The following is a 54,747-nucleotide window of genomic DNA, read 5'->3' as shown; positions in this document are numbered from 1 at the left end:
CGGCACAGGCGAGGAGCCCGACGCCGATCAGCAGTTCGGGCACTGCAAGGCGCGGCGGCGCATGCTGGTCGCTGGTGCTCATCATCGTCCTCCCAATGCCAGCCCCGAGGGCCGGTTCTCCCTGGACCGGTCTTACTCGGCCGATCTCGGCCTAGTTTCACCTCCGGCGCCGCGTATGTCCATGCGGCTGGCGAAAGTCGGCAAGGGTTGGCGCAGGCCGCCCCTTGCCGAGAGCATCACGCCAGGCCGAGGTCCTTGAGTATCGTCCCGATGCGGGCCGTGTCTTCGGCGACGAATTTCGTATAATCGTCACCGGTGAGCAGGATCTGCGTCCAGTTGCGGTTCTTGCATTCGGTGGCCCAGGCGTCGCTCTTGGCCATGGTCTCGATCAGCTTGATCATTGCTGCCTTGTCGGCGTCCGAGACGCCGGGCGGTGCGAAGACGCCGCGCCAGTTGAACAGCTCGACATCGATGCCGGCTTCCTTCATCGTCGGCGCATCGATTCCCTCCTGGCGTTTATCTGCGGAGATGGCCAGCAGCCGCAGCGCACCCGCCTTGACCTGTTCGGCGAACTCGCCATAGCCGGAGATGCCGGCCGCGACCTGGTTGCCGAGCAGCGCCGAGAGCGCCTCGCCACCGCCGGCAAACGGCACATAGGAGAGATTGGTGGCCGGAACACCGACGGTCTTGGCGATGAGGCCGAACAAGATGTGGTCCGAGCCGCCAGCCGAACCGCCGGCGACCGGAACCTGCGTCGGGTCGGCTTTGAGGGCGGCAACAAAGTCGGCCGCAGTCTTGAATGGCGAGGCGGCCGGCACCACAAGCGCCTCAAACTCGCCAGTAAGGCGGGCGATTGGCGTGACCTCGGTAAGGTTGTTAGCCGCCTTGTTGGCGATGATCGCGCCGACCATGACCATGCCAGCCACCATCAGCGCATTGCCCTTGCCCTTCCACTGGTTGACGAATTGCGGCAGGCCGACAGTACCGCCGGCGCCGCCGACATTGGTGATCTGCGAGCCGGAGATCAGTTTTTCGCTGCGCAGCACCTGGTCCATGGCGCGCGCCGTCTGGTCCCAGCCGCCGCCTGGCGCCGCTGGCACGAAAATCTGCAGCTGCGGCGCGTCCTGCGCGAAGGCGGGGATAAAATGCGATTGCGCGAGTCCGGCAGCACCTGCTGCCGCGGTGCTCATCAAGAATCGGCGTCTGTTCAGCATGGGATTCCTCCAAATCGCGACACCTCCTCCGGTGCCTGCCAGAAACGTGGCCTGACTTCAGACCCGCTCGACAAAATTCATGCAGAGTTTGCGTCCTCCTGTCAAAGACAGAACACTCCGCATGCGGCAATCGGCCTGCGCGATTTTCAGGCTGGCGAACCGGACGCCCGAAGACGACGTGGCAGGCAGTGCCAAACAGCATCCGTCAGGGTTGCCGCTCCAGCAGGATGGTCGGCTTGCCTTGGTAGACGGTTCGCAGCACTTCGCCATAACCACATTTTGCCGCGACGTTCAGCGATCCGGTGTTTTCCGGATCGATGATGCAGACGGTCTTCGCGGCGCCGAACGTCTCGTCGCCCCAGGCAAGCACCCGTGCGACGACTTCGCTGGCCAACCCGTGGCCATGCGCGCCCGAAACCAGAGCCCAGCCGGTTTCCGGAATGCCCTCGATCGATGGCGTCATGTCGCGTTTCAGATCGTGAAAGCCGGCCTCGCCGATGAAGCGGCCGGTCGCCTTTTCCTCGATCGCCCAGAAGCCGTAGCCCAGAAGCGACCACAGGCCGGCGTGGCGTAGGAAGCGCATCCAGCTTTCCTCCCGCGTGCGCGGCTTGCCGCCGATAAAGCGGGTGACGACGGGATCGGCCCACATAGCGACATAGGCGTCGAAATCGTCAAGCCGGTGCGGCCGCAGGACCGTGCGCGAGGTCTCAATCACTGGGGCGACAATTGTATGCGGACTGGCCATGGTCATGTCTCGGTTGTGTTGCCGGTGCCTAATGCAGGTCTTCCAAACGTGGGGACAGCGACACGCCCGAGACGGGAAATCCAAATCCGTTGCGAAAAACAAGAGCCAAGGCTGTGTAGATCATCTTCCAGGCTGATGTGAATCCTGCCAGGCGGTGTTAGTTTTCTCCAGTATTGGTTCAGACGCGTTGGGTTTCGGCGCTGCCGTCCGACAGAGGGAATACAGCATGGACACCACCGACCTTGTGCTTGCCATCTTCCATCATCTGCTGGTGTTTTCGCTGGCAGGCATCATCGGCGCCGAATTCGTCCTGATCCGCAGCGACTTGTCGGCCGCGACGCTGAAGCGGCTCGTCGGCATCGACCGCCACTACGGCATCATTGCCATGCTGATCATCGTCGTCGGCATCGGCCGCGTCGTCTATGGTCTGAAAGGCTGGGAATTCTACGTCTACAATTGGATGTTCTGGGCAAAGATGGCCGCTTTCGCCATTGTCGGCCTGTTGTCGATTATCCCGACCATCCGTTTCCTGTCCTGGAACAGGCAGGCGAGCGTCAGTCCCGGCTTCCAGGTTCCTGCGGCGGAGCTAGCGTCCGTTCGCACCTATGTCCGCACCGCGGCCTTCATCTTCCTCTTGATCCCGGTGTTCGCGGCGGCGATAGCGCGCGGCTACGGTTATTAAGATAGGTCGGAGGAAGGGCATCGCGCGGCCCAACCTTTCCACTCATCTGCGCGGACAAACGTGCAGTTTGCCATTCGAGGCCGATTGTCATTTGTCGGGTTGCGCTAGTTATTGCTCCATCTACATTCGGTTTTGAGAGGAACTCTGCGCAGCGGTTGGTAATTCGTATCCTGGGAGGAATCACGATGAGAAAATTCGTCGCCGCGCTGGCTGTCGCTGCGGCCGCCATGCTTTACCCACCGGACGCTGGCGCGCAGACCTACCCCGAACGCACCATCACCATTGTCGTGCCGTTTTCGGCCGGCGGCCCTACTGACACCGTCACGCGTCTTGTCGCGGAAGCCATGTCGAAGGACCTCGGCCAGCAGGTCATCGTCGAGAATGTCGGCGGCGCCGGCGGCACACTGGGCGCGGGCCGCGTCGCAAATGCCGAGCCTGACGGCTACACGCTGCTCCTCCATCACATCGGCATGGCGACAAGTGCTACGCTCTACAGAAAGCTCGCCTACGACACGCTGAACGCATTCGAATATGTCGGCCTCGTCACCGAGGTGCCGATGACCATCGTCGGCCGCAAGGACCTCGAGCCGACCGATCTGAAGGGGCTGGTCGACTACGCCAAGGCCAACAAGGACAGCATCACCGTTGCCAATGCCGGGATCGGTGCCGCCTCGCATCTGTGCGGCATGCTGTTTATGAGCGCCATCGGCACGCCGCTGGTCACCGTACCCTATAAGGGCACCGGCCCGGCCATGACCGATCTTCTCGGCGGCCAGGTCGACATCATGTGCGACCAGACGACGAATACCACCAAGCAGATCCAGGGCGGCACGATCAAGGCTTATGCCGTAACCTCGCCGCAACGGCTAGACGTGCTGCCGGACGTGCCGACGACGATAGAGGCCGGTCTTCCCCAGGTGCAGGTCGGCATCTGGCACGGCATCTATGCACCCAAGGGCACGCCGGCCGAGATCACCGAACGCCTGTCGAAATCTCTGCAGGTGGCGCTGAAGGACCAGAACGTCGTCGCCAGATTTGCCGAACTCGGCACCAAGCCGTCGCCCGAGGCCGATGCCACGCCGGCCGCGCTCAAGGCCAAGCTGGAAAGTGAGATTGCGCGCTGGAAGCCGATCATCGAAGCGGCCGGCCAGTACGCCGACTAAAGGTTTTTAACGGGGCGCCGCCAGCGCCCCGTTTTTACACCGGCATCGGCACGCCCGTGAGGCGGGCCGGGAGGACGCCATGAAACCTTTCGCAATCGACAGAACCAACGGCATATGCGCCGCGCTGTTGATCTTTATTGGCGCCTTTTTCGCGCTGCAGTCGCTGGGCCTCGAAATCGGCACCGCCTTTCGCATGGGGCCGGGCTATTTCCCGCTGGTGCTGGCAATTGTGCTGATCTTGCTTGGCGCCGCCATCCTCGTCCAAGCGGTGCGTTTCGAGAGCGAGCCGATCGGTTACATTGCGTGGCGCGGCATGCTGTTCATCCTGCCTGCTCCGATCTTCTTCGGCCTGACGGTGCGCGGCCTCGGCTTCATCCCGTCGATCTTCCTGACGGCGCTGATCGCATCGTTTGCCAGCGGCCGCATGAAGCCGCTGACTGCACTCGTGCTGTCAGCCGGCCTGACGCTGTTCGCATTCGTCGTCTTCAGCTACGCACTCGGCCTGCCGTTTCGGCGTTTCGGCCCGTGGTTGCCAACGTCGTTGTGAGGAGATGAAATGGAACTCCTCAACAACCTCGCACTCGGCTTTTCGACAGCCACATCTTTGGCAAACCTCGGTTTCTGCCTGATCGGCGTCCTTCTCGGCACGCTGATTGGCGTCCTGCCCGGCATCGGTGCCACCGCAACCATCGCCATGCTGTTGCCGATCACCTTCCAGATCGGCGACCCGGTTTCCTCTCTCATCATGCTCGCCGGTATCTATTACGGCGCGCAGTATGGCGGCTCGACCACCGCCATTCTCATCAACATGCCCGGCGAATCCTCGTCGGCCGTCACCGCAATCGATGGCTATCAGATGGCCAGGAACGGCCGCGCCGGAGCAGCCCTGGCGACCGCGGCGATAGGCTCGTTCTTTGCCGGCACAGTGTCGACCTTCCTCGTCGCCATCTTCGCCCCACCGCTGACGGCGATAGCGCTGAGATTCGGCGCGCCCGAGTATTTTTCGCTGATGATCGTCGGCCTGGTCTCGTCCGTCGCGCTCGCCCACGGCTCGATCGTCAAGGCACTGGCCATGGTCGTGCTCGGCCTGCTGCTCGGCCTTGTCGGCACCGATATCTACACCGGCACGCCCCGCTTCACGCTCGGCATCCGCGAATATGCCGACGGGTTGAATTTCGTCGCAGTGGCGGTCGGCGTCTTCGGCGTCGCCGAGATACTGCGCAACCTCGAAAACGAGCATGAGCGTTCCGTGCTGATCCGAAAGATCTCCGGCCTTATGCCGACCCGCGAAGATTTTCGGCGCATGGCGGCTCCCATCGTGCGCGGGACAATCATCGGTTCGGCGCTCGGCATCCTGCCGGGAGGCGGCGCGATCCTTGCCGCCTTTGCCTCCTACACCGTCGAAAAACGTGTCTCGAAAAATCCCGGGGAATTCGGCAAGGGCGCCATCGAAGGCGTCGCCGGACCGGAATCGGCCAACAATGCCGGCGCCCAAACCTCCTTCATCCCGATGCTGACGCTCGGCATTCCGGCCAACCCGGTAATGGCGCTGATGATCGGCGCGATGATCATCCAGGGCATCGTGCCCGGCCCCAATGTTGCCATCGAACAGCCTGCGCTGTTTTGGGGTATCATCACCTCGATGTGGATCGGCAATCTGATGCTGATCATCTTGAACCTGCCGCTGATCGGGCTTTGGGTGAAACTTCTTACCATCCCCTACTATGTGCTCTTCCCGATCATCATGGCGTTCTGCTCGATCGGCGTTTACAGCGTCAACACCAACGTCTACGACCTCTATGCCGTCGCCTTCTTCGGCTTGCTTGGCTACCTCCTGACCAAGCTGCGCTGCGAACCTGCGCCGCTGCTGCTCGGCTTCGTGCTCGGCCCGCTGCTCGAGGAAAACCTGCGCCGCGCCATGATCCTCTCGCGCGGCGATCCGAGCACCTTCGTGACGCGGCCGATCAGCGCCAGCCTGCTCCTCATCGCGCTTGCCGTGCTCGTCATCGTGTTTCTCCCCGCGGTCAGGAAGAAGCGCGAGGAGGTGTTCGAGGAGAGTTCCTGAATGTGGACGGCGCCACATAGGAGGAACTTCACAGTCACTTGCCGGGCACTGACTCAGTAGCCGCTTCTACTGGCCCGAGCGGCGCGATCTCGACCAGCGGTGCAGGCACGCTGGTCGTCTTTTCCTTGGCCTTGCAGATATCGGCGATGACGCAGGCCGGGCAATCCGGCTTGCGCGCCTTGCAGACATAGCGGCCGTGCAGGATCAGCCAATGATGCGCGTGCCGCATATATTCATCCGGAATGATCTTCAGGAAACCTTGCTCGACCTGTTCCGGCGTCTTGCCCGGCGCCAGGCCGAGCCTGTTACCGATGCGGAAGATGTGCGTGTCGACCGCCATCGTATGCTGGCCGAATGCCACGTTGAGCACGACGTTGGCGGTCTTGCGGCCGACACCCGGCAGCTCGACCAGTTGATCGCGATCCTCAGGCACCTCGCCGCCATGGTCGCGGATCAGCGCCTCGGACAGCGCGATGACGTTCTTGGCCTTGTTGCGCCATAGCCCGATGGTGCGGATATGGTCGCCGAGCTTGGCCTCGCCCAGCGCCAGCATCTTTTGCGGCGTGTCGGCAATTTTGAACAGCGCCCGCGTCGCCTTGTTGACGCCGGCGTCCGTCGCCTGAGCCGAAAGCACCACCGCCACCAACAGCGTGAAGGCGTTGATATGTTCGAGCTCGCCCCTCGGTTCCGGCCGCTGAACGGAAAAGCGCCGGAAAATCTCATGCACCTCGGCCGCGCTGTAAAGCGCCCGCGATCTCGCCGGCCGCGGACGCGGCTTGACGTTCGAGCCGTCGCGGCGGCCGGGCAACAGGTCTTTTTTTAGCGCAGAAGAGTTTTTGGGCTTGGGGCTTGTCATTGCCTTCCTATAATATTCCCCAATGAGCGACACAAACGCCTCATTTCAGGCCGACGAGCCATTTTTCCAGGCGCTGCTGACACCGCACCGGTCGCTGGGCAAGACCGGCTTTGCCATCCTGATGGGCGCCCTGCTGTTCGGCTGGCTGGTGACCGGAGCTTTTTTTCTGTCGCGCGCCTGGCCGGTGTTCGGCTTCTTCGGCCTCGACGTGATCGCCGTCTACATCGCCTTCCGCGCCAATTATCGTGCCGCCCGGGCTCGCGAGGAGGTATCGGTGTCGCGCACCAGCCTCGACATCCGCAAGACTGCCCCGTCAGGCAAATCGGAAGCACACCGCTTCAATCCGTTCTGGGCGCGCTTTTCGATCGCCCGCCACGCCGAGATCGGCATCACCAGAATGGCGGTCGAGGCGCAAGGAAAAACCGTCTCGATCGGCGGCTTCCTCAACCCTGCCGACCGCGAAAGTTTTGCCACCGCATTTTCGCGCGCTCTGGCGACCGCCAAGGCGCGCTGAGCCAGCGTTTCAGAACCGATAGCGCAACAGCCTGCCGATCTTGCGCAATGCTGGAATGTATTTCCAAAGGCGAACGAACAGTTTCGCGAACCAGCGCATGCGAGCGGCATGTTCCGGCTTATAGGCAGGGATGTCCTCGACGAACCGCAGCTTCGGAACGGCTCGCTCCAATTCATGCGGGTTCTCGATGCTCCAGTGGACCTCGGCGCCGGTGGCGCGGAAGGAGGAATTGAGGCGAATGATCTTCAGTCCCAGGCGACTATAGGCATCGAAAACCAGTTCGCCGCTCGAAAGATGTCCCACCAAACGAGAAAACAGTTGCTGCCCCTCCTCGGCGCCCAGGTATGGAGTCAGGCCTTCCGCCACGACTATGGCCGGGCGATCCCGAGGTACTTCGTTCAGCCATCCCGGTTCGGTGACCGACGAAGCGATCAGGTGGTAGTGATCCCGCACTGGATAGAGCTTGCGCCTGAGGTCGATGACTTCGGGATAGTCGACGTCGAACCAGTCCACGCCGGCTGGCGGGTCGATACGGAATATGCGGGTATCGAGCCCACACCCGAGATGCAGTACGATGGCGTCAGGATTTCGGGCGAGAAAGTCCTGAACGCAGACGTCCAGCGTCTTTGCCCTGATTGCTAGACCGATGCCGAGATTGTTGTCGACCTTGAGCCGTGAGAAATCATAGTCGATGTTGCGCACCACTTCGTCGGCAAAGTAGTCCCTGAGCAGCGAATTGGGCAGCCGGCTCTCCAGCGCCTTGCCGTAAAGTGTCAAAAGCAAAGTCTCCTTTGCCCCGGTCAGGTTTACTTTTTCACCAGCCACGACCGTCCTCCCCATTTAAAGCCCAGCTCTATCTGGGTACATGCCGCGGGAAAGCAAGTTTCGGGTGGTGATCGGCGCCGCGAAGGACGATATTCGCACTCAAGGAGATACTGCCATGAACGCCCAAATGCCTCTCAAAACGACAGCAATCCTTCAGAAAGACATCACGCCTGAAGGTGGAGACTACGAAATCGTCCGTCGTGCCATCGAAAAGATCAGCCTCGACTATCGCGACCAGCCTTCGTTGGAAGTGCTGGCCGAGGAGGTCGGCGAGACGCCGACCGGGCTGCAGAAGCTGTTCACCCGCTGGGCCGGCCTGTCGCCCAAGGCTTTTCTGCAGGCCGTCACCCTCGATCATGCGCGCAAGCTGCTCGATGCCGGCATGCCGCTGCTTGAAACCTCGTTCGAACTCGGCATGTCCGGCCCAGGCCGGCTGCACGATCTGTTCGTCACCCACGAAGCGATGTCGCCGGGCGATTACAAGACCCGCGGCGCAGGGCTCACCATCCGCTACGGCTATCATATCTCGCCTTTCGGCATCGCGCTGATCATGGTGACTGACCGCGGCCTCGCCGGCCTCGCCTTCAACGACCCCGGCGGCGAGCGTGCGGCCTTTGCCGACATGTCCAGCCGCTGGCCGAATGCGACCTATGTCGAGGACATGGCGGCGACGGCGCCCTATGCCGCGCGCATCTTCGATCCGTCGCTGTGGCGCGCCGACCAGCCGCTGCGCGTCGTCATGATCGGCACAGACTTCCAGGTCCGTGTCTGGGAGGCCTTGCTGCGTATTCCGATGGGCCAGGCCTGCACCTATTCCTCGATCGCCGCGCGCATCGGCGCACCGAGTGCCAGCCGGGCTGTCGGTGCCGCGGTCGGTGCCAATCCGATGTCCTTCGTTGTGCCATGCCACCGGGCTCTCGGCAAGTCCGGCGCACTCACCGGCTATCATTGGGGCCTGACCCGCAAACGCGCCATCCTCGGCTGGGAGGCGGGACAGGTCTCTTCTTGAATAGCCAACGAATGGAACGATAGGAGCGATGCAAGGACCGCTAGAGTGACAAGCAGCGATCTTACGGAGTAGCTTCCCGCGCAATTAGAGTGGTATGCGCTAGCGGGAGGCACTTCTTGATCGTCGTCATCGGCTCCATCAATCTCGATCTCATCGCAAGTGTCGACCGCTTGCCCGGTCCCGGCGAGACCGTGCGCGGCTCCGGTTTCGCTACTGCCCCCGGCGGCAAGGGCGCCAACCAGGCGCTGGCCGCCGCCCGCGCCGGCGCCAAGGTGCGCATGGTCGGCGCGGTCGGCAAGGACAGCTTCGCCAGCGACGCTCTGGCGCTGCTGCGCGACGGCAAGATCGACCTGTCCGGCGTCGGCGAGACCTTTGCCTCGACCGGTACCGCGTTGATCATGGTCGGCGCCGACGGCGAGAACGTGATCGCCGTCGTGCCAGGCGCCAATGATTCGGTCGTGCCGGGTGACCTTTCCAAGGCTTTCGTAAAAAACGGCGACGTCGTGCTGCTGCAACTGGAGATCCCGCTGCAGACCGTCGAGGCAGCACTCGACGCGGCAAGCACGGCCGGCGCGATCACAGTGCTCAACACCGCACCTTTCCATGGCGACGCGGCCGGCTTCCTCGGCAAGGCCGACTATCTCGTCGCCAACGAAACCGAGTTCGACCTCTATGGCGAGGCGCTGTCGTTGAATGGCCGCGACCGCCCGGCACGGATGCGCGACTATGCCGCGAGAACCGGCCGCACCATCGTCGTCACGCTTGGCGCGGACGGCGTTCTGGCGGCAACGCCGGACGATCTCCTGATGGTTCCGGCGCTGAAGATCAGTCCGCTCGATACGGTCGGCGCCGGCGACACGTTCTGCGGCTATTTTGCAGCCGGGCTGGCAGCCGGCCTGCCGCTCGACCAGGCGCTTGCCCGCGCTGCCGCAGCCGGTTCGCTGGCCTGCCTGAAGGCCGGTGCACAGCCGGCCATCCCGCTGGCCAGGGACGTCGATGCCGCCCTGCAGAAATCTACAGGCTGAAGCCGGATGACAGCCATGCGCCCGAAGACCAAGCATGCGGTGCCGCCCGCCGGCGACATCTGCCGCCTGTCTGCCGTGGCGCTTGCCGGGAAGATCAGGCGCCGGCAGCTTTCGGTGCGCGAAGTGGTCGCGGCATTCCTCGACAGGATCGAGGCGGTGAACCCGCTGGTCAACGCTATCGTTTCATTGCGTGAGCGTGCCGACATCCTGCGCGAGGCCGACAGCGCTGACGCCCATCTGGCGCGAGGAGGAGATACCGGATCGCTGTTCGGCCTGCCGATCGCGATTAAGGATCTTGCGCTGACAATCGGCCTGAGAACCACCTTCGGCTCGCCGATCTTCGCCGATTTCGTGCCTGAGGAAGACGACTTCTTCGTCGAGCGCGTCCGCAAGGCCGGCGCGATCATCATCGGCAAGACCAACGTTCCCGAATTCGGGCTCGGCTCCAACACCTACAACACCGTGTTCGGACAGACGCTCAACGCATTTGACCCGGCGCTGACCGCCGGCGGCTCGAGCGGCGGTGCGGCGGTCGCGCTGGCGCTCGACATGGTTCCCGTTGCCGATGGCAGCGATTTTGGCGGTTCCCTGCGCAATCCCGCTGCCTACAACAATGTCTATGGCTTCCGTCCATCGCAGGGATTGGTGCCGGCCGGCCCTGACCTTGATGTGTTTCTTGCGCAAATGGGCGTCGAAGGGCCGATGGGGCGTAACGTGCGTGACATGGCGTTGCTGCTCGACGTTCAGGCCGGCTATCATCCTCGCGCGCCGCTGTCGCATGATAAGCCAGGCTCGTTCCTCGAAGGGCTGGAAGCACCGGCGGCCGGCGGGCGCATCGCCTGGCTCGGCGATCTTAACGGCCATCTGCCGGTTGAAGCAGGCGTTCTACAGCTTTGCGAGGCAGCACTCGGCCGGTTCGCGGATGTATCCTTCGAGGCCGAGCCGCTGATGCCGGAATTCGACTTCGAAGCGCTGTGGCAAGCCTTTGTAACGCTTCGCCAGGCGAGCAGCGGTTGTGCACTCAAGGCGCATTACGACGATCTCCTGAAACGAAGTCTGCTGAAGCCGGAGGCCGTTTGGGAGGTGGAACATGCACTGCGCCTCACCGCGCCGCAGATCCACGCCGCCACGGTGAGGCGCTCGTCCTGGCATCGAATGCTGCTGTCGCTCTTCGAGCGTTTCGACCTGATTGCGCTGCCAGCCGCACAGGTCTTTCCCTTCGATGTCGTCACCCACTGGCCAAGGGAAGTGGCCGGGCGTGCCATGGACAGCTATCACCGCTGGATGCAGGTCTCAGCGCTCGCCACGCTGGGCGGCTGCCCGGCGGTCAACGTACCGGCGGGCTTCGACGCCAGGGGCAGGCCAATGGGCATGCAATTGATCGGGCGGCCGCGCGGTGACCTATCCGTGCTGAGGGCGGCTGCCGCGTATGAGGCCACGCTGCCATGGCAGGCCGGCGCCTGCTGAAATCAGCTCCGTATTGTCGGCGCCTCGCCGACTTGCACGCAACTCATCGTCATGCATTGATCGCGACAGCGCGCCGCACGAGCGGCATTCTGTGGAGGGAAAAATGTCGCTGGAACTCTACGCCACCTACGTCGTCGCCTGCATCGTCATCATCCTGGTGCCGGGGCCGACGGTGACGCTGATCATCGCCAACAGCATCCGCCACGGCTCGCGCGCCGGTCTCGCCAATGTCGCCGGCACCCAGGCCGGGCTAGCCATCATGATCGCCATTGTCGGCATCGGGCTGACCTCGCTGATCGCCGGCATGGGCCACTGGTTCGAATGGGTCCGGCTGATCGGCGCCGCTTACCTGATCTGGATGGGCGTGCAGATGTTCCGCTCGAAAGGCAAGGTTAACGCCGACGGATCGGCAAAAAAGCCGCGTGGCGGCTTCTTTTTGCAGGGGCTTCTGGTGGCGATCAGCAATCCAAAGACGCTGGTGTTCTTCGGCGCCTTCTTTCCGCAGTTCATCGCGCCTGAAGGCAATTACGCGTTACAGATCGGCGTCATGGGTCTCACCGCGATGATCTTCGCCGCAGTCTCGGATTCGACCTACGCGCTGGCCGCCGGCCGCGCCGGACGCCTGCTGTCGGCCGGCCGCGTCAAGCTCTTGTCGAGGATCAGCGGCAGCTTCCTGGTCGGCGGCGGCCTGTGGCTGGCCTTTTCCAAGGCGAAGTAACGGCCGCGAGCCCGGCGACGCCAACAGCAACATCCTGGAATAGGAAGGCCGATTGAAAGTCGGCCTTCAGGCCACCACATGGATCAAGAGTTTGGGATTCATGTCTATGCCGTGGACTTACGCGGATTTGAAAAGGAACGCGTTCGGCGTGATCCTGCTCATTGGTTTGTTCGCGGTGATGGTTCCGTCGGCTCTGAACAAATGGGCGAATGACGCAAGTCCGATCCGGTCGGTCGACCCGGTCGATGCAACGATCAAAAGTGGACAGGGTAAAGGGCGCAATATCCAATATCTGCTGGTCCTTGAGAACGGTTCGACGGTCCTCGTTTACGACGACCTCCCGCATCTGATCGGCTCGCGCGTCGGCATCGAGCGCGTCACGCGCGACAATGGCTTCGTCTTTTACCGGTTTGCAAATTGAACGACGATCGATCGATAAGCTGTTTTCAAAGGTGAAGCGAGTGACATGGCTTTTTCGGGGAATCGCTCTTGAACAAAGCCCCTATGCTACTCAACTCTAAGGTATGGGGCCGACAAATATTTCTCTTAGAACCCGCATTCTTTTGCTTCGGGAAGAGTTTCGCGACAGAGTTGTTGGCATCACAATCTTGTGCGCGCTCGCTCTCGCGATCGCTGTGCCGATTGTAACTAGGCAGAACAGTCCGATCACTGGCACACAACTCGTAGGAGGCACCGTCGAAGATGTTGCGACGATGCCTCTAAATCCGAAAGGTTCCGTCGGACATGGACTTTATTATAGATATGAAGTCCGCCTCCATGACGGCAACGCTCGGATATTTGTCGATGGTGAGGTGGAAACACCCCACATGATCGGATCGGAAGTCTCGATCGAAGAACAGCAACGCCAGGACGGTACCACCACCTACCGCCTGCTCAACTACTGAGCAGCCCTAAAGCCGCCCCAGCCTTTCCAGCAACAGCGCGAAAAACGCATCATGGTCGATGTCGCGCATCACCATGGCGTTCTTCGGCCGTTTGGTCACCCCCCACCAGTCGATCACCGTCATGCCCATGGTGAGCTCCGAGGCGGTTTCCACGCTGACATTGCAGTTGCGACCCTTGAACAGCTTCGGCTTCAGCAGATACGCGATCACGCAAGGATCGTGCAGCGGGCCACCGTCGGTACCGTATTTCTCCTCGTCGAAACGTTCGAAGAATTCCAGCATGTCCGCGGTGGCCGTGCCGACCCTGGTGCCGAGCTTGCGGAAGGCCTTCGTGCGCTTGGCGGTGGTCAGCGCCTTGTGGGTGACGTCGAGCGGCATCATCACGATCGGAATGCCGGATTTGAACACGACATCGGCGGCATGCGGATCGACATAGATGTTGAACTCGGCGGTCGGCGTGACGTTGCCGCCCTCGAAGAAGCCGCCGCCCATCAGCACGATTTCCTTGATGCGCGGCGCGATTTTCGGCTCGCGAATCAGCGCCAGCGCAACGTTGGTGAGCGGCCCGAGCGCGCAAAGCGTGATCGTGCCGCTCTCCTCCCTCATCAGCGTCTCGACGATGAAATCGACCGCATACTCTTCCTGCAGTTTCATCTTTGGTTCGGGCAGTTGCGGCCCGTTGAGGCCGGTCTTGCCATGCACTTCCTCGGCGGTGACCAGTTCGCGCGCCAGCGGCCGGATGGCGCCTGCATAGACCTTGACGTCCGGCCGGCCGGCCAGCTCGCAGATCTTGCGGGCGTTTTTTTCGGTAAGTTTCAGCGGCACGTTGCCGGCCACCGCGGTGATGCCGACGATCTCCAGCTCGGCGCTGCCGAGCGCCAGCAATATGGCGACGGCATCGTCCTGGCCGGGGTCAGTGTCGATGATGATCCTGCGGGATTGGGGCATTTCAATTCCTTGTTTTGGCAAGTCTTTTTGGGCGGGACGTGTGACGGCTTGAAGTCTGCCGGGCGGCGGACCATATCAAGACCATCGGGAAAAATGCCATCCGGGTTTTTCCACTTTATGTCGCTCTTGAGAGGACACTGTAACATGAGCCGAATGACGCCTTTTTCCAGCCCGCTTCTCCTCGGTTTCGATTCCATGGAAAAGACGCTGGAGCGCTTGGCAAAGTCCGGTGACAGCTATCCTCCCTACAACATCGAGCGCCTCAGCGGTGCCGACGGCAAAACCGAAAGGCTGCGTATCACGCTCGCCGTCGCCGGTTTCGCGGAAAGCGATCTCGATGTCACAACGGAGGAGAACCAGTTGGTCGTGCGCGGCCGTCAGAACGACGACACCGAGCGCGAATTTCTCCACCGCGGCATCGCCGCGCGCCAGTTCCAGCGCTGTTTCGTGCTGGCCGACGGCATGCGGGTGATTGCGGCGGAATTGAAGAACGGCCTTCTGTCGATCGATCTCGATCGGCCGGAATCCGAACGGCTGGTACGAAAAATAAACATATCGGTGAAAGACTGATTTTTGCCGATAGCTCTCATGCGGGATGGCCTTGAGCGGCGTCTCGCGGCAAGGAGGCTTGAAATGACCAGAACTAACGAGAATATCATCATGACCAGCGGCGAATTCGCCCATCTCGGCGAAGGTTCGGTCGCCTATCTCAGGAAAGTGTCGAGCGACGATCTGCGCGGCCGTTTCCCGGGCCTCGGCGAAATCGCGCCGGGTCTGGAACTGTGGGCCCTGTTTGCCGCTAATGGCCAGCCGATCCTGCTTTCGGACGCTCGCGACCGGGCACTGGCTGGCGCGCTGGAAAACGATCTGACCCCGGTCGCTATCCACTAACGTCGCTATCCACCAACATTGGCGCCATCCACTGACAAATATGGCGCAGCGATCTGGCTGGAAACGGACAGGGCCGCTCACGGCGGCCCTTCAACGGATTTAATCAAAACCTCAAGCGGCGTGTGAGGCCTGCGTGTCCGACAGCAGCGCATGGATGGCCACGGCGTCGCGCGTGCCCCTGATCTTGGCAACCGTGTCGGCGTCGCGCAGCACCCGCGCGATGCGCGACAGCGCCTTGAGGTGGTCGGCGCCGGCACCTTCGGGAGCCAAAAGCAGAAACACCAGGTCGACCGGCTGATCATCGAGGGCCTCGAAGTCCACCGGTGTCTCCAGCCGGGCAAAAACGCCGGCGATCCGCTTCACCCCAGCCAGCTTGCCGTGCGGAATGGCGATGCCGTTGCCGACGCCGGTGGAGCCGAGCCGCTCGCGTTGCAGGATGGTGTCGAACACCTCTCGCTCCGGAATGCCGGAAATCGCCGCCGCCCTTTCGGACAGCAATTGCAGCAGCTGCTTTTTGGAGTTCGCCTTCAACGCCGGCATGATTGCCGGAACGCTGACGAGATCGCTCAGATCCATGCTTGAAATCCCTTGTTCGCCTGCCGTCGCCAGTCCCCACGCTCGCGTGCGGCTGGTCTTTACCCCTGCGCGACCTTGGCCGTGGACGGATCGATCCAGCCGATATTCCCGTCCGGCCGGCGATAGACGATGTTGAGATGGTCATTTCCGGCATTGCGGAAGACCAGGACCGGGCTGTCTTTGGTGTCGAGTTCGATCACCGCTGACGCCACCGACATGGTCCGCAGCGTCATAGTCGATTCGGCGACGATGGCCGGCGCGAAATTCTCCGGTATGTCCTCCTCGTCGTCGGCAAGCGGCGCCATCACCGTATAGGCGACGTCGGTGAGCTCGCCGTTGCTATTGCCTGAATTGTGCGACTTCAGCCGGCGCTTGTAGCGCCTGAGGCGCGTTTCCAGACGGTCTGCCGCGGTATCGAAGGCAAGCGTTGGATCCTGGGCATCGCCGGTCGCCTGCAGCGAAGCACCGGAGTCCAGCCGGATCATGCAATCGGCCGTGTAGCGCGACCCCGATTTGACGACTACGATTTGCCCTGAAAAGCCCCGATCGAAATATTTCCCGATCACTTCCCCGACACGGTCGTTGATGCGCGTACGGAACGCATCGCCGATATCCATGTGTTTTCCCGATATGCGCAGTGTCATCTGAAAACTGACCTTCCTTGCTCAGGCTTCAAACTGTCCTGAGTTTATACTCGTGGTCCGCGCGCACAAGCTTTTGCGGCGTCACTTGCGCCGATTTTAGATCCGAACTTTCCGGTTGATCACAAGCCGCCTTCTTGGCCGTCCCGTGGCCTACGTCGTGACGGACCATCTCTCGTGCGGGCATCGGCGAACTCAAATCCACTCGCCAGCCCGTCTCATGCGGGCGGGCTTCTAGCCACTTCGTCGCCGCTTGTCAATGAAGGGCGAAAGCTGTGGAAATTCCGCCGGAGATCAACGGCCGGCGCTGGCCAAAGCGCGTTTTTCGCGCCGCCGCTGCACCGAAGAGGGTATGTTCATGCCTTCCCGGTATTTGGCCACCGTGCGCCTGGCGATGTCGACGCCGCTTTCCCGCAGCATGTCCACGATGGCATCGTCGGAAAGCACATCGATGGCTTTCTCCTCGTCGATCAGCTGCTTTATGCGGTCGCGCACCGCTTCCGACGAATGCGCATCGCCGCCACCTGACGAAGCGATCGAGGCGGTGAAGAAATAGCGCAGCTCGAACACACCGCGCGGCGTCAGCATGTATTTGTTTGCCGTGACCCGGCTGACCGTTGATTCGTGCATGCCGATGGCGTCCGCCACCGTGCGCAGGTTGAGCGGCTTCAGGTGCCGCACGCCGTGAACGAGAAAAGCGTCCTGCTGGCGCACGATCTCAGAGGCCACCTTGAGAATGGTCTTCGCCCGCTGGTCGAGGCTGCGCGTGAGCCAGTTGGCGTTCTGCAGGCATTCGGCAAGGAAATCCTTTTCCGCCTGGTTTTTCGCATGTGGCGTGACCTGGGCGAAATAGATGTGATCGACCAGCACGCGCGGCAGCGTCTCGGCATTGAGCTCGACCGTCCAGCTGCCGTCATTGGCTGCACGCACCTCGATGTCGGCCACGATCGCATCGCTGGCACCGCGCGAAAACGCCATTCCCGGCCGCGGGTCGAGCGCCCGGATCTCGGCCAGCATGTCGAGCAGATCCTCCTCGTCGACGCCGCAAATCCGCTTCAGCGTCTGGAAATCGCGCCGTGCCAGAAGTTCGAGATTGGCGATCAGCGCCTTCATCGCCGGATCGAGCCGGTCGCGCACGGCCAGCTGCAGCAACAGGCATTCGGCGAGGTCGCGGGCGAATATGCCGGCGGGCTCAAATGTCTGGCAGACCGCCAGGACCGTTGCCACCGCCGTGGCGTCCGTGCCGAGGCGGGCGGCGATCTCGGCCATGTCGGCACGCAGGTAGCCGGCCTCGTCGAGGCCGTCGGCAAGCTCGCCGGCGATCAGGCGCGCCGCCGGATCGGCAAAGGCGAGCGCCACCTGCTCGCCGACATGGTCGCGCAACGTGATGGCCGCCGCCGCCATATCCGCGACGTCGAAGCCGTCGGAGGAAGAGGTGGAACCGTTGCCGGACGCCGATTTCCATTGTGCCGTCAGGTCGGGCCCGAGCCGCTCGCTCGTACCAGGATCGTCAGGAAACAGGTTTTCCAGCGACGTATCGAGCTTTTCCGAGATCGCCTCGGCGCTCCACACCGTTTCCGCCTCGAACCAGTCGCCGTCGGCAGCCGGTTCCGATGCGGCGTCGCCCTTCTGCGCCTGGTCGCTGGCGGCGTCCTCCTGCGGTTCGGCGCGTTCCAGCAGGGGATTGCGTTCGATCTCGTCGTCGATGAAGCGTTCCAGCTCGAGATGGGTGAACTGCAGCAGGCGGATCGACTGCATCAGCTGCGGCGTCATCACCAGCGACTGCGACTGTCGTAGCTGTAGTTTTGCCGCCAACGCCATGGTTCGGTTTCAAACGCTCCGTCTACGCACCCGCACTGCTGGAAGGAATTTTCCAGGCCAGCATAGAAACTGGCCCGGCTTTTGCTTGTCAAGGCGAGGAGCGGTAAAACTCGCCTGCCGGCGCGTTTTCAGGCAGAAAATTGAAGAAAAAGCTGCTGGACTACGCCGGAAATCCCGCTCGAGCCGGAATTTCGCACTTAGAGCGTAAATCCCTCGCCGAGATAAAGCCGCCGCACATCGGCATTTGCGACCACTTCGTCGGCTCGACCATGAGTCAGCACCTGGCCGGCATGGATGATGTAGGCGCGGTCGATCAGGCCAAGTGTCTCGCGGACATTGTGGTCGGTGATCAGAACGCCGATGCCACGTGCCGTCAAGTGGCGCACGAGCTGCTGGATGTCGGCGACGGCGATCGGATCGATGCCGGCGAAAGGTTCGTCGAGCAACATGTAGGCGGGGCGGGTTGCCAAGGCGCGGGCAATTTCGAGGCGTCGCCGCTCACCGCCGGAGAGCGACAGCGACGGAGCCTTGCGCAGATGGCTGATGTGGAATTCCTCGAGCAATTCGTCGAGCAGGCGCTCACGCTCCTTGCGGCTCTTTTCGACCACTTCGAGCACGGCCCGGATGTTTTGCTCGACATTCAGGCCGCGAAAAATCGAGGCTTCCTGCGGCAGATAGCCGATGCCGAGACGGGCGCGGCGATACATCGGCATCGACGTGACGTCGAAACCGTCGATTTCGATCGTGCCTTCATCGACCGGCACCAGGCCGGTTACCATGTAGAAACAGGTCGTCTTGCCGGCGCCGTTGGGGCCGAGCAGCCCAACCGCCTCGCCGGCGCGCACGCCCAGCGTCACGCCGCTGACGACTTTGCGGCCCTTGTAGCTTTTGGTCAGCCCCTTGGCGATCAAGGTTCCCTTGAACTTTGCCGCTTCGACGGTGACCCTGGCCGGTGCCGCAAGTTTGCTGGCGGCGCGCCCTGGAAGACGCGCCAGCAGCGACGATATACCGGTCATCAGGGTTTCGCTGCTCCAGACTTCGCCGGCGGCGTGATCGACATCATGACGCGGCCGCCGCAAGCGTCGACCTGGGCAAGGCCGCTCTTCATCTGCACGGTAAGCTTGCAGCCGACAAGCACGTTGTCGCCTTGCGAGAGCACGACCTTGCTGCCCGAAAGCACCAGCACTTCGGTCTTCATGTCGAAGGTGCCGCGGTCGCCGGTAGCAACCTGATTGTCCGATTTGATGTAGACCTTATCGTCGACCTCGAGATGGTCGATGTTGGCGGATCCGGTCATTGCCGCGGCACCCGCGGGCTGGGCGCCTTTAGCGGCGCCTGCATCCCTGACGTAATAGACCGTCATTTTGCCGGCCTTGAGCACGGTTGGACCCTGGACGACGTTGACGTTGCCGGTGAAGACCGCGACGCTTTCCGCCTGGCGCACCTCGAGCTTGTCGCTTTCGATCTGGATAGGCTTGTCGCCCGACAGCCTGAGGCCGGACATTTGGCTGGTGGCACTGGATTGCGCCAGCGACGGCGCCGTCCCCAAGGTCAGCCCCAAGGGCAACCCGAGCGTCAACGCCGAAATCGCGGCGAGGCGCCGTGCCGAACTACTGAACCGCATTGGTCTCTCCGCTCTTTGCCTCTGCCGCCTTCAAACTGGCGGGATCGATGTCGACGCGCACCTTGTTCTCGAAAACCAGGACCTTGCCATTGTCCTGGACCGACATCGAATCCGCCCTGATCCGCGACCCGCCGCGGCTGACATCGACAGGCTCGCTTGTCTTCATAGTGCCTTCGCCCATGTCGAGATAGACTGATTTGAATTTTGCCACCACACCATCCGTGGTCGACACGGTCACATCGCTGGTCAGGCTGAGCGTGTTGCCGTCGCGATCGTAGGTGCCGTGCGTGGCATCGATGGCGGCCGTGTTGTCGGCCGCAATCGGCAGCTTGGCCTTGATGCCTTCCAGATCGATGATGCCTTGTTTGCTGACATCCTGTATGGCGCGCAGGGCTGTCATCGAATAGGGCAGGTTCTGTTTGGTGAAGCCGTTGAGCTTGGGGTTGGCCATCACCAGCTTGCCATCGGCAAAGGCGCCGCCGTCGGCCTGCACCTCGATTGCAGCGGGAGCCATGAGATAGGAATAGACGGGAAACGCGACCGCAATCACGGCAGCGACCAGCGGCACGGCCAGCTTGAGGATACGGACCCGGCGCGAATGACGCTGCGCAACGTCAAACGCGTCGACCCGCGCCCGGCCTGCGGCCTTGGGAGCCAACTCCGTCTCGGTGTTGGTCGGTTCGATTGGTCCCGCTAACATGACTGCTTCTTCTAAACCCCTGCCCGCCAGGCCGCCCTATAGGTGGGGTGCCGGCGCCCTCAAGCAAGCACAAGCCGAGGAAAACCGCAAAAATGTGACAGCCGCCCCTGTACAATGAAAATGGCCCCAGCGCAGCCTGTACCTCATACCAGATATGGGCGCACAGTGTTAGAGCCTGCAGAACGTGACAGGTTGAGGCTTGCCGCGAATGCCTAAGACGGCCTTTGGCGCAAGGCCGTCAGGAAACGGTAGCCGGGCGCGAATGGTTGCTTTAAAAGCATCTGCTCCCACCGACTACGAGGCTGACCATGGCATTGAGAGCCGACGACCTGATCGACCGCCGCCGCTTGCGCCGCAAGCTGACATTCTGGCGTGTCGCGGCGATTGTCGTCGCAGCAGCCGGACTGATCGCCTTCTCGGCGTGGATCTATGGTGACGACTTCACCGGCGCGGCTGTCGACCACATCGCCAAGGTCAAGATCGAAGGTACCATCACCGAAGACGAAGAACTGATCAAGCGGCTGGAGGCAATCCGTCAGTCGCCGCGCGTCAAGGCTGTGATCCTGTCGATCGATTCACCCGGCGGCACCACCGTCGGTGGCGAATCGATCTATGAGGCAGTGCGCAAGCTCGCCGCCGACAAGCCGGTGGTGGCCGAGGTCGGCACGCTCGCGGCTTCGGCGGGCTACATGATCGCCACTGCGGCCGACCATATTGTCGCACGCAAATCGTCGATCGTCGGCTCGATCGGCGTGCTGATCCAGTACCCGGATGTCAGCGGCCTCATGGACAAGCTCGGCGTCAAGCTGGAGGAGGTGAAATCCTCGCCCTTGAAGGCCTCGCCTTCTCCCTTCAAGCCGACCAATGACGATGAGCGCGCCATGGTCCGCAAGCTCATCCTCGACAGCTACGACTGGTTCGTCGGCATCGTCGCCGAGCGCCGCAACATGACCAAGCCGGAGGTGCTGGCGCTCGCAGACGGGTCGATCTTCACCGGCCGGCAGGCGGTCACCAACAGATTGATCGACGCGGTCGGCGGCGAGGCCGAAGCAATCGACTGGCTTGCAGGCAAGGGTGTCGATGCCAAGCTCAAGGTGGTGGAATGGAAGGACACGGAAAAACGCGGCGGTTTCCTGTTCTCCAAGGCGATGGCGCAGACCGTCGGTGCTGCGCTTGGCCTGGCCGGCCATGACGGCGACGTCCTTCACGAAATTGGAGCGGACCGCTTGTTTCTTGACGGTCTCGTTTCCGTCTGGCACCCTTGAGGAACCGCTTGGGACGAGTGAAAAACCAAATAAAATCATTCTGATAATTTCGGCGGCACTGCTTTTACGGGGAGCCTTTTCATGATCAAATCCGAACTTGTGCAGATCATCGCCACGCGTAATCCGCATCTTTTCCTGCGCGACGTCGAAAACATTGTCAGCGCCATCTTCGATGAAATCACCGACGCGCTTGCCGAGGGCAACCGGGTCGAGTTGCGCGGCTTCGGCGCGTTTTCGGTGAAAAATCGTCCTGCCCGCACCGGCCGCAACCCGCGCACCGGCGAATCCGTAGAGGTCGAGGAGAAATGGGTACCGTTCTTCAAGACCGGCAAGGAATTGCGTGAAAGGCTGAACGGAGGCAAATAGGCGCGGCGCCCGCCACCGCTGGTGCCTTTGCTTCCGAACGGAAAAACATGTTCAATCGCTTCATTCTCATCGTGGTTTTCGTGCCGCTGGCCGTCATCCTGATTGCGCTGGCCGTAGCCAACCGCGAACCGGTGGCCTTCACACTCGATCCGTTCAATCCCGGCAATCCGGCGCTGACGCTGACCGTGCCGCTCTTCATTTTCCTGTTCCTGGCGCTGGCCATCGGCATGATCGTCGGCAGCCTGGCGACCTGGATCAAGCAGGGCCGCTACCGCAAGCTGGCGCGCCAGCGCGGCGCCGAGGCAAAGAACCTGCGCCAGGCGGTCAGCCGCGCGCCCACCGCGTCGCAGAGCCCAGCCTTGCCGAAGCCGACGAACTGAGCCGCGGCTCGGGCCTGAAGCACAACCGGCCTAGTTCTCCACGGAGCCTTTCATGCTGACCATTTCCGCCGCCGAGGTCGACCGCGCGCTGACCTTTTCCGGGCTGGTCGAGACGTTGCGCGCCGCTTTTCGCGACGGCGCCGTGCAGCCGGTCAGGCATCATCACACGGTCGAGCGGCCCGACGGCACCGCCTCGACGCTGCTTTTGATGCCGGCCTGGACGGACTTCAACGCCGCCGGCACCTCGGCCGGTGGCCATATCGGCGTCAAGATCGTCACCGTGTCGCCCGACAACAATGCCGTCGGCAAGCCTGCGGTGATGGGTCTTTACCTGTTGCTCGACGGCGCCACCGGCGAGCCGCAGGCCTTGATCGACGGCCAGCGGCTGACGCAGTGGCGTACCGCCTGTGCCTCGGCGCTGGCCGCCTCCTATCTGGCCCGCGAGGGCGCATCGCGGCTGCTGATAGTGGGCGCCGGCGCGCTGTCGCCATTCCTTGCAAAGGCGCATTCGGCGGTGCGTCCGACCAAGAACATCCGCATCTGGAACCGCACGCCGGCGAATGCCGAAAAGGTCGCGGCAAAATTGCGTGCCGAGGGTTTTTCGGCCGAAGCAGCAGGCGATCTCGACGCCGAACTCGGAAAGGCCGATATCGTATCGTCGGCGACCATCACCACCATGCCACTGATCAAGGGGGCACTGTTGAAGCCCGGAACCCATGTCGATCTGGTCGGCGGCTTCACGCCTGCGATGCGCGAAAGCGACGACGACGCGATCGTACGCGCCCGCGTCTATGTCGACACCCGCGCCGGCGCCACCAAGGAAGCCGGTGACATCGTCCAGCCGCTGGCATCCGGCGTGTTGAAGCCGGAAGCCATCGTCGCCGACCTTTATGAACTCACGCGCGGCCAGAAAAAAGGCCGGCAGAACGACGACGAGATCACGCTGTTCAAGTCGGTCGGCGCAGCCCTCGAGGACCTCGCCGCCGGCATTGCCGTGTGTCGGGCAAACGTAGGGGAGTAGGGGAGTAGGGGAGTAGGGGAGTAGGGGAGTAGGAAACCGCACTGATCGTGCGGCGCCGCGCCAGCTATGTTTCCTGCCACGACTCCCCTACTGCCCTACTGCCCTACTGCCCTACTGCCCTACTGCCCTACTGCCTTACTCCCTTTGCCAATAAACCCGCAGCCGGTGGCTGTCGGGATCAAGCGCGACGAAGGTGCGGCCGAAATCCATGTCGGTCGGCGTCTGCAGAATTTTCAGCCCGCGGCCGGCCCACTCGGCATGGGTGGCGTCGACGGCACCCGGCGTGTCCAGCGCAAAGACGATCTCGGCGCCACCGCCTGCTGCCGCGGCGGCCGGTTCCACGGTGTGACGCGACCAGAGCCCGAGCTTGAAGTCGTTGTCGAGCACGAACACCACGAAGGTCGGCGAGGTCTCGACCGGTTGCCGCCCAAGCAGCGCGCTGTAGAAGGCGCCGCTTTGCTCAGGCTTGTCGACATAGAGGATGACGAAATTGGGCGGTGTCATGAATTGCTCTCCAGATGGTTTCGACTGGAGGAGCATAGCGTATGCCACTGCCAGATTCTGGCAGCAGTCTTAACTGAGCAGCAGCCTTAGCTTGGCGTGTCGAGCGTCGCCCGCCATTCTTTGAGCAGCACCTGACGGCGGCGCGGATAGCGCATCTCGGTGGCATTGAGGCCGGATATCCGGTCGGCGCGAAAGTGCCTGAAATCCTGGCGCATCTCGCACCAGGCCGCGACGACGCGCACCTTGTCGAAGAAGCCGAGTGCGAACGGCCAGACGGTGCGCTCGGAGGCAGCGCCGCCGGCGTCGCGATAGACAAAGCTCAGCTTGCGCTCCTCGCGGATGGCCTGCCGCACCACGCCGAGATCGATGCCTTCGGTGACCTCGGTGCGCGACCCGACCAGCAGCGTCGAGGCGTCGAGCTCTTCGCGCAAATCGTCCGGCAGCACCGCGGCGATCTTGGCCAGCGCGTCGGTGGCGGCGTTCGCAAGCCGCCAGTCCGGCTGCTTGGCCACCCAGCGCGAACCGAGCACGATCGCCTCGATCTCCTCATCGGTGAACATCAAGGGCGGCAGCATGAAACCGGGCCTGAGCACGTAACCCAACCCCGCCTCGCCCTCGATCGGCGCGCCCTGCCCCTGCAGCGTGGCGATATCGCGATAGAGCGTACGGATCGACACACCCATTTCGCCCGCAAGGCTGCGGCCGCTGACCGGCCGGCGATGCCGGCGCAGGATCTGGATCAGGTCGAGCAGGCGTTCAGCACGGGACATGAATCATGACCTAGTTTCAATCACGATAGAGCCCCAGCACTTTCGGCGGCAAGCGACATGGTGGCGGACGGGAACGTCTGCGCCCTGACGCCGTTGTCTGGCCATTATGGATATGCGCGGGGTCCTGTTGTTCTGGTCGGTTTTGACCGCCATCGTCGCTGCGCTCAGCCTCGGACCATCCTTCGCCCATGTGCTGGAATCGGTGCCGCGGCTGACCAGATGGCCGCCTTCGCTCTGGCGTGAAACCACTGTCTTCAACGCTCAGTTCCAATTCTTCGCGATTGTCGGCGCACCGCTGGACGTGGCCGCGATCGCCTGTCCGGGGCTTCTCGCCTGGATGCTGCGCAGCGACCGCCCGGCATTCTGGTGGATTTTGGCCGCCACCGTGCTTTATCTGATGGCCCTCGTGGCGTGGTTTACCCTGGTCAAACCGGCAAACGATGTCCTGGCCACCTGGGTGCCTGGACCGATCCCGGACAATTTCGAAAGTATCCGGAGCAGCTGGGAAACCGGCCATATGGTCGTCACCGGCTTCAAGGCCGTTGGTTTCATAGCGCTCGCAGTCGGCCTGCTGTCGATCAGGCGCGGCTGATCCGGTTGCAAACGTCGGCAGCCCTTTTGTTGCGCCGGTCAATGTGCTGTGGCAGAAGCGGCGAGCCGCCTTCCGGAGATGCGCCTTCTTGAAACCTTTTCGCGACAAACGCCGCGACAGCCGCCCGCCCGCGAAGGGCGGGGCGGAGCAGCCGCGGCGGCGCGACGCCGGCCTGACCGCCGGTTCGGAGCCTAAACTGCAGGACCGGTCCGAGCCGAAAGCCGCGCCGCGCCCTCTATCCCGCCGCGATGGCGCGCTGCCTGCCGAACATCTGCCGCTGATCCTCGAGGTCGGCCCCAATCAGGACTACGCGCTGCTCGACAGCGGCGCCGGAGAAAAACTCGAGCAATACGGCCCCTACCGCATCGTTCGGCCGGAGGGCCAGGCGATCTGGCAAAAGGCTTTGCCGGCCAGGGACTGGGAGCGCGCCGACGCCATTTTCACCGGCGATACCGACGAGGAAGGCATCGGCCGCTGGCGCTTCCCCAAGACGCCGCTCGGCGAGACCTGGCCGATGAAGCATGACGGCATAGATTATCTCGGCCGCTTCACCTCGTTTCGCCATGTCGGCGTCTTTCCCGAGCAGGCCTCGCACTGGGACCACATGGCCGGTCTGATCGCGGCGGCAAAACGGCCGGTGAAGGTGTTGAACCTGTTCGGTTACACCGGCCTTGCCTCCTTGGTGGCGGCGCGTGCCGGCGCCGAGGTCACCCACGTCGATGCTTCCAAGAAGGCGATCGGCTGGGCGCGCGAAAACCAAGAAATGGCGGGCTTGTCGCAAAAGCCGATCCGCTGGATCGTCGACGATGCCGTGAAATTCGCCGAACGCGAGGAGCGCCGCGGCAGCCGCTACGACATCATCCTGTTCGACCCGCCCGCCTATGGCCGCGGACCGAAAGGCGAGGTCTGGCAGCTGTTCGAGGACCTGCCGGCGCTGACCGATATCTGCCGCGCGATCCTGACGCCGAAGCCGCTCGCCGTGGTACTGACCGCCTATTCGATCCGCGCCTCTTTTTTCGCCATCCATGCCCTGATGCGCGACACCTTCGCCGGCATGGGCGGCACGGTCGAGTCGGGTGAATTGATCATCTGCGAGAAATCTGCCGGTCGGGCGCTTTCGACCTCGCTGTTCTCACGCTGGGTGGCCTGAATGAGTGCGTACGAACGGCACGCGGGCGCGCCAGGGCAGGTGAAGGAAGTCACCAGCCTCGCCAACCCGCTGGTCAAGGACATCAAGGCGCTCGCGCTGAAGAAATTCCGTGACCAGCAGAATGCCTTCATGGCCGAAGGCCTGAAGCTGGTCATCGACGCGCTCGATCTCGGCTGGTCGATCAGGACATTGGTCTTCGCCAAGGCCGGACGTGGCAATACGGCGGTTGAAAAGATCGCGGCGCGCACGGTCGCCGCTGGCGGCACCGTTCTTGAAGTTTCGGAAAAAGTGCTGGTCGCCATCACCCGCCGCGACAATCCGCAAATGGTCGTCGGCGTGTTCTCGCAGAAATTCCTGCCGTTGAAGGACATCCGCGCCCGTGACGGCGACGTCTGGGTGGCGCTCGACCGCGTCCGCGACCCCGGCAATCTCGGCACCGTCATCCGCACGGTCGACGCTGTCGGGGCCAGGGGCGTCATCTTGGTCGGCGAGACCACCGATCCCTTTTCGGTCGAAACGGTGCGCGCCACCATGGGCTCGATTTTCGCCGTGCAGGTCGCCAAGGCGTCGCCCGAAGCTTTTCTCGCCTGGCGAAAGAGCTTTCCCGGCCTCGTCGCCGGCACCCATCTGAAGGGTGCGGTCGACTACCGCTCGGTCGATTTTTCAAAAGGCCCGGTGCTTTTGATGATGGGTAACGAGCAGCAAGGCCTGCCTGACGAGCTTGCCGCAAGCTGCGACAAACTGCTGCGGATACCGCAGGCCGGCCGCGCCGATTCGCTCAACCTTGCGGTGGCCACCGGCGTCATGCTGTTCGAGATCCGGCGCGGCGCGCTGAAGCTCGGCCCGGAGGACGCCAGATCGTGACATCTCAAACCGTGAAACTGCAAACCATGAAGTCCTGGAGGCCGTATGCTCTTCTGGTCGTCGCCGCGATAGCGCTCGACCAGTGGGTGAAATACCTAGTCGAAACCGGTCTTGCCTTTCAGGAACGGCTCGACCTGCTTCCGTTCCTGGCGCTGTACCGCACCTACAACACCGGGATCGCGTTCTCGCTGTTTTCGTCCTTCGGCGACACCGGCCTGGTGGTCGTCGCGGTTCTGGTGGTCGCTTTCGTGCTCTATCTTGCGGCCCGCACGCCGCCCGGCCACCTGCTTGCCCGCATCGGCTTCGCGCTGATCGTCGGCGGCGCGCTCGGCAACCTGATCGATCGCGCAATCTACGGTCATGTCATCGACTATGTCCTGTTCCATACGCCGGTCTGGTCCTTCGCGATCTTCAACCTCGCCGACGCTTTCATTTCGGTTGGTGCGGTGCTGGTCGTCTTCGACGAACTCATTGGCTGGCGGCGCGGAGCGTCGAGCGATTGACCTCACTCGCCTGGCGCCGCACATTCTGATCTGCAAGCCAGAGGAGAAAAAATGCCCGAAACCTTCAAAGCCATCCTCGTTTCGCGTGACGCCGAGAAAAACCAGTCAGTCGCGGTGACCGAGCTTACCGAGGCAGACCTGATGGAGGGCGACGTCACCGTCGCGGTCGAGGCGACGACGGTGAACTACAAGGACGGTCTTGCAATTACCGGCAAGGCGCCGGTAATCCGCCGCTGGCCGCTGGTGCCGGGCATCGATTTCGCCGGCACCGTCATCTCGTCTTCCAATCCCGACTGGCGCGAAGGTGACAAGGTCATATTGAACGGCTGGGGCGTCGGTGAGACGCATTTCGGCGCCTTTGCAGGGCGCGCCCGCGTCAAGGGCGACTGGCTGGTGCCGTTGCCGGACGGCATGAGCCCGCATGATGCGATGGCGGTCGGCACCGCCGGCTACACCGCCATGCTTTGCGTCATCGCGCTGGAGCGCCACGGCATCGTGCCCGATCGCGGCCCGGTGGTGGTGACCGGCGCTGCCGGTGGCGTCGGCTCGGTCGCGGTCTCGATCCTGTCCAGCCTCGGCTATCACGTCATCGCCTCGACCGGCCGCGCTGCCGAAAGCCCCTATCTGATCGACCTCGGCGCCGCGGAAGTGATTTCACGCGACGAGCTCACCCAGCCGGCAAAACCGCTCGCCAAGGAACGCTGGGCCGGCGGCGTCGATGCGGTCGGCAGTCACACGCTGGCCAACGTTCTGTCGATGACCTCCTATGGCGGCGCCGTCGCCGCTTGCGGCCTCGCCGGCGGCATGGACCTGCCGGCAAGCGTCGCCCCCTTCATCCTGCGCGGCGTCTCGCTGCTCGGCATCGATTCGGTGATGGCGCCGAAGGCGGTCCGCCTCGAGGCCTGGCGCCGCATCGGCGCCGATCTCGACCACGCAAAGCTTGCCAGCCTGTCGACGAGCATCGGCTTCGACGGCATCATCGGCGCCGCGCATGACATCGTCGAGGGTAAGATCCGCGGCCGCGTGGTGGTGGATATGTGAGCCCCCAAGGGATAAAAAAGAGCGCGACCGCTAAAATTCGAGCGATCAACCACAACCTTCGATAAGCTCTGTCTGGCAGGATTTCCGTATGATTGCGGAACCCGGCATCAGAGAGGCGGAACCAGCCGAACGGGCCGACGGGACGGCCCCCGCGGCGCCAGGACGGCAGCTTGTCGCCGCGCCACCGCTGGCGCCGGAACTGCCGGCCTCCAACCGCGAAGGCCTGCCCTTCCTGACGCTCGTCGCCATCGTCGTGCTGGCAGGCTTTTCGCATCTGACCGGGGCGCCGATCTTCATCACCATCGGCCTTTTGGCGACAGCCATCGCCGGGCTCGCCATGCATCTGCGCAACAGGCGCACCGAGCGCCGCGCGGTGGCCCTGCTCGATGCCACGACCGCCCGCAGCCGCGCCGAAATCGAGACGCTGGCCGACCGCATGTGGGAGATGCAGGAGAGCGAGGAGCGCTTTCGCGGACTGATCGATGCACTCGGCGATCTCGTCGTCCATCGTGACCGCGACGGCCACATTGTCTACGCCAACAAGGTTTTCGCCGACCTTGTCGAAACCGACCAGCGCGACCTTGCCGGCAAGACCCTGGCCGAACTAGGCATCGATGTCGGCATCGTCCCCGACGCCGCGTTTTCCGACCACGAATGCCTGAGTTCCACCGACGTCGCCATTCGCACGCCGGACGGCCCACGCTGGTTCTCTTGGATCGAGCTGTCGGTGCGCGACAAGGACAGCGGCGCCGTTTCGCATCGCGCCATCGCCCGCGACATCACCGCTCGCAAGCGCGCCGAATCCTCGCTGATCACCGCCCGCGAGCGGGCCGAATATGCGAGCCAGGCCAAATCGCGCTTCCTCGCCACCGTCAGCCACGAGATCCGCACGCCGATGAACGGCATCATGGGCATGGCCCGGCTTCTCGCCGACACCAGCCTTTCGCCCGAGCAGCGGACCTATGTCGGCGCCATCTCGACCTCGGCCAGCGCGCTGCTGGCGCTGATCGAGGACCTGCTCGACTACTCCAAGATCGAGGCCGGCCGCTTCGATCCCGAACCGCAGCCGATGTCGGTGCGCGAGATCGCCGACAATGTCATCGAGCTTTTGGCGGCGCGGGCTTTTGCCAAGGATATCGGCCTCGGCTGCCATGTCGAACCCAACGTGCCGCAGCTGATCACCGCCGACCCCGGCAGGGTCAGGCAGGTGCTGCTCAATCTCATCGGCAACGCCGTCAAGTTCACCGACAGCGGCGGCGTCCTGGCAAGCATCGCCCGCGTCCGCACCGAAACCACCGACCGCATCCGCTTCACCATCACCGACACCGGCCCCGGTCTGCGCGAGGAGGACATGGAGCGCATATTCGAGGACTTCGAACAGGCTGACGGCACCTCGACCCGTGCGCATGGCGGTGCCGGCCTCGGTCTCGCCATTTCCAAACGCCTGGTGATCGCCATGGGCGGCACTATCTCTGTGTCGAGCCGGCTTGGCCAGGGGTCCGAATTCGTCTTCGAGATTCCCGCTATTTCCGCCGTCGAGGCGCCGCAGATCCGCCAGGACGCGCTGTCGGGCCGGCATGCGGTGATCGTATCGAAGAACCTGGTCGAGGCCGAAGCCCTCGCCCGCACCATTCGCGCCAATGGCGGCACGGTCGATCTGGCCACCGCCGCCGCCCAGGCCACCCCTTTCGCCGAGAGCTGCGACGTGCTGCTGATTGATGCTGCCATGGAGCAAAGCGACGGCAGGCTGCTCAGGCGCCTGCGCCAGAGCGGATTTGCCGATTGCGAGGCAGTGACGCTGATCGCACCGACCGACCGTGGCATGCTTGGCGAGTTCCGTGCCAATGGTTACGCCACCTTCCTTGCGAGGCCGGTGCGCGGCGAGACATTGCTGCGCGTGCTTTTGACCAGCCACGCGCCGGTCATCGCCGAGCCGCAACTGCAAAAGCGCGGCGCGCAGGCGGGGCACGCCATTGGCGCCCGCCAGCAGGGCCTGTCGGTGCTGATCGCCGAGGACAACGACATCAACGCCATGCTGGCCCGCGCCACGCTGCTGAAGGCCGGGCATCGCGTGAAAGTGGTCGGCAACGGCAAGGCCGCCGTCGAGGCGGTCATCAGCACCGGCCACAAGCACCGTTACGACGTGGTGCTGATGGACTTGCATATGCCTGTCATGGACGGCCTGGACGCCATCGCCGCCATCCGCCGCCATGAGGAGGAGACCGCGGTGCCGCCGGTGCCGATCATGGTGCTGTCGGCCGACAGCCAGGAAAAGACCCGCCACGCCGTGCTCGCTCACGGTGCCAGCGGCTTCGTCACCAAGCCGCTCGACCCCGATGCCCTGGTTCATGCGGTCGAAGGGCAAGCGGCCGCCTGAGGCACAACATAGACGGTTGATAGATTACCCAGCCGACGAAGTATTGCCCGCAGAGGCGTATCACGGTACTGTCACAATCCTGTTGCACCTACACCGTATCCCCGTGCCAAGAGGGATGGCTCGAAGGAGAATCACTCGTGCATACAGTCATGCCGGAATGTGATGCTCGGCCGAACGCCAGCGGGCCTTTGCTCGTCGGCCGGAACGCCGATGCCGTCATAAAAGGCGCATCGCTCGGCCGCATCGGCAATCTCGAAGTGCGGCTCGCCCGCAACGAGGCCGAGATCGCTGCCGCGCAGGAAGTGCGCTACCGGGTGTTCTACGACGAGCTTGGTGCCAGGAAGGACCTGTTCCAGATGCAGGACCGCCGCGATGCCGATCGCTTCGATCCCCTCTGCGATCATCTGCTGGTCTTCGATACTTCGCTTTCCGGCCCCGAGCATCGCCGCATCGTCGGCACCTACCGCCTGCTGCGGCAGGAGATTGCCGCGGCCGCCGGCGGCTTCTATTCCGAAGGCGAATTCGAACTGACCAAGCTGATCGCGCGGCATCCCGGCCAGCGCTTCCTCGAGCTCGGCCGCTCCTGCGTTCTGCCGGAATACCGCTCGAAGCGCACCATCGAGGCGCTGTGGCAAGGCATCTGGGCCTACATCAACCATTACGGCATCGGCGTGATGACCGGCTGCGCGTCGTTCCACGGCACCGTGCCTGCGGCACATGCGGAGGCGCTGACCTATCTTGCCCACCACTGCCGGACGAATTCATCATGGGACGTGCGTGCCGTCGCCGGGCGCTATTGTTCCATGGATCTGATGCCGATCGAGGCCGTCAATACCAAGGCGGCGATCGCCGCGATGCCGCCGCTGGTCAAGGGCTATCTGCGCGTCGGCGCGCGCATCGGCGACGGTTGCGTCATCGACCGTGAATTCTCGACGGTCGACGTGTTCGTGGTGATGCCGGTCAAGGAGATCGGTGCCCGCTACGTCAATTATTATGGCGGAGAAGCGCAGCGGTTTGCGGCCTGAGTAGGGCAGTAAGGGAATAGCACTGACTGCTGGAGCAGCAATTGGCTACTCACTACTAACCATTCACTATTCACCATTCACCATTCACGCATCCTTCTCGGCCTGCTCGTTGACTGGCCCCGGCTCCACTGGCGCTTCGCTTGCGACATGCTTGGGGCCGCCCTTGGCGACGCCGACCATGGCCGGCCGCAGAACACGCTCGCCGATCGAATAGCCGGGCTGCACGACCTGCACGACCGTGTTGGCCGGTACGTCGGGATTGGGCACCTCGAACATCGCCTGGTGGAAATTCGGATCGAATTTCTCGCCCTCGGGCTCGAGCTTCTTCACGCCGTGGCGTTCCAGCGCCGACAGCATGGCGCGCTCGGTGATCTCGACGCCGTCGATCAGCGCCTTGAAGCCGGCATCGCCCGAAGCCTTGGCCTCCTCCGGGATGGCATCCAGCGCACGGCGCAGATTGTCTGACACCGAAAGCATGTCGCGGGCAAAATTGGCAACCGCATAGGCGCGCGCATCGTGGACGTCGCGGGCGGTGCGGCGACGCAAGTTCTCCATGTCGGCCGCGACGCGCAGCACGCGATCCTTCAGCTCTTCGTTTTCCTTCAGAAGCCGCACAAGCGCTTCATAGTCGCCGTCGACGCTACCTTCCCTTGGCTCCGCGGCAGCCTCGGTCTTCTCGGCTTCATCGGGCGCGCGTTCGTCTTTTGCCTGGTCGCTCATCGCCGTTTCCCGTCATTTTCGAATGGTGTGATTTGCGCCCGATATCGAGGTTTGGCGGCCAAAAATCAAGGGGCAAGCGATACTGCAGCCGCTGTCGCTGCTTGATTGCGGACGGCGCAGACCTCTCGATTTTAATTCAAACTTTACCGTACCCGACGGCTTTGCTTGCCAGCATGCTACAATGCGGGAACCATTCCTCCCTTGGAAGAGTTTCGAAGCCGACACAGGATTTTGGATGATGCCCCGCAGGAATGGCGAAAAACGCGTCGGGCTCGCCGCCGATATCCGGCGCCAGCTCGGCACCGAGGCGACTAAGCGCTTTCTGCGCACCTTGCCGGCCTTCCGCACGGAGTCCGATATTCCCGACCGTCTGAAGGAATTGCTCGACCGCCTGGACGGCGTCGAAGCCAAGGTGGTCGCAGGCGGGCGCCATCGGTAGACACCGTCGCCAGCAACGCGACCTGCGATTGCGGCCGCAATTCCTCGCCATCGCGCGACATTTACCCGCAGTAACTTTGCGTGATCGCCGCCTTGCGGCAGCGCCCTGCTCCGCCTATGTTTCATGATGAACATGATTTCCCCCGAAGCTGTGGCAAACAGCAAGCGCGCCTGGTTGAAAATCCTGTCGCGCTATAAAAAGCCCGACAGGCGTCGCAGCGCCGTCGAACTCGCCATCACCCTCATTCCTTTCGCCACGCTGTGGGGATTGTCCTCGGCCGCTTATGCCTATGGCCATTGGTGGGGTCTGGTCCTCATCCTTCCGGCCGCCGGCTTTCTGGTGCGGATCTTCATGATCCAGCACGATTGCGGCCACGGCTCCTTCTTTGCCAATCGCTATGCCGACGACTGGATCGGCCGCGTCCTTGGCGTGCTGACGCTGACGCCCTACGATTGCTGGCGCCGCGCCCACGCAACCCATCACGCCAGCGCCGGCAATCTCGACGAGCGCGGCACCGGCGACATCAAGACACTGACCGTCGCCGAATATCGGCAACTGTCGTGGCGGGGCCGGCTCGCCTATCGCCTCTATCGCCATCCGCTGGTGATGTTCGGCCTTGGCCCGATCTGGATTTTCATTTTCGAGCAGAGACTGCCCTTGGGCATGATGCGGGGCGGCCTCACCCCCTGGGTGTCGTCGATGTCCACCAACCTAGCCATCGCGGTCATCGCCGCGCTGCTCATCTGGTTCGTTGGCCCCGGCGCGTTCCTGGTCGTGCATTTGCCGATCGTCATCCTCGCCGGATCGGCCGGCATCTGGCTGTTCTATGTCCAGCATCAGTTCGAAGAGACGGAGTGGACAAAGGACTCCGAGTGGGAATTCCAGCACGCTGCCCTGCACGGTTCGTCCTATTACGACCTGCCGCCGGTGCTGAACTGGATCACCGGCAATATCGGCGTCCACCACGTGCACCACCTCTCGGCCAAGGTGCCATGCTACCGGCTTCCGGAAGTGCTGAGGGACTATCCGGAGTTGCGCGAGATCGGCCGCGTCACACTCCTCGACAGCCTGCGCTGCGTCAAGCTGGCGCTGTGGGACGAGAGCCGCAGCAAGCTGGTATCGTTCCGCGAAGCGCGGATGGCCGTGTAGACCCACCGCCGCACCTAAAGCGCGTCGCGCTCGACCGGCCTCATGCGACGCGCTTTAGGTTCTTGTTTATGCATGCCGTTATCGCAAAACCGCTGAACACTTTTGCGCGACATGCGTTAGGGGTGCGGCGGGCTCCACATTCCGAGCTTAAGCCGCCTGGCGCTGGTCGCGCATCAGGATCTCGCCCTGGCGGATCTCGGTGCCCAGCACTTTCAGGCATTCGCGCATGAACGCGGCAAGGCCCGGCCAGCCCTTGGCCGACACCAGATTGCCGTCGACATGGGCGCCGGTCGGCGCAACATCGATATAGATGCCGCCGGCCAGCGTGACTTCCGGCTCGCAATATTGCAGCGCCGCGACTTCGCGGCCGCGCACCACGCCGTCGACCGCGATCAGGATCTGCACGCCGTGGCAGATGGTGAAGATCGGTTTTCCCGTCTCATGGAAATGCCGCACCAGCGCCTGCACGCGCTTGTCGATGCGGATATATTCCGGCCCGCGCCCGCCCGCCGCGTAGACGGCATCGTAGTCGGCCGGATTGACCTCGGAAAACGTATTGTTGAGGATGTAGTCGTGGCCGAGCTTTTCCGTATAGGTCTGGTGGCCCTCGAAGTCGTGCAGCGAGGTCTTCAGGATATCGCCGGCCTTCTTGTCGGGGCAAACGACATGGACGGTGTGGCCCACCGCATGCATGGCCTGTTCAAAGACGAAAATCTCGTACTCCTCGCTGAACTCGCCAACGAGCATCAATATCTTCTTGCCAGCCATACCCGGTTCCTCCCTTGTGGCCACATTTATTCGGATCGCGAAATAATGGGCCTATCCTAAGGCGGAGAGGCGCAAAATAAAAGGCTGAATCGGGAATGTGGTCCGACCAGAAGGCTTCTGGCCCTCCGGAGCGGATCAGCCGGCGCGCACCCGCCGCCAGGAATATTTCGGGCCTTTGGCCTCCGGCTTCACCGCCGGCTGGTAGGACAGCGGCAGTCCGCCGGTACGACCTTGCTCGAGCCGCTTCAGCAGCACCGGGTGCGATATCTCGAATTCATCGAAGCCGAGGCGCAGCATATGCGGCAGCTGATCAATCAGCACCTGCCCGGTGGCGCGCATAGCGCCTGCAAAATGATAACGGCTGCGCAGCAATTCGCCCTTGGAGAACGAGCGGCCGTCATTGAACGCCGGAAACGCCAGCGCCACCAGCGACAGCTGATCGAGCAGGCCTGCGATCTTTTCGAGCTGATCGCCGGGCTGCAGCAGCACACCGATGCGCTCCTTCGCCGACCGCCGCACCTCCGGATCGAGGCCGAGAAACGCCTGCAACGGCAGGATGAAACGGCCATTGCCGACCAGCGCCTCGGCGCTTTCGGCATGCACCCACTCGTCCTCGCGGAACCCATCCGGTGTCCACAGCCGCATGGCGTTTTCGGCTATCAAGTCGCTCATCAAGAAAATTCCCAAGTCCAAAGATTCTAAAGTGCAAAACACCTCAGGGTGCGTTGAGATTCAGGTCAGGCCGAGCCGAAAATGGTGGCTTCCGAGAACCGGAGCGGAGCGTACTTTGGGTACGTGAGCGCCGGAAGCGCAGGAAGCCGCCGTTTGCAGGCCGGCTGAATATCAACATACCCTAAAGCGAGGCGTCGGTCAGCGATCTTTCCAGCCCCGACAAATGGATGCCGCATTCGGTCTTGGCGTGCCCGGCCCAGCGGCCGCTGCGCGCGTCGTCGCCCGGTTGCACCGGCTGCGTGCACGGGAAACAGCCGATCGACAGATAGCCATAGGCGACCAGCGGGTTTTCACGCAGCGCATGCGCGCGCATGTAGCCGGCCTGGTCTGATGTCGTCCAGTGCGCCAGCGGATTGATGCGGATGCGCGAGCCGACCGCCTCGAACACCGGGAGCGCTGCCCGGGTCGCCGCCTGGAAGCGCTTGCGGCCGGTGAACCAGGCGCGGAACGGCTCGACGCCGCGCGCCAGCGGCTCGACCTTGCGGACGTCGCAGCAGGCGTCGGTGTCGGTCTCGTTCAGATTGCCGGTCGGGTCGATCCTTGCCAGCGCCGCATCGTCGGGCCTGATCACCCGGATATCGCTCAGCCCGAAATCGGCGGCCAGCGCGTCACGATAGCCGAGCGTTTCCTCGAAATGCTTGCCTGTGTCGAGAAAGATCACCGGCAGCGTGCGGTCGATCTCGGCGATCATGTGCAGCAGCACCGCCGAATCCGCGCCGAAGGACGAGACGGCGGCGATTTCGCCGTGAAAGAACTCCCGGGTCGACCGCTCGATGATCTCCAGCGGCTTCAGATGGCCGTAGAGCGCGTCGAGACCCGCCGCTTGGGCGGCGATGCCGGCCTCGACGTCGACGATCCGGTCAAGCGGCCTTGGCTTCGCCAGCATAGAGCGCCTCCTTGAACGGCGCGGGACCGACACGGCGGTATGCGTCGATGAATCTTTCATTTCTGTCCAACCGAAGCCCGAGATAGGTCTCGACGATCTGCTCGATGGCGTCGGTGATCTCTTCCGAGCTGAAGCCGCGGCCGATGATCTCGCCGACCGAGGTGTTCTCGTCGGCCGAGCCGCCGAGCGTCACCTGGTAGAGTTCGGCGCCTTTCTTCTCGACCCCGAGGATGCCGATATGGCCGACATGGTGATGGCCGCAGGCATTGATGCAGCCGGAAATCTTCAGCTTCAATTCGCCGATGTCGCGCTGGCGCTCCAACGAGGCGAAGCGCCGCGAGATTTCCTGCGCCACGGGAATCGAGCGCGCCGTTGCCAGCGCGCAATAATCGAGGCCGGGGCAGGAGATGATGTCGCTGATCAGGTTGGAATTGGCCGTCGCCAGCCCGATATCGACAAGCGCGTCATAGACCGCCTTGAGGTCGGCCCGCGCGACATGCGGCAGGATCAGGTTCTGCTCGTGGCTGACGCGCAGCTCGTCGAAGGAATATTTTTCGGCAATGTCGGCGACCGCTTCCATCTGGCTGTCGGAGGCATCGCCGGGCGTCTCGCCGATGCCCTTGAGCGAGATGGTCACCGCCGCGTAGTCGGGATGGCGATGGGTGACTACATTCTGGTCCAGCCATTCGGAAAAGCTCTTGGAGTCGAGGCGGGCAAGCTTGACCGCCTCATCGCCTTCCGGCCGGTCGACAAGCGCCGGCGGCGCGAAATAGGCGTCGATGGCGCGGATGTCTTCTTCCGGCAGCCTCAGCACGGCGTCCTTCAACTCCTGCCATTCGGCCTCGACCTGGCGGGTGATCTCCTCGACGCCGGTCTCATGGACCAGGATCTTGATGCGCGCCTTGAACTTGTTGTCGCGACGGCCGTAGAGGTTGTAAACGCGCAGGATCGCCGTGCAGTAGGACAACAGATCCGCTTCGGGCAGGAAGTCGCGGATCTTCTTGGCGACCATTGGCGTGCGGCCCTGGCCGCCGCCGACATAGACGGCGAAACCAAGCTCGCCGGCAGCGTTCTTCTTCAGATGCAGGCCGATGTCGTGCGTCTGGATGGCGGCGCGGTCGCGCTCGGCGCCGGTCACCGCGATCTTGAATTTTCGCGGCAGGAACGAGAATTCCGGATGCACCGACGACCATTGACGCAGGATTTCGGCATAGGGGCGCGGATCGGCAACCTCGTCGGCGGCGGCGCCGGCGAAGTGGTCGGCAGTGACGTTGCGGATGCAGTTGCCGCTGGTCTGGATGGCGTGCATCTCGACGCTTGCCAGATCCGCCAGGATCGCCGGGATGTCCGACAGCGCCGGCCAGTTGAACTGGATGTTCTGGCGCGTCGTGAAATGGCCGTAACCTTTGTCGTATTTGCGGGCGATGTGGCCGAGCATGCGCAGCTGCTTGCTGTTCAGCGTGCCGTAGGGCACCGCGATGCGCAGCATATAGGCATGCAGCTGCAGATAGACGCCGTTCATCAGCCGCAGCGGCCGGAACTGGTCCTCGGTGATCTCGCCGGCAAGCCGCCGCGCGACCTGGTCGCTGAACTCGGCGACGCGGGCCTTGACGAAATCGTGGTCGAACTCATCGTAACGGTACATATTCAGGTCTTTCCGGGCGCGTCCGCCCGTTATTTTCTTCGTTCGAGCATGATCGGGATCATGCTTGGGTCATCTATGCCGCGCGTGCGGCTTGCGGACGGGCCTGCTTGCCCAGGTCGTTGCGGGTGGTCGGGCCGGCGGCACGGATCTTTTCACGCAGCCGGACCGCTTCGACCGTGCCGTTGGCCACGGTCACGTCTATCAGGTTGACGTCGACCACTTCGTTGGCGGCGGAGGCCTTGGCGCCGATCGCCTCCAGCCGGTCCTCGGCCGCCTTGTCATGGGCGATGTCGGCATGGTCGATGGTCTCGGCCCAGCCGCCATTGGCGTACCAGACGGCTATGCCGTCGGCGAGGCGGTTCGCGGTCAGGACTTTCATTGGTTCACTCCTTGCGCGGCAGCACGGACCACGCTTTCCTGCCTGTGTGCCGCCAGCGGCTCGGACCGTTCGAAATTGGCGCCGGCGACCGCGTCGCCGATGATGGTCATCACCGGGCCGCTGAGGTCGGCGCGCGCCTCCAGCGACGGCAGGTCGGCGAGCGTGCCGTGGAAACGGCGGCGGCTGGCAAGGCTGGCATTCTCGACCACGGCGACGGCCGTATCCGGCGACAGGCCGGCTTCGATCAGCCGGCCGGCGACCTCTGCAGCGACCGAGCGGCCCATATAGACGGCGACCGTCGCGCCGGAAATAGCGAGCTTTGCCCAATCTGGCAGCGAATTTCCCTTGAGGTCATGGCCGGTGGTGAACACCATCGACGACGACACGCCGCGCAGCGTCAGCGGCAGTTCGAAATCGGCGGCGGCGGCGAAGGCCGCGGTGACGCCCGGAACCACTTCGTAGGCGACGCCGGCATCGCGAAGTGCCGCCATCTCCTCGCCGGCCCGGCCGAACACCAGCGGGTCGCCGGACTTCAGCCGCACGACACGCTTGCCGGCGTGGCCAAGCTCGACCAGCAGCGCATTGATCTCGGCCTGGCTCTTGGAATGGCAGCCCTTGCGCTTGCCGACCGGCAGGCGCTCGGCATCGCGGCGGCCCATGGCGACGATCGCCTCCGGCACCAGCGCGTCATGGACGATCACGTCGGCTTCCATCAGCAGGCGATGGGCGCGCAGCGTCAAAAGGTCCTCGGCGCCTGGACCGGCGCCTACAAGCGCGATATGGCCCGATGCCGGTTCTTTCGAAAGCAGCAGGCCGACGGCCGCATCACGCGCCTGCGAAAGCTCGCCGGCCTCGACAGCGCGGGCCGGCGCGCCGCCAAAGAAATCGCTCCAGAAGCGGCGGCGGGCATTGCCCTTCGGCAGCAGTCTTTCGGCAGTGTCGCGAAACGATGCGGCAAGGGCTGCGAGCGGACCGAGCGAGGGCGCCAGCATGCGGTCGATGCGGCTGCGCAGCATCTGCGCCAGCACCGGGCCGGCACCTTCCGTGCCGATGGCAATGGCGACCGGCGCGCGGTTGACCAGTGCCGGCGTGAAGAAATCGCACAGCTCCGGCCGGTCGACGGCATTGACCGGAATGCCTAGCCGGCGCGCATCCCCGGCAACGCGGCGATCGAGCGCCTCGTCGCCGCTGGCGGCAAACACCATCACCACACCATTGAGATGTGCTGCATCATAAGCGTCGGCGATGTGGGCGGCCCCGGTCTCGGCGATAAAGGCCAGCAGCTCCGGGCTTGTTTCATCGCTGACGATGCGCAGCTCAGCGCTCGACTGCGCGAGCAGCCGCGCCTTGGCCAGCGCTTCCTCTGCGCCGCCGACGATGGCTATGGCTTCGCCCTCGACCCGCATGAAGACGGGAAAGGCATTGAGCTTGGGCGTGGCTTGCGGCATGACGAGCGGAATCCTGGAACCGTTTGCCAGTTCTACGCGGGGGCGCGAAAAACCAGAAGGCACCCACTCGCGCATCGCTTCGTAGCAGGCAATCTCTTTTCTGCAAGCATGAAGGCCAAGAGAAAAATATTCCACATTCAAATGCGGAGCAGATTGAAGCTGCTGCTGCAGCCCTTGATCCGCTGCCTTTCTAGCGGCTGGAGGAGCTAACCACAAAACAGATTTTTCTAAATTCTATCAATTTAGTAGATTAAGCCGCCGGATGCTGACCGAGCGATCGACGGCAGCCCGCGCTCTCGCCGGCCCTTGTCGGAATACCGGGTCCGAGTACCGGAACATTCCCGCCTCGGCACGCGTTTGCCCTATGGGCCCAAGCCCGGTCATGCCCCTACGGCAAAGGCTTGGCGATGGGCTTGAAAAATCAAAAAAGGAGCGCCCCATGAGCAACGTCAGACTGAAACGCGGACTGTGGATCGTGGTGGCAGATGGCGAAAAGGCGTTGTTTCTCGAGAACCGTGGAGACGTCCAATATCCCGACCTTCAGGTCGTGCACGAGATGGAGCAGGAAAATCCGGCAACCCGAGAACAAGGCACGGACCGCCCCGGCCGCTACAGCGACGGCCCTTCCGTCCACCGCAGTGCGGTCGAGGACACCGACTGGCACCGGCTCGGCAAGGAGCGTTTTGCCGAAGAGATTGCCGACAGGCTCTACAAGCTCGCGCATCGCGGCAGCTTCAAGGAGATCGTGCTGATCGCGCCGCCGCCGGTGCTGGGCGACATGCGCAGGAAACTGCACAAGGAGGTCACCGACAAGATAACGGCCGAAATTCCAAAGACGCTGACCAACCACAGCATACCCGATATCGAGAGCCTGCTGCAGGCGACCTGATCGGCATCGGCGGCGCCAACCGCCGCCAGACTTGAACACGCCGCCCGCGATGCTGACAAATCCTGCCGGCTCGCTCGCCTGGAAAGCCTTCTATACGTGCTGGCCGCCATTGATGTGTATTTCCGAACCGGTCACGTAAGACGCCTGCTGCGAGCACAGGAAGAAGATGATGTCGGCGACTTCCGCCGTGGTGCCCAGCCTTCTCAGCGGGATGGTCTCGACGATTTTTTCGGTGCCCGGCGACAGGATCGCGGTGTCGATCTCGCCCGGCGCAATCGCATTGACGCGAATGCCGTGGGGGCCGAAATCATGCGCCATCTCGCGGGTCAGCGAGCCGAGTGCCGCCTTCGACGTCGCATAGGCGGTGCCGGCGAAGGGGTGCACCCGGGTGCCGGCGATCGAGGTGACGTTGACGATCGAGCCCTTGGCCGATGCCAATTCCTTGAACAGTCCGCGCGCCAGCATGATCGGCGCAAAGAAATTCACCTGGAAGACGTCGCGCCAGACATGCATCGGCGTGTCGATCGAGTTCATGCGGCTGTTGCCGTCCTTGAGCTTGGGCGAGATGCCGGCATTGTTGACCAGCGCATGCAACTGCCCGCCATGCGCCTCCAGCCGGTGGCGGATTTCCGAGATGGCGATGCCGACATCCTCCTGGTCGGCGAGGTCAACCTTGATGTGGTCTTCAGGTCCGGCCGGCCACGGGCAGTCCTCGGCAAAGGCCTGGCGCGAGCAGGTGATGACGCGCCAGCCCTCGCGTGAAAAACGCTTGACCGTGGCATGGCCGATGCCGCGGCTGGCGCCGGTCAGCACGATGGTTTTTCTGGTGTCGGGTTCAGCCATGTCACTTGTCTCCAGGCGGAGATGTAGCGGAACGCGCGAGCGGTTGCGAGGGGTCGGATGCCCGTAGGCGGCGTTGCGGAGTGGAACCCGACAGATAGCTCATCGTTGGTTGGATAGAAGCGAAGGATGGATTTGCATCATCGATCAGGAGAAAGCCATGGCACAACAAACCGCACTCGATATCGCCACCGCCTTTACCAAGGCCTGGACCAGCCATGATCTGGAGACGGCGGCGAACTATGTTGCCGACGATGTTGTGTTCGATGGCCCAATGCAGCGCTCGACCGGCAAGGACCCCTATTTGAAGGGCCTCACCAAGCTTTCGCAAGATGTGACCGGCGTCCGCGTGATTGCGGCGTTTGGGGACGAAAACCAGGCGCTGCTGATGTCGATCTGCTCACCGGCTCTTCCGGCACCCTGTCCTGCGCCAAGCATCTTACCATAAGCGACGGCAAGATCCGTCGCGACAAGCTGACCTTTGATTCCAGGCAACTGGGCAGCGCTAAGCCAAAGCCGAACTAGCGCCGGCTCAGCCGCTGTCAGAATGTCGAGGATCGGGGTCTGCCGCTTCTTGGCTGGGCCGCAGCTGGCGACGGTCAGCACAATCGTCTTTCTGGTGTCGGGTTCAGCCATTCGCGGTTTGTCGGCGCGTGATCTAGCCGAATATGTTGCGGTGGCGAGGGCCATTCGACGGCCGCGCGCATGCGCCGCGATGCCGAATAACGGACGATCTCTTCAATAACAGGTGGGGCACTCGTAGAGCATGCTGAGGTTTGAGAGGAACATGAGTACCGCTAAAACCCCCAGGACACTTAGAAATACGGTACGGGACCTCCAGAACACGCGCCCACTGAGCCAAGCCAAACCATATGGGATGGCAAGGCTGGCAATGAAGGCGCCGGTCATTCCACCTAGTCTCCCATCAAGAAGATATGCCGGCTCAGATCTGAGATTAGGTATCTGTCGGAACAAAATTGCACTTGCTGTTATGGCGATCAGCAACGCCCATTGTCCAAAGCTCAGACGGTTGAACCTACTAGCAGCTTCCATCGTTCGCCTTACCCGGCAATAGTCGACCAACTGATCAACTTATAGGCCGAATTTGTCAATCCCGATCAGTCCGATGGCTTTGACGTTCAGCCGCCTGTCAGAATGTCGAGGATCGAGGTCTGCCGCTTCTTGGCTGGGCCGCCGACATTGCCGGGCGGCACCGGGTGCTTGATCGATCCGGTGGTGCCGTCGACGCCCGGCATGGCAAGGCCGCCGGCATCGACCGTTTCGGCGGGCCGCACGGGACGCGATGGCGTCTCGGCACCCGGCGGTGGCGTCGATTGGCCGACGGAAGCGACCGGCGCCGGCGGCGCCGTAGCGGACGGTATGTCGTCCGGTACGATCGTGTCTGGCGGCGTCGACTTCCAGGTTCCGGGCAGCGGCGCCACCGGCACGCCCTCATGCGCCGCGACCATGAACTCATGCCAGGCCTGCGCCGGCAGCGCGCCACCGGTGACCTTCTTCATCGGGCTGCCGTCGTCGTTGCCGAACCACACGCCCGTGGTGAGATTGGCGGTATAGCCGATGAACCAGGCGTCGCGCGAGTTCTGGCTGGTGCCGGTCTTGCCGGCCGCCGGCCAGGCGAACGCCGCCTTCTTGGCCGTGCCGGTCTCGACCGTTCCGGTCATCATCGAGTTCATCATGCCGACAACATCGGCTTTGACGACGCGCGCCGCGCCGCCGCCATTGTTCTCGTAGAGCACCTTGCCGGCGGTTGTCGTCACGCGGCGGATGAAATGGATGTCCGGCTTGTAGCCGCCATTGGCGAAGGGAACATAGGCCGACGTCAGTTCCAGCGGCGTCACTTCCGAGGTGCCGAGCGCGATCGAGGTGTTGGCCGTCAGGTCGGACTGGATGCCCATGCGGTGCGCCGCCTCGACCACCGCACCCGGCCCGACTTCCATGGTCAGCTGCGCGGCCACCGAGTTCAGCGATTTCGCCAGCGCCGTCGCCAGCGTCACCTTGCCGAAATATTTGCCGCCGTAATTGTCGGGCGTCCAGCTGCCGATCTTGATCGGCGCGTCGTTGCGCACGCTGTCCGGCGTGCGGCCGGATTCCAGCGCCGCCATGTAGACGAACGGCTTGAACGCCGAGCCCGGCTGGCGCCGCGCTTCCGAGGCGCGGTCGAACTGGCTTGTCGAATAGTCATAGCCGCCGACCATGGCGCGCACCGCGCCGGAATTGTCGATGGAGACCAGCACGCCCTGGCTGACGTTGAGCTTCTTGCCGCTCTGGTCGATCAGCCGGCGGATCGATTGCTCGGCGAGTTTCTGCAGCGTCAGGTCGACGGTCGTGTCGACGACGATATCGCGGCGCACGTCGCCGATCAGGTCGGGCAGTTCTTCCATGATCGTATCGGCGACGTAGTTTTCCGAGCCGGTCCAGTAGGACGGCGCGCGTGTCGCCGGCGCGCTCATTGCCGTGGTCTGCTCCTTGGCGCTGATCTTGCCCTCGTCGCGCATCGCGGCGAGCACCAGCTGCGAGCGCTGCTCGGCCGCCTTCGGGTCGCGCGCCGGCGACAGCCGCGACGGCGCCTTGAGCAGGCCGGCGAGAAGGGCGGCCTCCGACAGCGTGACGTCACGCGCGCTCTTGCCGAAATAGCGGCGCGAGGCCGCTTCGACACCATAGGCGCCGGAGCCGAAATAAACCCGGTTGAGGTACATTTCGAGGATCTGGTCCTTCGTATGCTTGTGCTCCAGCCACAGCGCCAAGAGCACTTCCTGCACCTTGCGTTCCAGCGTGCGGTCCGGCGTCAGGAACAGGTTCTTGGCCAGCTGCTGGGTCAGCGTCGAGCCGCCCTGCGAAAAATGCCCGCCCAGCACATTGGTCACCATGGCCCGGGAAAGGCCGATCGGGTCGATGCCGAAATGCGAATAGAAGCGGCGGTCTTCGATGGCGATGACGGCCTCGGGAATATAGGGCGACATTTCGTGCAGGCCGACGGCCTCGCCGCCGCTCATGCCGCGATTGCCAAGCAGCTGGCCGTCGACCGAGACGATCTTGATGTTGGGGGCGCGGTCGGGAATGGCCCAGGTAGTGGCCGCCGGCATTTTCGCGCCGTAATAGACGACGATGCCGGCAGTGGCGATGCCGCCCCAGATGGCCAGCACGAAGCACCAGTAGAACAGCCGGGCAAGCACGCCGAACACGCCGCGCCGGCTTTTGCCGCGCCCGCCGCGTGGCGGCTTGGCCTTGGACGATTTGCGCTTTGCAGCGGCTTTTCGGTTGCTCGGCACGACGCGGTCCTCCTCGCTTACCGAAAAACCGGCCGAGGATCTCGCCCCCGGCGATGCCTCGAAGCTGGGCTCGATGCGGCTGTCTTTCCGGTTCGCCATGCGCTGTGCTGTCTTCCCCATGCCTATGGCGTTGGGGTTGAAGACTAGATGCGGCGGTTTAAAGGCGGGTTAAGTCGGGAAAAATCGAAATAAACTGTATTCAGTCGCTTGCCGAACGGCTGCGGCCCGCGACAGCGCCAAAGCCGGAAATGAAAAACCCGCCTCGGCGGGGCGGGTCGTTGGAGCCAATGAGCACCATAACGAAATTAGTAGCATAGCTGCCGGCACAAAGCAAGAACAAAATATGCTTTGCCTCAGAATAATCACTTCAGTTCGGCGGTTGCGACAACCCTCAGTCGTCGGCATCCGCATCGTCGGAGGCCGGCCGCCAGCTGATCGGTTCGATCTTCCTTTGCGTATGGCCGTCAGTATAGGTCCACCAGCCGGCATCGCTTTCGTCCCAGTCGCCGCCGGCCGCCTTCAGCCGGTCGAGCGAACGGTATTGCGCGATGCTCTCGTTGATCACGCCGTCGCTGTCCTGCCAGTAGACGGTGACCTTGGAGCCGTCCTTCGGTGCCGTTTCGATTGGTTTTCGCGCAGCCATTTCAGTTCCTCCCGGCCGACGGCGTTAAAGTGCCAGAAGGCCATCAGCTGTGGGCGAAGATGTCCTCCTCACCCCAGCCCATCAGGTCGAGTTTCGCACGCGTCGGCAGGAAGCGGAAGCAGGCGTCGGCCTCCCTGGTCCGGTTGTCGCGCGCCAGCCGCGCGCTCAGTACGTCGCGCAGCCGGTGCAAATAGAGCACGTCGGAGGCGGCATATTCGAGCTGCTCGGGCGACAGCGTCTCGGCGGCCCAGTCCGACGATTGCTGCGCCTTCGACAGGCCGATCCCGAGAAGCTCGAAGCAGATGTCCTTCAGCCCGTGCCGGTCGGTGTAGGTGCGCGTCAGCCGCGACGCGATCTTGGTGCAGAACACCGGCTCCGGCATGACGCCGAAGGCGTTGTAGAGCACGGCGAGATCGAAGCGGCCGTAATGAAAAAGCTTGGTGATGCTGCGGTTCTTGAGCAGGCTGACGAGGTTCGGCGCCTTCTTCTGGCCGGGTGCGATCTGGATGACGTCGGCCGAGCCGTCGCCCGGCGAGATCTGCACGACGCAGAGCCGGTCGCGATGCGGGTTCAGCCCCAGCGTCTCGGTGTCGATGGCGACCGCCCCGACATCGTAATGCAGCAGGCCGGGCAGATCGTTTTTGTGGAAACGTATGTCGCTCATCGTCTTCTCCGGTCGCGGCCCCGTGCAGCGATGCGCGACAGACCATGCCCGTCCTTGCCGCGATCCGGCGAAAAATCAACAAAAACTTGAGTCTGGCGCAATTTCAGCGTGTCAGCGCCTCGAGAATGCGCGCCCAGGAGCGCTGGCCCTTGTGGAAGGAGCTCATCTCGTACTTCTCGTTCGGCGAGTGGATGCGGTCGTCGTCGAGGCCGAAACCGACCAGCAGCGATTCCATGCCGAGATAAGTCTGGAAATCGCCGACCACCGGGATCGAGCCGCCGCTGCCGGTCACCACCGCCGGCTTCGGCCATTCGTCGGACAGCGCCTGCTTGGCCTTGGCGAGGAAGGGCGAGTCGTAGGACAGCTGGATCGCCGGCGAGCCGCCGTGCGGGTGGAATTCGACCGAGCAGTCGGCCGGAACGCGCTGCCTGACGAATGCCTGGAAGGCGGCGCGGATTTTTTCCGGATCCTGTTTGTGGACCAGGCGGAAGGAGACTTTTGCCGAGGCTTGCGCGGCGATCACCGTCTTGAAGCCCTTGCCGGTATAGCCGCCGATAATGCCGTTGAACTCGGCCGTCGGTCGCGCCCAGGTGAGCTCGAGCACCGAGCGGCCCTTTTCGCCGGACGGAATCGACAGGCCGATCGGGCCGAGGAAGGTCTCGGCCGTCTCGCCGAGCGACAGCCACGACTGCAATATCTGCGACGGCGTTTCCTCGACGCCGTCATAAAAACCCGGGATGGTGACGTGGCCATCCGCATCGTGGATGTCGGCCAGGATCTTTGCCAGGATGCGGATCGGATTGGCGGCCGCACCGCCATAGAGCCCGGAATGCAGGTCGCGGTCGGCGGCAGTCACCGTGATCTCCTCGCCGACCAGCCCGCGCAGCGAGACGCAGATCGACGGCGTATCGCGGTCCCACATGCCGGTGTCGCAGACCAGCGCGAAATCGGCCTTGAGCTCATCCGCATTCGTCTCGAGAAACGGCTTCAGCGACGGCGATCCGGACTCCTCCTCGCCCTCGAACAGGATTGTGATTCGGCACGGCAATCCGCCATGCACCTGCTTCCACGCGCGGCAGGCCTCGACGAAGATCATCAGCTGGCCCTTGTCGTCGGCCGCGCCGCGGCCGGTGATCACCTTGTGGCCGGGCTCGATCTCCCTGACCGCCGGCGCGAACGGGTCGCTTTCCCACAGCTCGATCGGATCGACCGGCTGGACGTCGTAATGGCCGTAAAACAGCAGATGCGGCGCGCCCGCCGGCCCGTCGTGATGCGCGACCACCATCGGATGCCCCGGCGTGTCGCGCACGCTGGCGTCGAAGCCGATCAGCTTGAGCTCGTCGACCAGCCATTCGGCGGCCTTGCGGCAGTCGGCGGCGTAGTCCGGATCGGTGGAGATCGACTTGATGCCGAGCAGGCCGAACAGGCGTTCGAGGCTCTGGTCGAAGTTCTTGTCGAGGCGGTCGAGGACGGGGGAAACTGCTGACATCTGGCGGGGCCTTTCGATTCTGGCGGCGAATCTAGGGCCCATGCGGCGAAACGGAAAGCCCGCGACCGTTAGGCCACAAGGCAGGATCTTGTCGAAAGGCAAAAAAATGCCGCCGTGGTGGAGGGGAACCACGGCGGCCTTTTACTCGAAACGATGCGGCAGCCCGGAGAGGGGGGATAGGCTGCCGCAAGTGTCCGGGATAGGCGGGGGACGGGCCTTGCTCCGGACTTCGGCGAAAACTGCCGATGGCGTTTATCTGTGTCTGCGAACGTGGCGATTCAAGGGCACAAAAATTACACTTTTGTAACATAGGCGTGAGCGAACAAAGCTCCGGCCAGGCCGCCAGGGCCGGCCAAGCTCGCACACCATTTGTCAGGGTGTTGCCGGAACCCTTGGCGCAAGCCGCCTTTGGCATGGACCGCGGCGCTGCGCCGCGCTATCCCTCGTGCCATGAAAAAAGGCGATCATCTCTTCCTTGTCGACGGCTCCGGCTACATCTTCCGTGCCTATCACGCGCTCCCGCCGCTGTCCCGCAAGTCCGACGGGCTGCCGACCAGTGCCGTGCTCGGCTTCTGCAACATGGTCTGGAAGCTGACGCAGGACGCCCGCAACACCGATGTCGGCATCGTGCCGACGCATTTCGCCGTGATTTTCGACTATTCGTCGAAGACCTTCCGCAACGACCTCTACCCCGACTACAAGGCCAACCGCTCGGCGCCGCCGGAAGATTTGATCCCGCAATTCGGCCTGATCCGCCAGGCGACCAGGGCCTTCAACCTGCCATGCCTTGAGACGGAAGGCTACGAGGCCGACGATTTGATCGCCACCTATTGCCGGCTTGCCTGCGAAGCCGGCGCCGACACCACCATCATCTCTTCCGACAAGGACTTGATGCAACTGGTCGGCCCAACGGTTGCCATGTACGACCCGATGAAGGACCGCCAGATCGGCGTTCCCGAGGTGATCGAGAAATGGGGTGTGCCGCCACAAAAAATGATCGACCTCCAGGCGCTGACCGGCGATTCGGTCGATAATGTGCCGGGCGTGCCCGGCATCGGGCCGAAGACGGCAGCGCAATTGCTCGAACAGTTCGGCGACCTCGACACGCTGCTCGCCCGCGCCGGCGAGATCAAGCAGGACAAGCGGCGCGAATCGATCATCGCCAATGCCGACAAGGCGCGCATCTCGCGTGACCTGGTGACGCTGAAGAACGACGTGCCGGTGACCGAGGGGCTCGACGAGTTCGTGTTGCACGCGCCGGACGGTCCCAGGCTGATCGGCTTTCTCAAGACCATGGAATTCTCGACGCTGACCCGCCGCGTGGCCGAAGCGACCGGAACCGACGCGGGCGACGTTCCAGCCACCCCCGTCACGATTGAGCGTGCCGATACCGCGCATGGCCCCGATATGGGTTTTGGCGCGCCCGCGGCCGCCGAGAGCGCACCGCCGTCGGACGAAGCGGCACTCGAAGCCCCGGCCGCAGCCAAGCAAGGCGACACCCCATCCCTGCTTTCGGCGCTTCGCCTGGAGGCTGCCACCGCCCGCAAGATCGACACCAGCGCCTACGCCTGCATCCGCGACGCCGCGACGCTGAAGGCCTGGATCGCCGAGGCGATAGAGAGAGGCATCGTCGCCTTCGACGTTAAGACGTCCTCGCCCGATCCGATGCAGGCCGAACTGATCGGCCTTGCCATGGCCGTCGCGCCCGGCCACGCCGCCTACGTGCCGCTTGCTCACAAAAACGGCAATGGCGACCTGCTCGGCAGCGGCGCGGTCGAAAACCAGATCCCGATCCGCGACGCGCTGGCGTTGCTCAAGCCGCTGCTCGAGGACAAATCCGTCCTCAAGATCGTGCACGACATGAAATACCGCCTTGTCGTCATGAGCCGTCACGGCATCGAGGTCGGCCCCTATGACGACACCATGCTGATCTCCTACGTGCTCGAGGCCGGCACCCACGGTGGCCATGGCCTGGAGGCGCTGGCCGATAAATGGCTCGGCCACGCGACCATTCCGCTGAAGGAACTGGCCGGTTCGGGAAGAAGCTTCGTCGGCCTCGATCAGGCCGACCTCGGCAAGGCGACGGCTTACGGGGCCGAGCACGCCGACGTCGCGCTCAGGCTCTGGCAGGTGCTGAAGCCACGGCTTGCCGCCAAGGGCCTGGTCTCGGTCTATGAACGGCTGGAACGGCCGTTGGTGCCGGTCCTGGCACGGATGGAGCAGCGCGGCATCTCCGTCGACCGGCAGATCCTGTCGCGGCTCTCCGGCGAACTGGCACAGGGTGCCGCACGGCTTGAGGACGATATCTACCAGCTGGTCGGCGAACGCATCAACATCGGCTCGCCAAAACAGCTCGGCGACATCCTGTTCGGCAGGATGGGTCTGCCCGGCGGTTCAAAAACCAAGACCGGCCAGTGGTCGACCTCGGCGCAGCTTCTCGAAGACCTCGCCGCCGAAGGCCACGAATTGCCACGCAAGATCGTCGACTGGCGCCAGCTGACCAAGCTGAAATCGACCTATACCGATGCGCTGCCCGGCTTCATCCATCCCGACACCAAGCGCGTCCACACCTCCTACGCGCTTGCCGCGACGACGACCGGGCGGCTGTCGTCCTCGGATCCCAATCTGCAGAACATTCCGGTACGCACCGTGGAGGGGCGAAAGATCAGGACGGCCTTCATCGCCGACAAGGGCAACAAGCTGGTTTCCGCCGACTACAGCCAGATCGAATTGCGCGTGCTCGCCCACGTCGCCGAAATCCCGCAGCTCAAGCAGGCCTTCGCCGATGGCGCCGACATCCACGCCATCACCGCGTCTGAAATGTTCAACGTGCCGGTCGAGGGTATGCCTTCAGAAGTGCGCCGCCGTGCCAAGGCGATCAATTTCGGCATCATCTACGGCATTTCGGCCTTTGGCCTCGCCAACCAGCTGTCGATCGCGCGCGAGGAAGCCGGCGACTACATCAAGAAATATTTCGAGCGCTTCCCCGGCATCCGCGACTATATCGATGCGACCAAGGCCTATGCCCGCGAGCACGGCTTCGTCGAGACCATTTTCGGCCGCCGCATCCACTATCCGGAAATCAGATCGTCAAATCCTTCGGTCCGGGCGTTCAACGAGCGCGCCTCGATCAACGCACGCCTGCAGGGCACCGCGGCCGACATCATCCGCCGCGCCATGATCCGTATGGACGAGGCGCTGGAAAAAGCCAGGCTTTCCGCCCGCATGCTGCTGCAGGTGCATGACGAACTGGTCTTCGAGACGGTCGAAGCCGAGGTCGAGGCGACGATCCCGGTCGTCTGCCACGTCATGGAGAACGCCGCCATGCCGGCGGTGTCGATGTCGGTGCCGCTGCACGTCGACGCCCGCGCCGCCAACAACTGGGAAGAGGCGCATTAAGGAGGGCCACAGAGCCATGTTCGGTTCAAGGTTCACGAGCAGCAGCGGTATGCTATAGTGCCCGTATGATCACCAAGGCACTTGAGAATCTGGTAAGGCATGCGGAAGCTTGGCCTCGCGAAGACCAGGAGGAGCTTGCCGACTATGCCCGCGTCATCGAGGCGCGGCGGACTGGCGTGTATGCGACGTCGGAATCAGAGCGCAGCGCGGTCACAGCGGGCCTAGCAGAGGCCGATCACGGCACTTTCGTAGATGAGGATACCGTTCGCGCGGCCGACACCCGCCGCAGGCTATGAAGGTCCGATTTACGCGGCAAGCCTTTGCCGAACGCGAGGCGATTTTCAACTACCTCGAAGAGCGGGCGCCTCAGGGCGCCCTTTCAGTCATTTCTCGGATCCACGCTGGGATTTCGCGACTTGCCGAATTTCCCGAAAGCGGTCACGCAACCGACATCCCTGGCGTTCGCGTCCTCTTCATAGGCCGCTACCCTTATAAGGTCTTCTATCGTGCCCGTGCCGACGCAATTGAGATCCTGCACATCCGGCATACCTCAAGGAGACCCTTTCCCTACTGAGCCGATCCGGGAACACCCGGCGAGGGCTCGGAAAACCTTGCTCCGCCTTCGCCGCGTTGCTCCGGCCTCAAGCCGCTTCAGCCAAACACTTTGCACAAGTCCCACGGAATTCGATCACCGCCTTCTTGGCGGCGAAGCCGGTCGAGCGCACCCACTCGTCGAGCCGGTGGCCGACATCGTCGTCGGAGAACTCGGTCACCTGGCCGCAGGTGTCGCAGATGGCAAACGCCGTCATCGAATGGCTGTGGTCGTGCGGCTCGGCACAGGCGACGAAGGAATTGAGGCTTTCGAGCCTGTGCACGAAGCCGGATTTCACCAGCGTGTCGAGCGCCCGGTAGACCTGCAGCGGCGCGCGAAAACCGCGCTCGCGCAGTTGGTCGAGCAACGTATAGGCGCTGAGCGGGCCGCTGGCGGCCTCGAGCTTCTCGAGAACGCAAAGCTGGTTCTTCGTCAGTACATCCCTTGCCGCCATGATCCTGTTCCAAGCCGCTCCGTGCCGATCGCTGCCATTTCGCAAGCAGTCGGACCTCTTCCACTGAGATAGCGACGAACTGCCATTTTTGCTACTGTTTCTATTCGCAGCCGGTGGTCGGCTGGCCGGCGGCGCCATATTCAAAATACTGACAAAATCCTCGGCCAGGCTGGCCGTGCTTGGAAATTCGATCGGGCTTGGGGAAGCAATCATGATCAAAGTGACGCGGCGGACGCTGCTTGCCGGCACGTCCGCGCTGGCCGCTGCCGGCCTGGTGCCGTTTCGGGCATTCGCAGCGGCGCGCACCTACCATGCGCTGCTTGTTGCCTGCACCGATTACCCGAACCTGCCGAAGAAAAACTGGCTGATCGGACCGAAAAACGATGCCGGCCTGGTGCGCGATTACCTCCTGGGGAACACGCCCGCGCCGGTGAAGTTTTCAGCCGAGAACGTCACGCTGCTCGCCAAGGATGTCGAAGGCGCCAACGGACCGCCGACACATGCGGCGATCAAGGCGGCGTTGGCCGATCTTGCCGCCAAGGTCCAGCGCGACGATTTCGTCTACCTGCATTTGTCCGGTCACGGCGCGCAGCAGCCGGCAGCGAACAAGGGCGACGAGACGGACGGCCTCGACGAGATTTTCTTGCCGTCCGACATCGACAAATGGGTGAACCGCGAAAAGGGCGTGCCCAATGCGCTGGTCGACAACGAGATCGGCACCGCGCTCGACGCTATTCGCGACAAGGGCGCCTTTATCTGGGCCGTGTTCGACTGCTGCCATTCCGGCACGGCGACGCGCGCCGCCGAGGTCGACGACGAGTTGGAACGCAAGGTCGAGTTCGCCGATCTGGTCGGCGGCGACGACGCTGCCAGGGCGGCTGCAGTGAGAGCCTATGACGAGATTGCGTCGGCCGCGCCGCGCGGCTTTGAGGAGGACGGGCAGCGCAAGCCGGCCTTCAAGCTGACGCCGACCGGCGCCGAGCCGACCACCAAGGGCAAATTGGTCGCCTTCTACGCGGCGCAGACGGTGGAGACGACGCCCGAGATGCCGCTGCCCAAGGGCACGGCCGATGCACCGCGTTTCGGGCTGTTCACCTTCACCATCCTGTCGAAACTGGCCGAGAACCCCAACATCACCTATCGCCAGCTCGGCCAGGCCGTGCTGCAGCAATATTCGGCGGACGGCCGCACCCGGCCAACGCCGCTGTTCGAAGGGGAACTCGACGCCCGCGTCTTCGGCACCGACAAGACCGAGGCGGTCATGCAATGGCCGATCGTCATCGAGAACGACAAAGCCACGATCGGCGCCGGACTGCTGCATCGCCTCACCCCAGGCAGCAGGCTCGCAATATTGCCGTCGGCGCTGTCGCCGCTGTCCGAGGCGCTTGGCTATCTCCAGGTTCAGTCGGCGAAAAACCTGGAAAGCCGGGTCAAGCCGGTCGAGTTCGGCGGCAAGCCGGCGCTCAAGCTGGCCGACATCCCCGCCAATGCCTATGCGCGACTGGCCGAGCTCGCCGTCGACTACAAGCTCGTGGTCGCGCGGCCGGCAGCGGCCAAAGGCCTCGAGAAAGTGGCCGCGCTGGCGAACTCGGTTCTCGACGAACTGGCGGCCAGGGAGAGCTCAGGGTTCCACATCGCGCTGGTCGAGCCGGGCAAGAGCGCAGATCTGCGTCTCGCAGTGCTGCGCGAGAACGCCATTGCCGGCGCCGCAGAAGATGCCACCGACGCGCCGGCGCTGTGGTTCCTGCCGGCTTCGGGCGACATGACGCTCAAGGGCGGCAGCAAGCCGCCGTTGATCATCATTCATCCGGACGGCCGCGAAAAGTTGATCGAGGCCGCCGCAGGGAATCTGACGAAAATCTTCCGCGCCATCGGACTGTCGAGGCTGGCCGCCGCTTCCGATTATCGGCCGGAAGAGGTCAGCGTCGAGTTCCGGATCAAGCGTTTTGACAGCGACACGCTGCAGCCGATCGAACCGTCGACGGTGCCGCGTGTTTCGCCCGACGATCAGGTCCACGTGCTGGCCAGGAATGGTTCGACCAACCTGGTCGACATCAACGTGCTCTATGTCGGC

The 54,747-nt window shown here is 63.3% G+C and carries 57 protein-coding genes (2 of these 57 running past the window's edge); 30 read left to right on the top strand and 27 right to left on the bottom strand.

The genetic code is table 11. From position 1 onward, the window contains the following. The 3 genes from NKI18_RS02985 to NKI18_RS02975 all read right to left on the bottom strand — a co-directional run. Nucleotides 1–82: the start of a tripartite tricarboxylate transporter TctB family protein gene (locus NKI18_RS02985; protein ID WP_352616456.1), read on the bottom strand. 452 nt of this gene lie to the left of the window's left edge; the window shows 82 of its 534 coding nt (coding positions 1–82); the start codon lies at nucleotides 80–82; its stop codon lies off the left edge, out of view. Nucleotides 83–236: 154 nt separating this feature from the next. Continuing rightward, complete coding sequence (locus NKI18_RS02980) at nucleotides 237–1,214, bottom strand: Bug family tripartite tricarboxylate transporter substrate binding protein (protein WP_352448305.1); 978 nt, start codon at nucleotides 1,212–1,214, stop codon at nucleotides 237–239. Between the two features lie 205 nt (nucleotides 1,215–1,419). Next, complete coding sequence (locus NKI18_RS02975) at nucleotides 1,420–1,959, bottom strand: GNAT family N-acetyltransferase (RefSeq protein WP_352616458.1); 540 nt, start codon at nucleotides 1,957–1,959, stop codon at nucleotides 1,420–1,422. A 226-nt stretch (nucleotides 1,960–2,185) separates the two neighbouring features. Between NKI18_RS02975 and NKI18_RS02970 the strand changes: the two genes are divergently transcribed. The 4 genes from NKI18_RS02970 to NKI18_RS02955 all read left to right on the top strand — a co-directional run bounded on the left by NKI18_RS02970 (nucleotide 2,186) and on the right by NKI18_RS02955 (nucleotide 5,869). Next, nucleotides 2,186–2,641, top strand: a complete 456-nt coding sequence (locus NKI18_RS02970) for a DUF2214 family protein (protein WP_352616460.1) — start codon at nucleotides 2,186–2,188, stop codon at nucleotides 2,639–2,641. Between the two features lie 185 nt (nucleotides 2,642–2,826). After that, entirely contained in the window at nucleotides 2,827–3,804 is a 978-nt protein-coding gene (locus NKI18_RS02965) for a tripartite tricarboxylate transporter substrate-binding protein (RefSeq protein ID WP_502900647.1), read from the top strand. 79 nt (nucleotides 3,805–3,883) lie between these two features. Continuing rightward, entirely contained in the window at nucleotides 3,884–4,351 is a 468-nt protein-coding gene (locus tag NKI18_RS02960; RefSeq protein WP_352616461.1) for a tripartite tricarboxylate transporter TctB family protein, read from the top strand. A 9-nt stretch (nucleotides 4,352–4,360) separates the two neighbouring features. Further along, a complete protein-coding gene (locus NKI18_RS02955; RefSeq protein WP_352616462.1) occupies nucleotides 4,361–5,869 on the top strand; it encodes a tripartite tricarboxylate transporter permease in 1,509 nt (502 codons plus the stop codon). 34 nt (nucleotides 5,870–5,903) lie between these two features. Here NKI18_RS02955 and nth read toward each other — a convergent pair whose 3' ends face one another. Then, the gene (nth, locus tag NKI18_RS02950) at nucleotides 5,904–6,725 is read right to left on the bottom strand and encodes an endonuclease III (protein ID WP_023675282.1); all 822 of its coding nucleotides are present in this window, start codon (nucleotides 6,723–6,725) and stop codon (nucleotides 5,904–5,906) included. A 22-nt stretch (nucleotides 6,726–6,747) separates the two neighbouring features. Here nth and NKI18_RS02945 point away from each other — a divergent pair, with 22 nt between their 5' ends. Then, a complete protein-coding gene (locus NKI18_RS02945) occupies nucleotides 6,748–7,239 on the top strand; it encodes a DUF2244 domain-containing protein (protein ID WP_352616463.1) in 492 nt (163 codons plus the stop codon). 9 nt (nucleotides 7,240–7,248) lie between these two features. Here NKI18_RS02945 and NKI18_RS02940 read toward each other — a convergent pair whose 3' ends face one another. Next, on the bottom strand, nucleotides 7,249–8,064 hold the full coding sequence (locus tag NKI18_RS02940; RefSeq protein WP_352616464.1) for a class I SAM-dependent methyltransferase: 816 nt from the start codon (nucleotides 8,062–8,064) through the stop codon (nucleotides 7,249–7,251). Nucleotides 8,065–8,179: 115 nt separating this feature from the next. Between NKI18_RS02940 and NKI18_RS02935 the strand changes: the two genes are divergently transcribed. The 5 genes from NKI18_RS02935 (at nucleotide 8,180) to NKI18_RS02915 (ending at nucleotide 12,704) form a co-directional block, all read left to right on the top strand. Next, nucleotides 8,180–9,073, top strand: coding sequence for a methylated-DNA--[protein]-cysteine S-methyltransferase (locus NKI18_RS02935; RefSeq protein ID WP_352453988.1), 894 nt, complete (start codon nucleotides 8,180–8,182; stop codon nucleotides 9,071–9,073). A gap of 116 nt (nucleotides 9,074–9,189) precedes the next feature. After that, nucleotides 9,190–10,098, top strand: a complete 909-nt coding sequence (locus tag NKI18_RS02930; protein ID WP_352616467.1) for a ribokinase — start codon at nucleotides 9,190–9,192, stop codon at nucleotides 10,096–10,098. A 6-nt stretch (nucleotides 10,099–10,104) separates the two neighbouring features. After that, complete coding sequence (locus NKI18_RS02925) at nucleotides 10,105–11,565, top strand: amidase (RefSeq protein WP_352616468.1); 1,461 nt, start codon at nucleotides 10,105–10,107, stop codon at nucleotides 11,563–11,565. A gap of 103 nt (nucleotides 11,566–11,668) precedes the next feature. Beyond that, complete coding sequence (locus NKI18_RS02920) at nucleotides 11,669–12,283, top strand: LysE family translocator (protein ID WP_352616469.1); 615 nt, start codon at nucleotides 11,669–11,671, stop codon at nucleotides 12,281–12,283. A gap of 52 nt (nucleotides 12,284–12,335) precedes the next feature. Continuing rightward, complete coding sequence (locus tag NKI18_RS02915) at nucleotides 12,336–12,704, top strand: hypothetical protein (protein WP_352616470.1); 369 nt, start codon at nucleotides 12,336–12,338, stop codon at nucleotides 12,702–12,704. 490 nt (nucleotides 12,705–13,194) lie between these two features. Here the strand turns inward: NKI18_RS02915 and NKI18_RS02910 are convergent, their stop codons facing one another. Further along, complete coding sequence (locus tag NKI18_RS02910; RefSeq protein WP_352616472.1) at nucleotides 13,195–14,136, bottom strand: nucleoside hydrolase; 942 nt, start codon at nucleotides 14,134–14,136, stop codon at nucleotides 13,195–13,197. 144 nt (nucleotides 14,137–14,280) lie between these two features. Here NKI18_RS02910 and NKI18_RS02905 point away from each other — a divergent pair, with 144 nt between their 5' ends. Both NKI18_RS02905 and NKI18_RS02900 read left to right on the top strand, forming a co-directional pair. Beyond that, on the top strand, nucleotides 14,281–14,706 hold the full coding sequence (locus NKI18_RS02905; RefSeq protein ID WP_023675270.1) for an Hsp20 family protein: 426 nt from the start codon (nucleotides 14,281–14,283) through the stop codon (nucleotides 14,704–14,706). 63 nt (nucleotides 14,707–14,769) lie between these two features. Then, the gene (locus NKI18_RS02900) at nucleotides 14,770–15,027 is read left to right on the top strand and encodes a BQ00720 family protein (RefSeq protein ID WP_023675269.1); all 258 of its coding nucleotides are present in this window, start codon (nucleotides 14,770–14,772) and stop codon (nucleotides 15,025–15,027) included. Between the two features lie 111 nt (nucleotides 15,028–15,138). Here NKI18_RS02900 and ptsN read toward each other — a convergent pair whose 3' ends face one another. The 6 genes from ptsN to lptC form a co-directional block, all read right to left on the bottom strand. Then, nucleotides 15,139–15,603, bottom strand: coding sequence for a PTS IIA-like nitrogen regulatory protein PtsN (ptsN, locus tag NKI18_RS02895; RefSeq protein ID WP_023675268.1), 465 nt, complete (start codon nucleotides 15,601–15,603; stop codon nucleotides 15,139–15,141). 59 nt (nucleotides 15,604–15,662) lie between these two features. After that, nucleotides 15,663–16,247, bottom strand: coding sequence for a ribosome hibernation-promoting factor, HPF/YfiA family (gene hpf, locus NKI18_RS02890; RefSeq protein ID WP_023675267.1), 585 nt, complete (start codon nucleotides 16,245–16,247; stop codon nucleotides 15,663–15,665). 291 nt (nucleotides 16,248–16,538) lie between these two features. Beyond that, nucleotides 16,539–18,065, bottom strand: coding sequence for an RNA polymerase factor sigma-54 (gene rpoN / locus NKI18_RS02885; protein WP_352616475.1), 1,527 nt, complete (start codon nucleotides 18,063–18,065; stop codon nucleotides 16,539–16,541). Between the two features lie 197 nt (nucleotides 18,066–18,262). Then, nucleotides 18,263–19,081, bottom strand: coding sequence for an LPS export ABC transporter ATP-binding protein (gene lptB / locus NKI18_RS02880; RefSeq protein ID WP_292664962.1), 819 nt, complete (start codon nucleotides 19,079–19,081; stop codon nucleotides 18,263–18,265). Beyond that, nucleotides 19,081–19,689 carry an LptA/OstA family protein gene (locus NKI18_RS02875; protein ID WP_352616477.1) on the bottom strand — a complete coding sequence of 203 codons (609 nt, stop codon included), beginning with the start codon at nucleotides 19,687–19,689 and terminating at the stop codon, nucleotides 19,081–19,083. The genes lptB and NKI18_RS02875 overlap by 1 nt, the downstream gene beginning before the upstream one ends. Next, nucleotides 19,676–20,389, bottom strand: a complete 714-nt coding sequence (lptC, locus tag NKI18_RS02870; RefSeq protein WP_023675263.1) for an LPS export ABC transporter periplasmic protein LptC — start codon at nucleotides 20,387–20,389, stop codon at nucleotides 19,676–19,678. The genes NKI18_RS02875 and lptC overlap by 14 nt, the downstream gene beginning before the upstream one ends. Before the next feature lie 308 nt (nucleotides 20,390–20,697). On the opposite strand from lptC, the gene sppA reads away from it, so the two are divergent. From sppA to lhpI, 4 genes are all read left to right on the top strand, one after another. Then, nucleotides 20,698–21,654 (top strand): signal peptide peptidase SppA, encoded by a 957-nt coding sequence (sppA, locus tag NKI18_RS02865; RefSeq protein ID WP_352616480.1) that lies wholly within the window; start codon nucleotides 20,698–20,700, stop codon nucleotides 21,652–21,654. 81 nt (nucleotides 21,655–21,735) lie between these two features. Then, nucleotides 21,736–22,020 carry an integration host factor subunit beta gene (locus tag NKI18_RS02860; protein WP_023675261.1) on the top strand — a complete coding sequence of 95 codons (285 nt, stop codon included), beginning with the start codon at nucleotides 21,736–21,738 and terminating at the stop codon, nucleotides 22,018–22,020. Nucleotides 22,021–22,067: 47 nt separating this feature from the next. Continuing rightward, nucleotides 22,068–22,400 (top strand): LapA family protein, encoded by a 333-nt coding sequence (locus tag NKI18_RS02855; protein WP_353018801.1) that lies wholly within the window; start codon nucleotides 22,068–22,070, stop codon nucleotides 22,398–22,400. A gap of 52 nt (nucleotides 22,401–22,452) precedes the next feature. After that, nucleotides 22,453–23,421 carry a bifunctional Delta(1)-pyrroline-2-carboxylate/Delta(1)-piperideine-2-carboxylate reductase gene (gene lhpI, locus NKI18_RS02850; RefSeq protein ID WP_353018799.1) on the top strand — a complete coding sequence of 323 codons (969 nt, stop codon included), beginning with the start codon at nucleotides 22,453–22,455 and terminating at the stop codon, nucleotides 23,419–23,421. Nucleotides 23,422–23,556: 135 nt separating this feature from the next. Here lhpI and NKI18_RS02845 read toward each other — a convergent pair whose 3' ends face one another. Next, entirely contained in the window at nucleotides 23,557–23,925 is a 369-nt protein-coding gene (locus tag NKI18_RS02845) for a VOC family protein (protein ID WP_352616486.1), read from the bottom strand. An 86-nt stretch (nucleotides 23,926–24,011) separates the two neighbouring features. Continuing rightward, nucleotides 24,012–24,695 carry a helix-turn-helix transcriptional regulator gene (locus NKI18_RS02840; RefSeq protein WP_352468341.1) on the bottom strand — a complete coding sequence of 228 codons (684 nt, stop codon included), beginning with the start codon at nucleotides 24,693–24,695 and terminating at the stop codon, nucleotides 24,012–24,014. Between the two features lie 106 nt (nucleotides 24,696–24,801). Here NKI18_RS02840 and NKI18_RS02835 point away from each other — a divergent pair, with 106 nt between their 5' ends. From NKI18_RS02835 to olsB, 7 genes are all read left to right on the top strand, one after another. Beyond that, nucleotides 24,802–25,287, top strand: coding sequence for a DUF1772 domain-containing protein (locus NKI18_RS02835; protein ID WP_352616487.1), 486 nt, complete (start codon nucleotides 24,802–24,804; stop codon nucleotides 25,285–25,287). Nucleotides 25,288–25,375: 88 nt separating this feature from the next. Next, complete coding sequence (locus tag NKI18_RS02830; protein ID WP_352616490.1) at nucleotides 25,376–26,437, top strand: RsmD family RNA methyltransferase; 1,062 nt, start codon at nucleotides 25,376–25,378, stop codon at nucleotides 26,435–26,437. Next, nucleotides 26,438–27,301: a TrmH family RNA methyltransferase gene (locus tag NKI18_RS02825; protein ID WP_352453976.1), complete on the top strand. Its 864-nt coding sequence runs from the start codon at nucleotides 26,438–26,440 to the stop codon at nucleotides 27,299–27,301. Nucleotides 27,302–27,327: 26 nt separating this feature from the next. After that, nucleotides 27,328–27,804, top strand: coding sequence for a signal peptidase II (gene lspA / locus NKI18_RS02820; RefSeq protein ID WP_352454178.1), 477 nt, complete (start codon nucleotides 27,328–27,330; stop codon nucleotides 27,802–27,804). A gap of 51 nt (nucleotides 27,805–27,855) precedes the next feature. Beyond that, on the top strand, nucleotides 27,856–28,845 hold the full coding sequence (acuI, locus tag NKI18_RS02815; protein ID WP_352453975.1) for an acrylyl-CoA reductase (NADPH): 990 nt from the start codon (nucleotides 27,856–27,858) through the stop codon (nucleotides 28,843–28,845). 88 nt (nucleotides 28,846–28,933) lie between these two features. Further along, nucleotides 28,934–31,222, top strand: coding sequence for a PAS domain-containing hybrid sensor histidine kinase/response regulator (locus tag NKI18_RS02810; protein ID WP_352453974.1), 2,289 nt, complete (start codon nucleotides 28,934–28,936; stop codon nucleotides 31,220–31,222). Nucleotides 31,223–31,371: 149 nt separating this feature from the next. Continuing rightward, nucleotides 31,372–32,247: a l-ornithine N(alpha)-acyltransferase gene (gene olsB / locus NKI18_RS02805; protein WP_023675251.1), complete on the top strand. Its 876-nt coding sequence runs from the start codon at nucleotides 31,372–31,374 to the stop codon at nucleotides 32,245–32,247. A gap of 84 nt (nucleotides 32,248–32,331) precedes the next feature. Here olsB and grpE read toward each other — a convergent pair whose 3' ends face one another. Beyond that, on the bottom strand, nucleotides 32,332–32,967 hold the full coding sequence (gene grpE, locus NKI18_RS02800) for a nucleotide exchange factor GrpE (RefSeq protein WP_352453973.1): 636 nt from the start codon (nucleotides 32,965–32,967) through the stop codon (nucleotides 32,332–32,334). Between the two features lie 235 nt (nucleotides 32,968–33,202). Between grpE and NKI18_RS02795 the strand changes: the two genes are divergently transcribed. Together NKI18_RS02795 and NKI18_RS02790 are read left to right on the top strand one after the other, a co-directional pair. Further along, nucleotides 33,203–33,406 (top strand): hypothetical protein, encoded by a 204-nt coding sequence (locus tag NKI18_RS02795; protein WP_353018793.1) that lies wholly within the window; start codon nucleotides 33,203–33,205, stop codon nucleotides 33,404–33,406. Nucleotides 33,407–33,532: 126 nt separating this feature from the next. Continuing rightward, nucleotides 33,533–34,555 (top strand): fatty acid desaturase, encoded by a 1,023-nt coding sequence (locus NKI18_RS02790; RefSeq protein WP_352453971.1) that lies wholly within the window; start codon nucleotides 33,533–33,535, stop codon nucleotides 34,553–34,555. Between the two features lie 147 nt (nucleotides 34,556–34,702). Here the strand turns inward: NKI18_RS02790 and NKI18_RS02785 are convergent, their stop codons facing one another. The 6 genes from NKI18_RS02785 to cysG form a co-directional block, all read right to left on the bottom strand. Next, nucleotides 34,703–35,323, bottom strand: a complete 621-nt coding sequence (locus NKI18_RS02785; RefSeq protein ID WP_352453970.1) for a DJ-1/PfpI family protein — start codon at nucleotides 35,321–35,323, stop codon at nucleotides 34,703–34,705. A 135-nt stretch (nucleotides 35,324–35,458) separates the two neighbouring features. After that, nucleotides 35,459–35,995: a DUF934 domain-containing protein gene (locus NKI18_RS02780; protein WP_352453969.1), complete on the bottom strand. Its 537-nt coding sequence runs from the start codon at nucleotides 35,993–35,995 to the stop codon at nucleotides 35,459–35,461. A gap of 181 nt (nucleotides 35,996–36,176) precedes the next feature. Further along, on the bottom strand, nucleotides 36,177–36,941 hold the full coding sequence (locus NKI18_RS02775; RefSeq protein ID WP_352448339.1) for a phosphoadenylyl-sulfate reductase: 765 nt from the start codon (nucleotides 36,939–36,941) through the stop codon (nucleotides 36,177–36,179). Next, entirely contained in the window at nucleotides 36,916–38,586 is a 1,671-nt protein-coding gene (locus NKI18_RS02770) for a nitrite/sulfite reductase (RefSeq protein WP_352616495.1), read from the bottom strand. The genes NKI18_RS02775 and NKI18_RS02770 overlap by 26 nt, the downstream gene beginning before the upstream one ends. Nucleotides 38,587–38,659: 73 nt before the next feature. Further along, nucleotides 38,660–38,965, bottom strand: a complete 306-nt coding sequence (locus NKI18_RS02765) for a DUF2849 domain-containing protein (protein WP_023675243.1) — start codon at nucleotides 38,963–38,965, stop codon at nucleotides 38,660–38,662. After that, nucleotides 38,962–40,413 (bottom strand): siroheme synthase CysG, encoded by a 1,452-nt coding sequence (cysG, locus tag NKI18_RS02760; protein WP_352616498.1) that lies wholly within the window; start codon nucleotides 40,411–40,413, stop codon nucleotides 38,962–38,964. The genes NKI18_RS02765 and cysG overlap by 4 nt, the downstream gene beginning before the upstream one ends. A 439-nt stretch (nucleotides 40,414–40,852) precedes the next feature. On the opposite strand from cysG, the gene NKI18_RS02755 reads away from it, so the two are divergent. Then, nucleotides 40,853–41,302 (top strand): baeRF12 domain-containing protein, encoded by a 450-nt coding sequence (locus tag NKI18_RS02755; protein WP_352448343.1) that lies wholly within the window; start codon nucleotides 40,853–40,855, stop codon nucleotides 41,300–41,302. A 90-nt stretch (nucleotides 41,303–41,392) separates the two neighbouring features. Here NKI18_RS02755 and NKI18_RS02750 read toward each other — a convergent pair whose 3' ends face one another. After that, on the bottom strand, nucleotides 41,393–42,145 hold the full coding sequence (locus NKI18_RS02750) for an SDR family NAD(P)-dependent oxidoreductase (RefSeq protein ID WP_023718933.1): 753 nt from the start codon (nucleotides 42,143–42,145) through the stop codon (nucleotides 41,393–41,395). A gap of 157 nt (nucleotides 42,146–42,302) precedes the next feature. On the opposite strand from NKI18_RS02750, the gene NKI18_RS02745 reads away from it, so the two are divergent. Beyond that, complete coding sequence (locus NKI18_RS02745; protein WP_352616501.1) at nucleotides 42,303–42,590, top strand: nuclear transport factor 2 family protein; 288 nt, start codon at nucleotides 42,303–42,305, stop codon at nucleotides 42,588–42,590. Between the two features lie 691 nt (nucleotides 42,591–43,281). Here NKI18_RS02745 and NKI18_RS02740 read toward each other — a convergent pair. The 4 genes from NKI18_RS02740 to NKI18_RS02725 form a co-directional block, all read right to left on the bottom strand. Next, nucleotides 43,282–45,531 carry a transglycosylase domain-containing protein gene (locus tag NKI18_RS02740; RefSeq protein ID WP_352616503.1) on the bottom strand — a complete coding sequence of 750 codons (2,250 nt, stop codon included), beginning with the start codon at nucleotides 45,529–45,531 and terminating at the stop codon, nucleotides 43,282–43,284. Between the two features lie 292 nt (nucleotides 45,532–45,823). Then, nucleotides 45,824–46,075 carry a hypothetical protein gene (locus NKI18_RS02735; protein WP_352616505.1) on the bottom strand — a complete coding sequence of 84 codons (252 nt, stop codon included), beginning with the start codon at nucleotides 46,073–46,075 and terminating at the stop codon, nucleotides 45,824–45,826. A gap of 43 nt (nucleotides 46,076–46,118) precedes the next feature. Continuing rightward, nucleotides 46,119–46,739, bottom strand: coding sequence for a ribonuclease D (locus NKI18_RS02730; protein ID WP_352616507.1), 621 nt, complete (start codon nucleotides 46,737–46,739; stop codon nucleotides 46,119–46,121). Nucleotides 46,740–46,842: 103 nt separating this feature from the next. After that, nucleotides 46,843–48,228 (bottom strand): M20/M25/M40 family metallo-hydrolase, encoded by a 1,386-nt coding sequence (locus NKI18_RS02725; protein WP_352616509.1) that lies wholly within the window; start codon nucleotides 48,226–48,228, stop codon nucleotides 46,843–46,845. 450 nt (nucleotides 48,229–48,678) lie between these two features. On the opposite strand from NKI18_RS02725, the gene polA reads away from it, so the two are divergent. Then, a complete protein-coding gene (gene polA / locus NKI18_RS02720; protein ID WP_352616512.1) occupies nucleotides 48,679–51,627 on the top strand; it encodes a DNA polymerase I in 2,949 nt (982 codons plus the stop codon). A 292-nt stretch (nucleotides 51,628–51,919) separates the two neighbouring features. Continuing rightward, on the top strand, nucleotides 51,920–52,201 hold the full coding sequence (locus tag NKI18_RS02715) for a type II toxin-antitoxin system RelE/ParE family toxin (RefSeq protein ID WP_352448351.1): 282 nt from the start codon (nucleotides 51,920–51,922) through the stop codon (nucleotides 52,199–52,201). Between the two features lie 67 nt (nucleotides 52,202–52,268). Here NKI18_RS02715 and NKI18_RS02710 read toward each other — a convergent pair whose 3' ends face one another. Further along, nucleotides 52,269–52,673 carry a Fur family transcriptional regulator gene (locus NKI18_RS02710; RefSeq protein ID WP_352616515.1) on the bottom strand — a complete coding sequence of 135 codons (405 nt, stop codon included), beginning with the start codon at nucleotides 52,671–52,673 and terminating at the stop codon, nucleotides 52,269–52,271. Between the two features lie 211 nt (nucleotides 52,674–52,884). On the opposite strand from NKI18_RS02710, the gene NKI18_RS02705 reads away from it, so the two are divergent. Continuing rightward, on the top strand, nucleotides 52,885–54,747 hold the 5' portion of the coding sequence (locus NKI18_RS02705; RefSeq protein ID WP_352616518.1) for a caspase family protein. 339 nt of this gene lie beyond the right edge of the window; only the first 1,863 of its 2,202 coding nucleotides appear in the window; its start codon is at nucleotides 52,885–52,887; its stop codon lies off the right edge, out of view.

This window comes from Mesorhizobium sp. M0800, from assembly GCF_040320095.1.
Lineage (GTDB): Bacteria > Pseudomonadota > Alphaproteobacteria > Rhizobiales > Rhizobiaceae > Mesorhizobium.
This window is presented reverse-complemented; position numbering and strand designations above follow the sequence as displayed.

What these genes read in the sequence shown, in the direction of transcription:
- NKI18_RS02980 (WP_352448305.1), bottom strand. Translation starts at nt 1,214, where the DNA reads ATGCTGAACAGACGCCGATTCTTGATGAGCACCGCGGCAGCAGGTGCT.
- NKI18_RS02975 (WP_352616458.1), bottom strand. Translation starts at nt 1,959, where the DNA reads ATGGCCAGTCCGCATACAATTGTCGCCCCAGTGATTGAGACCTCGCGC.
- NKI18_RS02970 (WP_352616460.1), top strand. Translation starts at nt 2,186, where the DNA reads ATGGACACCACCGACCTTGTGCTTGCCATCTTCCATCATCTGCTGGTG.
- NKI18_RS02965 (WP_502900647.1), top strand. Translation starts at nt 2,827, where the DNA reads ATGAGAAAATTCGTCGCCGCGCTGGCTGTCGCTGCGGCCGCCATGCTT.
- NKI18_RS02960 (WP_352616461.1), top strand. Translation starts at nt 3,884, where the DNA reads ATGAAACCTTTCGCAATCGACAGAACCAACGGCATATGCGCCGCGCTG.
- NKI18_RS02955 (WP_352616462.1), top strand. Translation starts at nt 4,361, where the DNA reads ATGGAACTCCTCAACAACCTCGCACTCGGCTTTTCGACAGCCACATCT.
- nth (WP_023675282.1), bottom strand. Translation starts at nt 6,725, where the DNA reads ATGACAAGCCCCAAGCCCAAAAACTCTTCTGCGCTAAAAAAAGACCTG.
- NKI18_RS02945 (WP_352616463.1), top strand. Translation starts at nt 6,748, where the DNA reads ATGAGCGACACAAACGCCTCATTTCAGGCCGACGAGCCATTTTTCCAG.
- NKI18_RS02935 (WP_352453988.1), top strand. Translation starts at nt 8,180, where the DNA reads ATGAACGCCCAAATGCCTCTCAAAACGACAGCAATCCTTCAGAAAGAC.
- NKI18_RS02925 (WP_352616468.1), top strand. Translation starts at nt 10,105, where the DNA reads ATGACAGCCATGCGCCCGAAGACCAAGCATGCGGTGCCGCCCGCCGGC.
- NKI18_RS02920 (WP_352616469.1), top strand. Translation starts at nt 11,669, where the DNA reads ATGTCGCTGGAACTCTACGCCACCTACGTCGTCGCCTGCATCGTCATC.
- NKI18_RS02910 (WP_352616472.1), bottom strand. Translation starts at nt 14,136, where the DNA reads ATGCCCCAATCCCGCAGGATCATCATCGACACTGACCCCGGCCAGGAC.
- NKI18_RS02905 (WP_023675270.1), top strand. Translation starts at nt 14,281, where the DNA reads ATGAGCCGAATGACGCCTTTTTCCAGCCCGCTTCTCCTCGGTTTCGAT.
- NKI18_RS02900 (WP_023675269.1), top strand. Translation starts at nt 14,770, where the DNA reads ATGACCAGAACTAACGAGAATATCATCATGACCAGCGGCGAATTCGCC.
- ptsN (WP_023675268.1), bottom strand. Translation starts at nt 15,603, where the DNA reads ATGGATCTGAGCGATCTCGTCAGCGTTCCGGCAATCATGCCGGCGTTG.
- hpf (WP_023675267.1), bottom strand. Translation starts at nt 16,247, where the DNA reads ATGACACTGCGCATATCGGGAAAACACATGGATATCGGCGATGCGTTC.
- rpoN (WP_352616475.1), bottom strand. Translation starts at nt 18,065, where the DNA reads ATGGCGTTGGCGGCAAAACTACAGCTACGACAGTCGCAGTCGCTGGTG.
- lptB (WP_292664962.1), bottom strand. Translation starts at nt 19,081, where the DNA reads ATGACCGGTATATCGTCGCTGCTGGCGCGTCTTCCAGGGCGCGCCGCC.
- NKI18_RS02875 (WP_352616477.1), bottom strand. Translation starts at nt 19,689, where the DNA reads ATGCGGTTCAGTAGTTCGGCACGGCGCCTCGCCGCGATTTCGGCGTTG.
- lptC (WP_023675263.1), bottom strand. Translation starts at nt 20,389, where the DNA reads ATGTTAGCGGGACCAATCGAACCGACCAACACCGAGACGGAGTTGGCT.
- sppA (WP_352616480.1), top strand. Translation starts at nt 20,698, where the DNA reads ATGGCATTGAGAGCCGACGACCTGATCGACCGCCGCCGCTTGCGCCGC.
- NKI18_RS02860 (WP_023675261.1), top strand. Translation starts at nt 21,736, where the DNA reads ATGATCAAATCCGAACTTGTGCAGATCATCGCCACGCGTAATCCGCAT.
- NKI18_RS02855 (WP_353018801.1), top strand. Translation starts at nt 22,068, where the DNA reads ATGTTCAATCGCTTCATTCTCATCGTGGTTTTCGTGCCGCTGGCCGTC.
- lhpI (WP_353018799.1), top strand. Translation starts at nt 22,453, where the DNA reads ATGCTGACCATTTCCGCCGCCGAGGTCGACCGCGCGCTGACCTTTTCC.
- NKI18_RS02845 (WP_352616486.1), bottom strand. Translation starts at nt 23,925, where the DNA reads ATGACACCGCCCAATTTCGTCATCCTCTATGTCGACAAGCCTGAGCAA.
- NKI18_RS02840 (WP_352468341.1), bottom strand. Translation starts at nt 24,695, where the DNA reads ATGTCCCGTGCTGAACGCCTGCTCGACCTGATCCAGATCCTGCGCCGG.
- NKI18_RS02835 (WP_352616487.1), top strand. Translation starts at nt 24,802, where the DNA reads ATGGATATGCGCGGGGTCCTGTTGTTCTGGTCGGTTTTGACCGCCATC.
- NKI18_RS02825 (WP_352453976.1), top strand. Translation starts at nt 26,438, where the DNA reads ATGAGTGCGTACGAACGGCACGCGGGCGCGCCAGGGCAGGTGAAGGAA.
- lspA (WP_352454178.1), top strand. Translation starts at nt 27,328, where the DNA reads ATGAAGTCCTGGAGGCCGTATGCTCTTCTGGTCGTCGCCGCGATAGCG.
- acuI (WP_352453975.1), top strand. Translation starts at nt 27,856, where the DNA reads ATGCCCGAAACCTTCAAAGCCATCCTCGTTTCGCGTGACGCCGAGAAA.
- NKI18_RS02810 (WP_352453974.1), top strand. Translation starts at nt 28,934, where the DNA reads ATGATTGCGGAACCCGGCATCAGAGAGGCGGAACCAGCCGAACGGGCC.
- olsB (WP_023675251.1), top strand. Translation starts at nt 31,372, where the DNA reads ATGCCGGAATGTGATGCTCGGCCGAACGCCAGCGGGCCTTTGCTCGTC.
- grpE (WP_352453973.1), bottom strand. Translation starts at nt 32,967, where the DNA reads ATGAGCGACCAGGCAAAAGACGAACGCGCGCCCGATGAAGCCGAGAAG.
- NKI18_RS02795 (WP_353018793.1), top strand. Translation starts at nt 33,203, where the DNA reads ATGATGCCCCGCAGGAATGGCGAAAAACGCGTCGGGCTCGCCGCCGAT.
- NKI18_RS02790 (WP_352453971.1), top strand. Translation starts at nt 33,533, where the DNA reads ATGAACATGATTTCCCCCGAAGCTGTGGCAAACAGCAAGCGCGCCTGG.
- NKI18_RS02785 (WP_352453970.1), bottom strand. Translation starts at nt 35,323, where the DNA reads ATGGCTGGCAAGAAGATATTGATGCTCGTTGGCGAGTTCAGCGAGGAG.
- NKI18_RS02780 (WP_352453969.1), bottom strand. Translation starts at nt 35,995, where the DNA reads ATGAGCGACTTGATAGCCGAAAACGCCATGCGGCTGTGGACACCGGAT.
- NKI18_RS02775 (WP_352448339.1), bottom strand. Translation starts at nt 36,941, where the DNA reads ATGCTGGCGAAGCCAAGGCCGCTTGACCGGATCGTCGACGTCGAGGCC.
- NKI18_RS02770 (WP_352616495.1), bottom strand. Translation starts at nt 38,586, where the DNA reads ATGTACCGTTACGATGAGTTCGACCACGATTTCGTCAAGGCCCGCGTC.
- NKI18_RS02765 (WP_023675243.1), bottom strand. Translation starts at nt 38,965, where the DNA reads ATGAAAGTCCTGACCGCGAACCGCCTCGCCGACGGCATAGCCGTCTGG.
- cysG (WP_352616498.1), bottom strand. Translation starts at nt 40,413, where the DNA reads ATGCCGCAAGCCACGCCCAAGCTCAATGCCTTTCCCGTCTTCATGCGG.
- NKI18_RS02755 (WP_352448343.1), top strand. Translation starts at nt 40,853, where the DNA reads ATGAGCAACGTCAGACTGAAACGCGGACTGTGGATCGTGGTGGCAGAT.
- NKI18_RS02750 (WP_023718933.1), bottom strand. Translation starts at nt 42,145, where the DNA reads ATGGCTGAACCCGACACCAGAAAAACCATCGTGCTGACCGGCGCCAGC.
- NKI18_RS02745 (WP_352616501.1), top strand. Translation starts at nt 42,303, where the DNA reads ATGGCACAACAAACCGCACTCGATATCGCCACCGCCTTTACCAAGGCC.
- NKI18_RS02740 (WP_352616503.1), bottom strand. Translation starts at nt 45,531, where the DNA reads ATGGCGAACCGGAAAGACAGCCGCATCGAGCCCAGCTTCGAGGCATCG.
- NKI18_RS02735 (WP_352616505.1), bottom strand. Translation starts at nt 46,075, where the DNA reads ATGGCTGCGCGAAAACCAATCGAAACGGCACCGAAGGACGGCTCCAAG.
- NKI18_RS02730 (WP_352616507.1), bottom strand. Translation starts at nt 46,739, where the DNA reads ATGAGCGACATACGTTTCCACAAAAACGATCTGCCCGGCCTGCTGCAT.
- NKI18_RS02725 (WP_352616509.1), bottom strand. Translation starts at nt 48,228, where the DNA reads ATGTCAGCAGTTTCCCCCGTCCTCGACCGCCTCGACAAGAACTTCGAC.
- polA (WP_352616512.1), top strand. Translation starts at nt 48,679, where the DNA reads ATGAAAAAAGGCGATCATCTCTTCCTTGTCGACGGCTCCGGCTACATC.
- NKI18_RS02715 (WP_352448351.1), top strand. Translation starts at nt 51,920, where the DNA reads ATGAAGGTCCGATTTACGCGGCAAGCCTTTGCCGAACGCGAGGCGATT.
- NKI18_RS02710 (WP_352616515.1), bottom strand. Translation starts at nt 52,673, where the DNA reads ATGGCGGCAAGGGATGTACTGACGAAGAACCAGCTTTGCGTTCTCGAG.